Annotated in this window: 56 protein-coding genes, 1 tRNA gene and 3 pseudogenes (1 of these 60 running past the window's edge); 16 read left to right on the top strand and 44 right to left on the bottom strand. The window is 58.4% G+C overall.

The window, feature by feature from the left end; genetic code table 11:
- The 6 genes and pseudogenes from OMP38_RS26945 to OMP38_RS26920 form a co-directional block, all read right to left on the bottom strand.
- Positions 1-397, bottom strand: the beginning of a protein-coding gene (locus OMP38_RS26945) for a hypothetical protein (RefSeq protein WP_277567834.1). The gene continues 815 nt to the left of window position 1, outside the view; 397 of the gene's 1,212 nt are visible here — the first part of the coding sequence; its start codon is at positions 395-397; its stop codon lies off the left edge, out of view.
- 230 nt (positions 398-627) lie between these two features.
- A complete protein-coding gene (locus tag OMP38_RS26940) occupies positions 628-1,398 on the bottom strand; it encodes an ABC transporter permease (protein WP_277567833.1) in 771 nt (256 codons plus the stop codon).
- Positions 1,399-2,157: an ABC transporter ATP-binding protein gene (locus OMP38_RS26935; RefSeq protein WP_277567832.1), complete on the bottom strand. Its 759-nt coding sequence runs from the start codon at positions 2,155-2,157 to the stop codon at positions 1,399-1,401.
- A 17-nt stretch (positions 2,158-2,174) separates the two neighbouring features.
- Positions 2,175-2,523, bottom strand: a pseudogene (locus tag OMP38_RS26930) (DUF1048 domain-containing protein).
- A gap of 12 nt (positions 2,524-2,535) precedes the next feature.
- Positions 2,536-2,883, bottom strand: coding sequence for a DUF1048 domain-containing protein (locus OMP38_RS26925; RefSeq protein WP_277567831.1), 348 nt, complete (start codon positions 2,881-2,883; stop codon positions 2,536-2,538).
- Positions 2,880-3,188 carry a PadR family transcriptional regulator gene (locus OMP38_RS26920; protein WP_277568382.1) on the bottom strand — a complete coding sequence of 103 codons (309 nt, stop codon included), beginning with the start codon at positions 3,186-3,188 and terminating at the stop codon, positions 2,880-2,882. The genes OMP38_RS26925 and OMP38_RS26920 overlap by 4 nt, the downstream gene beginning before the upstream one ends.
- Before the next feature lie 273 nt (positions 3,189-3,461).
- Here OMP38_RS26920 and OMP38_RS26915 point away from each other — a divergent pair, with 273 nt between their 5' ends.
- Positions 3,462-3,830, top strand: a complete 369-nt coding sequence (locus OMP38_RS26915; RefSeq protein WP_277567830.1) for a hypothetical protein — start codon at positions 3,462-3,464, stop codon at positions 3,828-3,830.
- A gap of 385 nt (positions 3,831-4,215) precedes the next feature.
- Here the strand turns inward: OMP38_RS26915 and OMP38_RS26910 are convergent, their stop codons facing one another.
- Positions 4,216-8,565 carry an S-layer homology domain-containing protein gene (locus OMP38_RS26910; protein WP_277567829.1) on the bottom strand — a complete coding sequence of 1,450 codons (4,350 nt, stop codon included), beginning with the start codon at positions 8,563-8,565 and terminating at the stop codon, positions 4,216-4,218.
- A 257-nt stretch (positions 8,566-8,822) separates the two neighbouring features.
- Here OMP38_RS26910 and OMP38_RS26905 point away from each other — a divergent pair, with 257 nt between their 5' ends.
- Positions 8,823-10,919: a hypothetical protein gene (locus tag OMP38_RS26905; RefSeq protein WP_277567828.1), complete on the top strand. Its 2,097-nt coding sequence runs from the start codon at positions 8,823-8,825 to the stop codon at positions 10,917-10,919.
- A 252-nt stretch (positions 10,920-11,171) separates the two neighbouring features.
- Here the strand turns inward: OMP38_RS26905 and OMP38_RS26900 are convergent, their stop codons facing one another.
- The 9 genes from OMP38_RS26900 to OMP38_RS26860 all read right to left on the bottom strand — a co-directional run bounded on the left by OMP38_RS26900 (position 11,172) and on the right by OMP38_RS26860 (position 20,125).
- Positions 11,172-11,585 carry a hypothetical protein gene (locus OMP38_RS26900; protein WP_277567827.1) on the bottom strand — a complete coding sequence of 138 codons (414 nt, stop codon included), beginning with the start codon at positions 11,583-11,585 and terminating at the stop codon, positions 11,172-11,174.
- Positions 11,500-12,282, bottom strand: a complete 783-nt coding sequence (locus OMP38_RS26895) for a hypothetical protein (protein WP_277567826.1) — start codon at positions 12,280-12,282, stop codon at positions 11,500-11,502. Before OMP38_RS26895 ends, OMP38_RS26900 begins: the two co-directional genes overlap by 86 nt.
- 1,313 nt (positions 12,283-13,595) lie before the next feature.
- Entirely contained in the window at positions 13,596-14,342 is a 747-nt protein-coding gene (locus tag OMP38_RS26890) for a nucleoside phosphorylase (protein WP_277567825.1), read from the bottom strand.
- A gap of 2 nt (positions 14,343-14,344) precedes the next feature.
- Positions 14,345-15,022, bottom strand: coding sequence for a sulfite oxidase-like oxidoreductase (locus tag OMP38_RS26885; RefSeq protein WP_277567824.1), 678 nt, complete (start codon positions 15,020-15,022; stop codon positions 14,345-14,347).
- Between the two features lie 30 nt (positions 15,023-15,052).
- A complete protein-coding gene (locus tag OMP38_RS26880; RefSeq protein WP_277567823.1) occupies positions 15,053-15,976 on the bottom strand; it encodes an ABC transporter permease in 924 nt (307 codons plus the stop codon).
- Positions 15,925-17,028, bottom strand: a complete 1,104-nt coding sequence (locus OMP38_RS26875) for an ABC transporter permease (protein WP_277567822.1) — start codon at positions 17,026-17,028, stop codon at positions 15,925-15,927. Before OMP38_RS26875 ends, OMP38_RS26880 begins: the two co-directional genes overlap by 52 nt.
- Positions 17,021-18,520 (bottom strand): ABC transporter ATP-binding protein, encoded by a 1,500-nt coding sequence (locus OMP38_RS26870; protein ID WP_277567821.1) that lies wholly within the window; start codon positions 18,518-18,520, stop codon positions 17,021-17,023. Before OMP38_RS26870 ends, OMP38_RS26875 begins: the two co-directional genes overlap by 8 nt.
- An 89-nt stretch (positions 18,521-18,609) precedes the next feature.
- Positions 18,610-19,683: a BMP family lipoprotein gene (locus OMP38_RS26865; protein WP_277567820.1), complete on the bottom strand. Its 1,074-nt coding sequence runs from the start codon at positions 19,681-19,683 to the stop codon at positions 18,610-18,612.
- A gap of 208 nt (positions 19,684-19,891) precedes the next feature.
- Entirely contained in the window at positions 19,892-20,125 is a 234-nt protein-coding gene (locus OMP38_RS26860) for a hypothetical protein (protein ID WP_277567819.1), read from the bottom strand.
- A 437-nt stretch (positions 20,126-20,562) separates the two neighbouring features.
- On the opposite strand from OMP38_RS26860, the gene OMP38_RS26855 reads away from it, so the two are divergent.
- Positions 20,563-24,528 (top strand): Ig-like domain-containing protein, encoded by a 3,966-nt coding sequence (locus tag OMP38_RS26855; RefSeq protein ID WP_277567818.1) that lies wholly within the window; start codon positions 20,563-20,565, stop codon positions 24,526-24,528.
- 127 nt (positions 24,529-24,655) lie between these two features.
- On the opposite strand, the gene OMP38_RS26850 is transcribed toward OMP38_RS26855, so the two are convergent.
- The 9 genes from OMP38_RS26850 to OMP38_RS26810 all read right to left on the bottom strand — a co-directional run bounded on the left by OMP38_RS26850 (position 24,656) and on the right by OMP38_RS26810 (position 29,375).
- The gene (locus tag OMP38_RS26850; protein ID WP_277567817.1) at positions 24,656-24,877 is read right to left on the bottom strand and encodes a hypothetical protein; all 222 of its coding nucleotides are present in this window, start codon (positions 24,875-24,877) and stop codon (positions 24,656-24,658) included.
- A 34-nt stretch (positions 24,878-24,911) separates the two neighbouring features.
- Positions 24,912-25,220, bottom strand: coding sequence for a hypothetical protein (locus OMP38_RS26845; RefSeq protein ID WP_277567816.1), 309 nt, complete (start codon positions 25,218-25,220; stop codon positions 24,912-24,914).
- Positions 25,207-25,434, bottom strand: coding sequence for a hypothetical protein (locus tag OMP38_RS26840; RefSeq protein ID WP_277567815.1), 228 nt, complete (start codon positions 25,432-25,434; stop codon positions 25,207-25,209). The genes OMP38_RS26845 and OMP38_RS26840 overlap by 14 nt, the downstream gene beginning before the upstream one ends.
- Positions 25,431-26,339: an ABC transporter ATP-binding protein gene (locus OMP38_RS26835; protein ID WP_277567814.1), complete on the bottom strand. Its 909-nt coding sequence runs from the start codon at positions 26,337-26,339 to the stop codon at positions 25,431-25,433. Before OMP38_RS26835 ends, OMP38_RS26840 begins: the two co-directional genes overlap by 4 nt.
- Positions 26,339-26,527 (bottom strand): PLD nuclease N-terminal domain-containing protein, encoded by a 189-nt coding sequence (locus OMP38_RS26830; protein WP_277567813.1) that lies wholly within the window; start codon positions 26,525-26,527, stop codon positions 26,339-26,341. The genes OMP38_RS26835 and OMP38_RS26830 overlap by 1 nt, the downstream gene beginning before the upstream one ends.
- A gap of 33 nt (positions 26,528-26,560) precedes the next feature.
- Positions 26,561-27,271, bottom strand: a complete 711-nt coding sequence (locus OMP38_RS26825) for a YhfC family glutamic-type intramembrane protease (protein WP_277567812.1) — start codon at positions 27,269-27,271, stop codon at positions 26,561-26,563.
- A complete protein-coding gene (locus tag OMP38_RS26820; RefSeq protein ID WP_277567811.1) occupies positions 27,264-27,845 on the bottom strand; it encodes a helix-turn-helix domain-containing protein in 582 nt (193 codons plus the stop codon). Before OMP38_RS26820 ends, OMP38_RS26825 begins: the two co-directional genes overlap by 8 nt.
- 169 nt (positions 27,846-28,014) lie before the next feature.
- Positions 28,015-28,701: a hypothetical protein gene (locus OMP38_RS26815; protein WP_277567810.1), complete on the bottom strand. Its 687-nt coding sequence runs from the start codon at positions 28,699-28,701 to the stop codon at positions 28,015-28,017.
- Between the two features lie 50 nt (positions 28,702-28,751).
- The gene (locus OMP38_RS26810) at positions 28,752-29,375 is read right to left on the bottom strand and encodes a hypothetical protein (RefSeq protein WP_277567809.1); all 624 of its coding nucleotides are present in this window, start codon (positions 29,373-29,375) and stop codon (positions 28,752-28,754) included.
- A gap of 551 nt (positions 29,376-29,926) precedes the next feature.
- Here OMP38_RS26810 and OMP38_RS26805 point away from each other — a divergent pair.
- The gene (locus OMP38_RS26805; RefSeq protein WP_277567808.1) at positions 29,927-30,220 is read left to right on the top strand and encodes a hypothetical protein; all 294 of its coding nucleotides are present in this window, start codon (positions 29,927-29,929) and stop codon (positions 30,218-30,220) included.
- A gap of 99 nt (positions 30,221-30,319) precedes the next feature.
- Here OMP38_RS26805 and OMP38_RS26800 read toward each other — a convergent pair whose 3' ends face one another.
- Positions 30,320-31,405, bottom strand: a complete 1,086-nt coding sequence (locus tag OMP38_RS26800; protein ID WP_277567807.1) for an AI-2E family transporter — start codon at positions 31,403-31,405, stop codon at positions 30,320-30,322.
- 106 nt (positions 31,406-31,511) lie between these two features.
- Positions 31,512-32,036 carry a staygreen family protein gene (locus tag OMP38_RS26795; RefSeq protein ID WP_277567806.1) on the bottom strand — a complete coding sequence of 175 codons (525 nt, stop codon included), beginning with the start codon at positions 32,034-32,036 and terminating at the stop codon, positions 31,512-31,514.
- A gap of 386 nt (positions 32,037-32,422) precedes the next feature.
- Here OMP38_RS26795 and OMP38_RS26790 point away from each other — a divergent pair, with 386 nt between their 5' ends.
- A complete protein-coding gene (locus OMP38_RS26790; RefSeq protein ID WP_277567805.1) occupies positions 32,423-32,752 on the top strand; it encodes a hypothetical protein in 330 nt (109 codons plus the stop codon).
- Positions 32,753-32,776: 24 nt separating this feature from the next.
- Here the strand turns inward: OMP38_RS26790 and OMP38_RS26785 are convergent, their stop codons facing one another.
- From OMP38_RS26785 to OMP38_RS26730, 12 genes and pseudogenes are all read right to left on the bottom strand, one after another.
- Positions 32,777-33,043 carry a hypothetical protein gene (locus OMP38_RS26785; protein WP_277567804.1) on the bottom strand — a complete coding sequence of 89 codons (267 nt, stop codon included), beginning with the start codon at positions 33,041-33,043 and terminating at the stop codon, positions 32,777-32,779.
- A 121-nt stretch (positions 33,044-33,164) separates the two neighbouring features.
- Positions 33,165-33,458: a MerR family transcriptional regulator gene (locus tag OMP38_RS26780; protein WP_277567803.1), complete on the bottom strand. Its 294-nt coding sequence runs from the start codon at positions 33,456-33,458 to the stop codon at positions 33,165-33,167.
- Between the two features lie 258 nt (positions 33,459-33,716).
- On the bottom strand, positions 33,717-34,448 hold the full coding sequence (locus OMP38_RS26775) for a hypothetical protein (protein WP_277567802.1): 732 nt from the start codon (positions 34,446-34,448) through the stop codon (positions 33,717-33,719).
- Entirely contained in the window at positions 34,423-35,226 is an 804-nt protein-coding gene (locus OMP38_RS26770) for a stalk domain-containing protein (protein ID WP_277567801.1), read from the bottom strand. Before OMP38_RS26770 ends, OMP38_RS26775 begins: the two co-directional genes overlap by 26 nt.
- 964 nt (positions 35,227-36,190) lie before the next feature.
- Positions 36,191-37,672 carry a DHA2 family efflux MFS transporter permease subunit gene (locus OMP38_RS26765; RefSeq protein ID WP_277567800.1) on the bottom strand — a complete coding sequence of 494 codons (1,482 nt, stop codon included), beginning with the start codon at positions 37,670-37,672 and terminating at the stop codon, positions 36,191-36,193.
- Positions 37,673-37,803: 131 nt separating this feature from the next.
- Positions 37,804-38,203 (bottom strand): annotated as a pseudogene (locus tag OMP38_RS26760) (SRPBCC family protein).
- Between the two features lie 70 nt (positions 38,204-38,273).
- The gene (locus tag OMP38_RS26755) at positions 38,274-38,597 is read right to left on the bottom strand and encodes a DUF5343 domain-containing protein (RefSeq protein ID WP_277567799.1); all 324 of its coding nucleotides are present in this window, start codon (positions 38,595-38,597) and stop codon (positions 38,274-38,276) included.
- A 458-nt stretch (positions 38,598-39,055) separates the two neighbouring features.
- Complete coding sequence (locus tag OMP38_RS26750; RefSeq protein WP_277567798.1) at positions 39,056-40,051, bottom strand: tetratricopeptide repeat protein; 996 nt, start codon at positions 40,049-40,051, stop codon at positions 39,056-39,058.
- Between the two features lie 233 nt (positions 40,052-40,284).
- The gene (locus OMP38_RS26745) at positions 40,285-41,346 is read right to left on the bottom strand and encodes an AlbA family DNA-binding domain-containing protein (protein ID WP_277567797.1); all 1,062 of its coding nucleotides are present in this window, start codon (positions 41,344-41,346) and stop codon (positions 40,285-40,287) included.
- Between the two features lie 338 nt (positions 41,347-41,684).
- Positions 41,685-42,542 carry a sulfurtransferase gene (locus OMP38_RS26740; RefSeq protein WP_277567796.1) on the bottom strand — a complete coding sequence of 286 codons (858 nt, stop codon included), beginning with the start codon at positions 42,540-42,542 and terminating at the stop codon, positions 41,685-41,687.
- 167 nt (positions 42,543-42,709) lie between these two features.
- Positions 42,710-43,234 carry an MFS transporter gene (locus tag OMP38_RS26735; RefSeq protein ID WP_277567795.1) on the bottom strand — a complete coding sequence of 175 codons (525 nt, stop codon included), beginning with the start codon at positions 43,232-43,234 and terminating at the stop codon, positions 42,710-42,712.
- Positions 43,231-43,923 (bottom strand): MFS transporter, encoded by a 693-nt coding sequence (locus OMP38_RS26730; RefSeq protein WP_277567794.1) that lies wholly within the window; start codon positions 43,921-43,923, stop codon positions 43,231-43,233. Before OMP38_RS26730 ends, OMP38_RS26735 begins: the two co-directional genes overlap by 4 nt.
- A 227-nt stretch (positions 43,924-44,150) precedes the next feature.
- Here OMP38_RS26730 and OMP38_RS26725 point away from each other — a divergent pair, with 227 nt between their 5' ends.
- Positions 44,151-44,630 carry a GNAT family N-acetyltransferase gene (locus OMP38_RS26725; protein WP_277567793.1) on the top strand — a complete coding sequence of 160 codons (480 nt, stop codon included), beginning with the start codon at positions 44,151-44,153 and terminating at the stop codon, positions 44,628-44,630.
- Between the two features lie 306 nt (positions 44,631-44,936).
- On the opposite strand, the gene OMP38_RS35160 is transcribed toward OMP38_RS26725, so the two are convergent.
- A complete protein-coding gene (locus OMP38_RS35160) occupies positions 44,937-45,050 on the bottom strand; it encodes a TFIIB-type zinc ribbon-containing protein (protein WP_338130668.1) in 114 nt (37 codons plus the stop codon).
- A gap of 210 nt (positions 45,051-45,260) precedes the next feature.
- Here OMP38_RS35160 and motA point away from each other — a divergent pair, with 210 nt between their 5' ends.
- On the top strand, positions 45,261-46,070 hold the full coding sequence (motA, locus tag OMP38_RS26715) for a flagellar motor stator protein MotA (RefSeq protein ID WP_277567792.1): 810 nt from the start codon (positions 45,261-45,263) through the stop codon (positions 46,068-46,070).
- Positions 46,048-46,908, top strand: coding sequence for a flagellar motor protein MotB (locus OMP38_RS26710; protein WP_277567791.1), 861 nt, complete (start codon positions 46,048-46,050; stop codon positions 46,906-46,908). The genes motA and OMP38_RS26710 overlap by 23 nt, the downstream gene beginning before the upstream one ends.
- Before the next feature lie 406 nt (positions 46,909-47,314).
- On the opposite strand, the gene OMP38_RS26705 is transcribed toward OMP38_RS26710, so the two are convergent.
- Positions 47,315-48,151 carry a hypothetical protein gene (locus tag OMP38_RS26705; protein ID WP_277567790.1) on the bottom strand — a complete coding sequence of 279 codons (837 nt, stop codon included), beginning with the start codon at positions 48,149-48,151 and terminating at the stop codon, positions 47,315-47,317.
- Positions 48,152-48,392: 241 nt separating this feature from the next.
- Here OMP38_RS26705 and tadA point away from each other — a divergent pair, with 241 nt between their 5' ends.
- A complete protein-coding gene (gene tadA, locus OMP38_RS26700; RefSeq protein WP_277567789.1) occupies positions 48,393-48,851 on the top strand; it encodes a tRNA adenosine(34) deaminase TadA in 459 nt (152 codons plus the stop codon).
- Here the strand turns inward: tadA and OMP38_RS26695 are convergent.
- Positions 48,840-49,058 (bottom strand): aspartyl-phosphate phosphatase Spo0E family protein, encoded by a 219-nt coding sequence (locus OMP38_RS26695; RefSeq protein WP_277567788.1) that lies wholly within the window; start codon positions 49,056-49,058, stop codon positions 48,840-48,842. The genes tadA and OMP38_RS26695 overlap by 12 nt on opposite strands.
- A 205-nt stretch (positions 49,059-49,263) precedes the next feature.
- Between OMP38_RS26695 and OMP38_RS26690 the strand changes: the two genes are divergently transcribed.
- From OMP38_RS26690 to OMP38_RS26670, 5 genes and pseudogenes are all read left to right on the top strand, one after another.
- A complete protein-coding gene (locus OMP38_RS26690) occupies positions 49,264-49,977 on the top strand; it encodes a response regulator transcription factor (RefSeq protein ID WP_277567787.1) in 714 nt (237 codons plus the stop codon).
- Between the two features lie 155 nt (positions 49,978-50,132).
- Positions 50,133-51,389: a sensor histidine kinase gene (locus OMP38_RS26685; protein ID WP_277567786.1), complete on the top strand. Its 1,257-nt coding sequence runs from the start codon at positions 50,133-50,135 to the stop codon at positions 51,387-51,389.
- Positions 51,390-51,499: 110 nt separating this feature from the next.
- A pseudogene (locus tag OMP38_RS26680) lies at positions 51,500-52,190 on the top strand (ABC transporter ATP-binding protein).
- Positions 52,187-54,352 carry an ABC transporter permease gene (locus OMP38_RS26675; protein WP_277567785.1) on the top strand — a complete coding sequence of 722 codons (2,166 nt, stop codon included), beginning with the start codon at positions 52,187-52,189 and terminating at the stop codon, positions 54,350-54,352. The pseudogene OMP38_RS26680 and the gene OMP38_RS26675 overlap by 4 nt, the downstream one beginning before the upstream one ends.
- Complete coding sequence (locus tag OMP38_RS26670) at positions 54,349-54,747, top strand: ABC transporter permease (protein ID WP_277567784.1); 399 nt, start codon at positions 54,349-54,351, stop codon at positions 54,745-54,747. Before OMP38_RS26675 ends, OMP38_RS26670 begins: the two co-directional genes overlap by 4 nt.
- A gap of 614 nt (positions 54,748-55,361) precedes the next feature.
- Here OMP38_RS26670 and OMP38_RS26665 read toward each other — a convergent pair.
- The gene (locus OMP38_RS26665) at positions 55,362-56,375 is read right to left on the bottom strand and encodes a LacI family DNA-binding transcriptional regulator (RefSeq protein WP_277567783.1); all 1,014 of its coding nucleotides are present in this window, start codon (positions 56,373-56,375) and stop codon (positions 55,362-55,364) included.
- A 166-nt stretch (positions 56,376-56,541) separates the two neighbouring features.
- Between OMP38_RS26665 and OMP38_RS26660 the strand changes: the two genes are divergently transcribed.
- Positions 56,542-56,617: transfer RNA gene (locus OMP38_RS26660), tRNA-Arg, on the top strand.
- A gap of 53 nt (positions 56,618-56,670) precedes the next feature.
- Here the strand turns inward: OMP38_RS26660 and OMP38_RS26655 are convergent.
- Positions 56,671-57,030 (bottom strand): efflux RND transporter periplasmic adaptor subunit, encoded by a 360-nt coding sequence (locus tag OMP38_RS26655; RefSeq protein ID WP_277567782.1) that lies wholly within the window; start codon positions 57,028-57,030, stop codon positions 56,671-56,673.
- Between the two features lie 192 nt (positions 57,031-57,222).
- Between OMP38_RS26655 and OMP38_RS36245 the strand changes: the two genes are divergently transcribed.
- Positions 57,223-57,306 (top strand): hypothetical protein, encoded by an 84-nt coding sequence (locus OMP38_RS36245; RefSeq protein WP_420869770.1) that lies wholly within the window; start codon positions 57,223-57,225, stop codon positions 57,304-57,306.
- Positions 57,307-57,376 lie beyond the last annotated feature (70 nt).

Here is a 57,376-nt window from a genome sequence, read left to right as displayed (position 1 = left end):
GCACATCCGCCCCTAGCTCTTCCAAGCCGCGCGATTCGCCGTCGAATTCGCGCGCCCACTTCGACAGCGCCTCGCCGATCCGACCCGCCTGCACGGACAACTCGGTCCTCGCATGATCGTGCAAGGGGAGGGCGCCAAGGGGAAGGGTCGTTTCCCGTCCGGCGACGGCGAGGCTTTTCTCGATATTCGTCAGCAGCGCTTCGCGATTGGCCGCTTCGCCTAATTGAACATAAATCGCTTCGAGCAGCACCCCTAACGCCTTCACCACTTCCCGAGCCGTGTACACCCCGTCCGGGATGTCCCATTCCCACAGTCCTTGCTCGGCGGAGGGCTTCACCTCTGCCCCACGCTTGCCGGCTGCTTTGACCTCCCCAGGCTCCAGCCGAACGCCCCACACGATACACTGACTTCCTGCATCCAAACGATAATGTGACATCTTGCACCTGCCTTTCTGTTTTGACCAGCCTATCACATTAATTCCGATGAAAATAGTATGTACTTTTTCGTGCGGAAGTCACGAAAGGGTGCCCTAGTTCCTAATTGGTAACTGCCTGTGATCGCAAAAAAAAGAACAGTCCGCCCGCGGCAGTCTGCTCTCTTGTTATGTCGACTTCCCTGGCGCCCGCATTAAGCGGCATTCCAATTGTAGGCGCGTACCGCGAATGCGTAGGCGACGATCAGGATTCCTAAGCACCAAGCCAGCGCAACCCAGATATCATTTCCCACCGGTTGGTTAGACAGCAGCGCGCGGATCGTTTCTACGATGGAGGTGACCGGCTGGTTCTCGGCGAAGGCCCGAACGACGCTCGGCATCGAGTCCGTCGGCACGAACGCGGAGCTGATGAACGGCAGGAAGATGAGCGGGTAGGAAAAGGCGCTTGCGCCTTCGACCGTCTTGGCGGACAATCCGGCGATGGCTGCGATCCAAGTGAGCGCCAGCGTGAACAGCACGAGGATGCCCGCTACGGCTAGCCAGGACAGGATCCCTGCCGACGAGCGAAAGCCCATGGCCAGCGCTACCAGTATGATGACGGCAATCGAGATGACGTTGGATACGACCGAGGTCAGCACATGCCCCCACAGCATCGTCGAACGCGCGATCGGCATGGAGTTGAACCGTTCGATGATGCCCCGTTGCTTATCCAAGAACAGGCGGTAGGCGACATAAGCGACCCCGCTGGCGATCGCCATCAGCAGAATGCCGGGCAGCAGGTAGTTCACGTAGTTATCCGTGCCGGTCTCGATGGCGCCGCCGAACACGTACACGAACAGCAGCATCATCGCGATCGGCGTGACGCAGACCGTGAAGATCGTGTCCACGCTGCGGAAAATATGGCGCATGGATCGTCCGAGCATGACAGCCATATCGCTGAAAAAGTGGTTTTTGGCCGTTTCCATTTAGATGGCCTCCTTTTTGCCGATGATGGCGAGGAAAATTTCCTCCAACGTCGGCTGTTTTTCCACATACTCGACCTTCGCTTGCGGGAAACGCTTCTTTAGCTCCGCCAGCGTGCCGCCGGCAATGATCCGGCCCTCGTGCAGAATGGCGATGCGGTCGGCCAGCTGCTCCGCTTCCTCCAGATATTGCGTGGTCAGGAATACCGTCGTGCCGCCGTCGGCAAGCTCCTTCACGATCTTCCACACCTCGATGCGTGCTTCCGGATCAAGCCCCGTGGTCGGCTCGTCGAGGAAAATGATCTTCGGATTGCCGACCAGGCTCAAGGCGATGTCGAGCCGGCGGCGCATGCCGCCCGAATACGTGGACGGCTTCCGGTCGGCGGCATCCGTCAGGCCGAAGCGCTTCAGCAAATCGTCCGCCACTTGACGCGGCTGATCGAGATGCCGCAGCTTGGCGATCATGATCAAGTTTTCCCGCCCGGTGAGCACCTCGTCTACCGCCGCGAACTGCCCGGTCAGGCTGATCGCATGCCGCACATGCTCGGGCTTGGACGCGACGTCGAATCCGTTCACGACGGCACGGCCTCCGTCCGGCTTGAGCAGCGTGGCGAGGATGCGGACCATCGTCGTCTTGCCCGCGCCGTTGGAACCGAGCAGGGCGAAGATCTCTCCCCGCTTCACTTCCAGATCGACGCCCTTCAGCACTTCCTTGCCCTTGAAAGCCTTTTTAAGGCCTTTCACTTCGATCGCTTTGTCCATGCCGGTCTCCTCCTTTATTATTTCTTGTCCGTCAGCTTTTTCATGGCCTTGTTGACCGCCTGGTTCGCGGATTCCTGAGCGATATCGGCGTACGTTTTCGAATCCTTGATCAGCTCGTCGCAGAAAACCGCCACGTCGCTGCCCGTCACTTCGAGCACGCCCTTGCCCGACGCCGCGCCCTCTTCGAAAAGATCGACGATCCCCGACAGCAGCCCGTTCCCCTCGGTCAGCTCGACTGGGCCGACCTTAAAGAGATATTTTTGAATTTCCTTGTAAACGATCTGGTAGTCCTGCGGGAGCGTCTTAACGCGCGCCACGTGCGCCTTCCACTCTTTTTTTGCCCTCGATCATATCGCGAATATTCATTTTGTTTTCCTCCTATTTGCCTAATTTTTTGGCTACGTTCTGGTTGAGCTGCTCGCGCCATTTGTCGCGATAGGACTTTGCCCCTTCTTCGCCGGCCAGCGCCGCGCAGAAGCCTTTGATGTCGTCGCCCAGCACCTCATGGACGCGCTGACCGTCCGCCGCCGATTCTTCGAGCAGGCCGAGCACGCCATCGATAATGGGCATCAGGTTGCGACCGCTGAAGTTCGAGTACGACCACAAATTGGCGTTCAATTCTCCCCATGCCGCTTGATAATCGGCAGGCAGCTTTTTGGCTCTCGCTTCAAATGCTTTCATTTCCTTCGTCATGTCGCTTCCGGTGATTTTTTCCCAAAAGTTCATTGTGTTTTCTCCTTTAACTCGTTCATTTTGGAGGATACGAACTCCCACTTTTCCCAGAACTTCCGGAGCTCATCGCGCCCTGCGTCGTTGATCGCGAAGAACTTGCGCGGCGGTCCCAGTTCGGACGGCTTCTTGGTGATCTCCACCAGCTTGTTTTTTTCAAGCCGGATCAGGATGGTGTACACCGTCCCTTCCACGACGTCTGCGAAGCCCAGGGCGTTCAGCTGCCGCGTGATCTCATAACCGTAGGTTTCTTTGCGGCTAATAATTTCAAGGACAGAGCCCTCAAGCACGCCTTTAAGCATTTCCGTTAAGTTTTCCAAGGCAATCACCCTTCACTATTCTGTACGACTGGTATGCAGTGTTACTGACTACTGCTATAAAGTAACACATAGTAGCTGGCGCTGTCAACGATCTTCGTGCTGATTTTTTAAAATCGGCGGCGGCGAGCTGCGGTAACCGCGCGTTCCTCGCCTGCAGCACGCCCAGGCCTCTCGTCGTTCCTGTAACGTCTGTAACGTCGCTTCTCTCGCTTGTGGCGCAAATTGTTCCCTGCCTGACGCCAACAGGAGTACGATGTGCGCCATGGAAGGTTTAAGATACAGAGCCTGCTGTTTGGTCTGCCTGCATTCACGCTGATCGGATCGACAGTGACGCTGACAAGAACGACGTTGCAAAAAAACTTCGAAGCGGCGCGCAACCTCGCCATTTCCGCCAATACGATAAAAAGCCTCATGTTCAAATCGCATGAGAACGCTGCGCAGTACTTCAACGAGGAACGACTGTCGGCCGGGGCGGACAGCGCGCGAATGCTCGACGTGCTGCTGCTCGGGAGCGGCCTCTTCAACGGAGCCATGATGGTGGCGGCGATGGCGAAGTGCTCGTCTCGACGAGGAGATCGGGCTTCGCGGTCGGCGATCGCCTGGATGCCGCGGCGCTGGCATTGAACGCGCGCAATACGGAGCCGGGGATGTCGAAAGGGCAGCTCCGACTGTGGCAGCTCCGGTCGAACTTCCATCGTTTCAGCGTCGCAAAGCATAAAAATACATCGCCGCGACCGTAAACGGCCATGACGATGTATGCGGGGCTTCGACTCCGAAGCGATCGCCGAGGATCGAGGCGGATCGACTATGCGGCAATGACGCCATTGGTCCGGAGTACGGACTGGGCATGCTCGTCGGCCGGGCGATAGCCTTTTTCCAGCAATTCCTTTATGTACATCTTGTTATAAATGAAAGAGAAAATAATGCCGGGCACCCATGTCCAAACATACCGGTCACCCGCTGCAGCGCGACAACGGGAGACCGATGGTAGCGCCACGGAAGCGCGAACTTACCGGTCGGCCAGTTCTACTTCGCCATTCAGATAGCGATGCGCTTCGAACGATAGAGAAGCGGAGACAATCTGGCCCGACGCCCAGTAGGCAGCCGGCACGTCGGACCATGACGAACCGTCGTTCGGCAGCGCGGGACGTCCGAAGACGCGATTCAGAATGACGACGGCTTCGGCTCGCGTCACGCCGCGATCCGGGCGATAGGTGCCGTCCGCGTAGCCTGTGATCCAGCCCGCCCGCTCCGCGGCCGCGATCGATCCGGCCGCCCAGTGGGAGACGGCGTCTGCGAAGCGCGGCGCGCCGTCCGGCTGCAGCTGCTTCCACCGGGTCAACGTCACTGCGAGCTCGGCACGGGTGATGAGCTCGTTTGGACGGAATTGTCCGTCCGCTCCGCCCTTCATGATGCCTGCCGCGGCGAGCTTGCCGATGGCCGAGGCGGCCCAGTGCGAGCCGGGCACGTCGCGGTAGCCTGCCGCGATCGCTTCCTGACTGCCTTCCAGCTGCTTCGCCAGCAGGACAGCAACCTCCGCCCTTGTCACGAGACGCGCAGGCTGGAACGTGCCGTCGGCGTAACCGCTCACGTAGCGGTCGTACGCGGACGAGATCGGGTCCGCCTGAATGACTGCGAGACGCGCGAAGCTGCCGATCTTGATCGCGATGCCCGTCGCTCGGCCCTGGGAATCGAACTGAACCGTGCCGGGCTCGATCGCCTTCGTCCCGTCGTCGTATTCGACGAACGCGGCGAGGGTGCGGGGATCCGCCCCGATTAGCGATGTCGGCAGCGGCAAGACCAGCCACGCCGGAGCGCCGGTATAACTCGAATCGACATCGACGGGCACGCCCGCCACTTGTAACTCCCACTTGCCGCCGGCGGACGAGGACGCGGCGGACTTCACTTCATCCGCGACGGACGGACTGCCGAACGACCTGAGCCGGATGACCGTCGCGCGCTTGCCGCCCGCTGCGGCGGCCCCCGCCGGAACCTGGTACGCGACTGCGTCGATGGCCAGCGTCACGCGGACGCTTTGCGCCTCCAGCTTGGCGAGTCCTGCGTTGTCCAGCACGATCCGCATGTCGTCGATGTTCGGAACCATCTGTCGGTTCGCCAGCACGCGCAGTTCGGTGTCTCCGCTCTGCGCTGCGGACTGGGCGACAAGTGTCGCCACCGTCTCGTTCAGGTCTAGCTCGTAATAGGTCGTGCCGTCGGCATTGCGCACAGCGGTCATCGGCACGTTCACGTCGATCCGCTTGCCGCCCAGCATGAGGTTCACGCCGGATGATGCCTCCGGGCTCGGCTCGGACGCCGGTGTTGGCGTTGGGGTCGGTGTTGGTGTTGGCGCTGCGGCGCTTTTCTTCGTAATCGCGATCGTATACGTCCGCTGCACGGACGACAGCTGCGCGGCGACGACGATCCGGACCGTATTGACGCCGGTCGTCAAGGCAATCGGCGCCAATGCCGCTCCGCCGGCCTGCGCAGTGCCGTTCACCGTCACCGATGCGACTTCGTCCGATGCCGTCGGCTTCACGGTGATCGCGTCTACGGTGCTGTCCACCTCAAGCGAATACTGCAGCTTCTCGGGGTCGAATGCAGGCGTGAGCGCCAGCTCCGTCTCGCCGCTTCGCAGCCTCAACGAAGCGAGCGAAGCGTCCGTCCGCCGAATGTTGTTCACTTCAATCGTCTGCACGGCGACGTTGCCCGCCGCGTCGCGGGCGTAGACAGCGTACGTGCCATTGGCCTCGGCTTCGAATGCGCGATCCGCCAGCAGATCCGTGCCGCCGCTGCCGCCCGCGAAGTAGGCGGCATCCCGCGCGCCGGCCGCCCACCGGAGCGCGGCGAGCGAATTGCCCGACGCCTCGCCGTCCACGGCCGCCACTACAGCGACGTTCACCTTGCCGCCCGTCGGTGCGGTCGTATCCGGCGCGAGCGTGACAACAGGCACGGTCTTGAAGATGTTGTGAACGGCGATTAATTGCGTGGCCCTGTTGCCCGCCTTGTCGCGGGCGGAGACGGCGTACGTGCCGTTCGCCTCGACGACGAAGCTGCCGTCGATCACGTCGGCCCATGGCAGCGGGATGTCGGCCTGCGGCTCGCCCGCCGCCCATCGAACCCTGTCGATGCCGCTGTCCGCATCGCTCGCATCGACCGTGACGGTCACGTTGCCGTTCGTCGGGCCGGTCGTATCGGCCGTCAGCGCGAGCGTCGGCTTCACGGTGTCGATGTTGCCGACGACGACCGTCTGCACGGCGACGTTGCCCGCCGCGTCGCGGGCGTATACGGTGTACGTGCCGTTGGCCTCGACTTCGAACTCCCGATCCGAGAGCAGATCCGTGCCGCCGCTGCCGCCCGCGAAGTAGGCGGCGTCCCGCGCGCCGGCCGCCCAGCGGAGCGCGGCGAGAGAGTTGCCCGACGCCTCGCCGTCGACGGCCGCTTCGACCGCGACGTACACGCTGTCGTTCGTCGGCGCGGTCGTGTCCGGCGCGAGCGTCACAACCGGCGCTGCCGTGAAGATGTTGGCGACGGCGATCGTGCTGATCGTCTCGTTGCCCGCCTTGTCTCGGACGTAGACAGTATAGGTGCCGTTCGCCTCGACGACGAAGCTGCCGTCGATTACGTCGGCCCATGACAGCGGGATGTCGGCCTGCGGCTCGCCCGCCGCCCACCGAACCCTGTCGATGCCGCTGTCCGCATCGCTCGCGTCGACGTCAATCGTCACGTCGCCGTTCGTCGGGTCGGTCGTATCGGCCGTCAGCGCGAGCGTCGGCGGGATGCTGTCGATGTTGCCGACGACGATCGTCTGCACGACGACGTTCCCCGCCGCATCGCGGGCGTAGACGGTGTACGTACCGTTGGCCACGGCTTCGAACGCGCGATCCGCCAGCAGATCCGTACCGCCGCTGCCGCCCGCGAAGTAGGCGGCGTCCCGCGCGCCGGTCGCCCAGCGGAGCGCGGCGAGCGAATTGCCCGACGCCTCGCCGTCGACGGCGGCCGTGACATCGACCGTCACCGCGTCGTTGGTCGGGGCCGTCGTCGACGGCGCGAGCGTGACGGTCGGCGCGCTCTTGAAGATGTTCGACACCGTCAACGTCTCCAGCAACTCATTGCCGGCAGTGTCCGAGACATAGTAGGTATAAGTTCCGTTATCGGGGATCGAGATCGTTGAAGAAAATGCAGTGCCGCCGCCGCCCTGAAAATACGCGGCAGCCCGTGTACCGGCGTCCATGAGCTTTTTGTCGATGCCGACATTGTCCGCGGCCGTCACGGTGTAAACGACAGCCCCGTTCGTCGGCGCCGTCGTGCTTGGCGTTGCCGTGGCGGTCGGCGGCTCGCGGTCGATATTGCCGACCGTCAGCACGCTTACGCGCTCGTTCCCGAGCCCATCGCTGACATAGATGGTGTAGGTGCCGTTCGCAGTCGCCGCGAAGCTGTTCGTCAGTGCCGTTCCTTGACTGCCGAAGTAGCTCGCGTCTTGCGTACCGCTCGCCCATTTCTTCACGGCTACGCCGGACAATGCGTCCGTCGCCGTGACGTCGACGACGACGTCCGACTTCGTCGGAGCGTTCGGAGTCAGCGTATAGGATATCGCCGGCGCGGTCTTGTCCACGGTCACCGACGAACCGTCCGTCGTTGCGGCGACGGCAGGGGCGGGCGCCCCGTCGGTCCCGTAGAACACCGCGGATACGGTGAGCGGCCCCTCGGCGATCGTGCCGTCCAGCGTCAGCGTGCCGGTCCAGCTCGTCCCGCTCCCCGACACCGTCGCGCCGCTGCCGCCGATGACGATGGCAGGCTGCTTGATCGCCAAGTCGGTCTGCAGACTGACGCTCACCAGGCTGCCCGGCTTGGCCATGGACGGATCGCCGTTGTCCGAAGCGACGGTCAGCGAGACCGCTTGCGGCGATATGCGGTTGAGCGTATAGAAGCTATAAGTCTCGCTTGATGTTTGCTTCCATGCGTCATTAAAGGACGCCAGGGTCGCCCACTGGGCATTCGCCGGAATGCTGTTCGGATCGGATGCGGTCAGGATGTCGGTGCCGTTGACCGAATACTTGAAGAGCGTATCCTTAATGGGATAATTCCCGCCCGTACCTTCGATCTTGAAGCTGGAGATCGTCGCCCAGGCGGCATCGGGCGGGATGCTCATGGGATCGGAGGCTTGCAGGATGCTGCCATTGTAGCTGTAAGTGAACAGCTTGGCGGAGCTGTTCCTGCTCCAGGCGCTGTCATAGAAGTTGGAGACAACGGCCCAGTCGGCATCGGCCGGAGGCGAACTGGAGGCGCTGACCGTACCGCCCGAGCTGTATACGAATTGGGTCGCTGCCCCCCGAATAGGAAGTGTTGTAGACCAATACATACGAAGTGAGCAGTTGACCTTGATAACCGGCCGCGCTGGCCGACCGCATCGGCAAGGCGGCCTGGAGCGCGCCAAGCAGCGGCAACAGTGTCAAGACGGCTGCCAATAAACGACTGATTCTCCTTGCATTCATCCTATCGTACCCTCTCACTTGTCTAATATTGTTGTATACTATACCATTGGATGGCCAGGCCAAAGTCTCAATTCAATCTCAACTTTTCAATCTCAACTTTGCGAAACGGAGGCAGCGGCCTCATATGCTAGGTTACAGCAGTCCCCGCAATGGATTTGTAGGGAGAGCCAAGGAGCGGTCCCTATTCGCCCGGTGGCTCGACGACCCGGATGCGCCGCTCTCGATCGCGACACTGACGGGAATAGGCGGAGTAGGCAAGTCGACGCTGCTGTCCGAGTTCATGCGGATGGGCGCGGAGCGCGGAACTGCCGGCATCTGGCTGGACGGGCGAGCCTGCGTATCTACGCCTTCTTCGTTTATTGAATACGTGAGTTTCTCCCTGTCGCTGGACACGCCGCCCGGTTCGCGGGCGTACCCGCTGCAGCCGCTGTTCGAAGCTTCCCCGTCCCGACGGATGCTGCTCTGCATCGACAACTTCGAAGAGCTTCGCTTGCTGGAGGGGTGGTTTGTCGAAGCCTTCCTGCCGAAGCTGCCCCGCTCCGGCATCTTCGTCGCGCTCGCTTCTCGCCCCGACTTTTCCGCCATCTGGCATACGAACGCCTTGACGGACATGACGGCATTCGCCATCCGGCTATCGAACTTTACGATGGAGGAGACGCTGTCGTTCGTTCGCGCGCGGGTCGAAGCGCCTGCCGCGGCCGGATCGCTTCACCGCATGACCGAGGGACATCCGCTGGCCCTCGCGCTGACGCTGGAGATGGCCGCGAAGCAGGGACTGCTGAAGGGCGACGAGTCGTCCATCGTCTCCCAGCGCGTGAGCGCCGGTCTGCTACGCGAGCTGACGAGACCCGATTTGTTGTCTCTTATTGATATTTTGACGGTGCTGGAGACGGCCAATCAGGAGCTGCTGTCGCTCATCGCGGGCGCTCCGGTTCCGCTTGGCGACTATCAGGCGCTCCGCGAGCTGTCGTTCGTACGGGTGACGCCGGAGGGGGTATCGCTGCACGATGTGGCCCGCGTTCATCTGCTGCGCGACTTCAAGCTGCGCGAGCCTCAGCGCTATCAGAGGCTGCGGGGAGATATTCTGACGCTGCTGCTCGGCAATCTCCGGACCGCGGACAAGGCGTCCAGCCGCCGGATCGCCGCTCAGATTCTGCTGCTGTGCAAGGACGCGCTGCCTGCCTTGGACCGCTCGTATGCCGATATTACGACCGACTTCTACGCCCCGGGCATCGATTATTATCGTCCCGACGACTTGCCCGTCCTGCACGATCTGATCGCCCAGTGGTGCGTATACAGCGTCGAACCGGAGCAGGAGGAGATGTATCATCGCTTCCTGGACGACCTGGCCGTTCAATCGCCCGAGAGCATGATCTTGCAGCGGGACGCGGAAGGGATCCCTGTCGGTCTGTTTATCAACGTCCTGCTTCACCGGGACAATGCGCGCATGCTGGAGCCCTATTTTGCGGACGAGCTCGGCGAATGCTTCACCAGGCCGGAGCTGAACGTAGAGCCCGACCGGGCGGACACCTACTTCCCGATATTGGCGGCCGCGACGGACCGGAGAGCCGATTGCACGCGTGAAGAACTCGTAGGCCATCTGGCGCTCAGAGGCCTCTCCATGCTCGGCGAAGGGATGCGGGCGGTGCTGATCGTGACCAACGAGCATTTGAAGCACTTTTTGACCAATCTTGGCTTCCAAATGCGCAGGGCGAGGACCCGGCAGTTCGACTTCTCGTTAGGCGAAGCGCATGTGCTTACGGTCGATCTGCGCGCAGGCCAGTTCGCGGATTGGGTGCTGTCGTTCATCGCCAAGGCGGACAGCCCCCCGTTCGGAGACGCTGGCCCCTGCAGCCCCTACGGGGAGAGCGCATCCCTCGGAGGCGCAGGTGCGCAAGATGCTCGCCAACCTTCAATCGCCGGCCAGGCTGGACGACTACGTCCTGTTCGCGCCGGGCGTCCGGACTGGCATGGAGCTGAAGGCGAAGCTGGAGTGGATCTTGAACGATGCGGGCTCGGGACTCGGTCCGGACGATCGGGCGGTACTCACTGCCGCCTACGTGGTGCATCCCCACAATACGGTAGCGGCCGCCGAGCGCTGCTGCATGAGCCGGTCCACCTACTTCCGCCATCTGCGGGAGGCCGTCTCCCAATTTCGGCATATTCTCATTCACCTGCCCTGACGGGCGGGCGGCTGATGCGGAGCTGCCCGATCAGCTGATGCCATTAGAGCTAAAGGCGACAAGACTTTGAACTGACGCGCTTCCCAAGATGGACAGCGAGATGCGGTCACTCCTCTTCTATCTACGCCCAATGTGCGGATAGAACTCTCGCAGCCGATATAAATCCGTGGGCATACAGAAGGCCGGGAATCCCCCAAAGGGACGCCCGGCCTGTCTCGCCTGTTTGTCTCGCGCCTGCTTCTCGCGTTTGTCTGTCTCGACCCCTGATGTCAGCTGCTTCGATTCATGCACTACGCCACTTTAAACGGTCTGGCGGCATTGGAAAAATCGTACTTCACCGGTCTGGCGTACACATACTGCTTCGTCTTGGGATCGAAGGCATACACGGTTAACGTCAGCTCCGAGGCTGGCAGATCGCCTGAGATCACCATCGAAGTTGCGCCTGTCTTAAGCGACGAAAAGTCGATCCAGCTGTCGTCCCCCTCGTCGGTCCAGTACACGATATACTGCAAACGGCGCGCCACTTCCGGCGTTGTCGAGGCTGCGGCGTAGGTTAGCTTGTACTGATATTCCCCGCTGCCGTCGGGAACCGCCTGCACGCCCGTCAGCTTCGGCTCTTTAAAAACAATCGGCTGCGGGTCCTTCAGTCCGCTCAGCTTCAGCCAATAGGACCTTACCGCCTGCAGCGACGTGACGGGGGACACGAATGTGTTCTCGATCTCCCCGTAGAACCCGAGTCCGTCGTCTCGCTTGAGCGAATTCGCCATCGTCTGCTTGGCCGTACTCGAGCCGAATAACGCCAGGTAATCGTCCGCCATAATTTCGATCGCGTCCCACATATGCGTATAGCCGGGCTCGGATCCGTCTTCGCTGAAGAGGACCGGGTCGTTTTTGATTCCCCGCAGCGACGCCCATTTCGTGTCCGGACTGCTCGGGAGCTTGCGCTCCTTTTTTGATCAGCCAATAATGGGTAAAATGATGCCCGTATTCATGGCTCAGCGTGGCGGACAAGCTCTCGACCGTATTCAGACGGTTGGCGTCGTAGAGGACAATCGTGGTCCCCTTGTCCATGACGATGTCGGACCGATCGTCCTCCGTCCAGGAATAGGACAGGTCCGCGTAGCCCGCTTCGCCTTCCTTGCTCTCCGGGTACAGAACGACCATGCTCAGATAGGCCAGCTCTTGGCCGTGCAGGTTGCGCAGCAATTCGCCATACAGCGCCTTCAGCTTGGCCTGGCTCCAGCTCTTGCTGTAGCTGACGAACTGGATGCGCTCGGGCGACGCGTACGTAGCGACCGGCTTGCCGGATGCCGCGCCGGCCGTCGGCCCCCATGACCCGCCCAAGGCGGTAACAAGGAGAATCGCCAGCATGACGACCCAAAATCTGCGATAATGCTTCATTTTCACCAAACTCCGCCCCTCACTCTGTATATAACGCTTGAGAGAGTTATCGGTCAGAACGGCTAAGCGTTGAAGCGTGCCTCTAATCTACCGGGAGAAGACGCATGGCGCGCGTGCGACGGATGTCGAGCCCAATCTTGAAGCCGGCGATCCTGCCATGACACAATGGCTTATCAGCACTCGTCCGACTAGCCTCGGCCCGACCAATAAAAAAACCGTCAGGGAAGGTCGCAGCTCTCCCTGACGGTCCTTGCATCAAGCGCGTTCACGATCGGCGGACAGCCCGCGACTGCCTGAACGCACAACCAACCGCGCCAACGCCTCCACAGCCGCCAGCCAGCGAGGCGCGATTGAATGACGCCTGTGCGCGATCAGCATACGCGAAGGATTGGGATTTCTCAGCGTCCTTCTAACGCCTCAGCAAAATGGATGCGGATTTGCAGAAACTTCCTCTTCGGCTTGTCCAAGCGGCCGATATGCCTGTGGCTTGACGTCCTCGCACTCGCGGCCTGTATCCAATAGCTGTTGAAACGCATTTATTTCCTTCGATCACGACGTTATTGGGCCAAATAAGTGTTGAAGCGCAATTAAATTCCCACTTTCGAGCGTTTTGACCCGGTCTTGAACCAATTAAATGCGTTTGAACACTTATTCCCTCCCCCAGCCCCGATCAGCGCGCCGATTAACTGCTTTTCAACACTTATCGCCCCCGGCTCCCCGGTTATCCGTGTCTAGATCGAGCACAATCGCGCTTGATCTCCTCCGGGAATATCCTATTACAAAAAAGCTAGTTTGTTCCTAACCGAGACTTCGACGACCGCGCGATGGCGCAGGATGGCTAGTTTGTTCCTAAACAGAACTTCGACGACCGCGCGATGGCGCGGGATGGCCAGTTTGTTCCTAACCGAGACTTCAAAGACCGCGCGATGGCGCAGGATGGCTGAGTTTGTTCCTAACCGAGACTTCAAAGATCGCGCGATGGCGCAGGATGGCTAGTTTGTTCCTAACCGAGACTTCAAAGATCGCGCGATGGCGCAAGAGGGCCAGTTTGTTCCTAATCGAGACTTCTGCGGCGGGGCGACAGTGCGAGTGTATTCGTTCGTTGCTAACCGAGAATTCTTCGGCAAACGCTCGGTGAAGCCGTCTCTTGGGTTGCTGCTGAAGCAAACTGAAATCGGGCAGCATGTTAAAAAACGCCCCGAGTCCCGCTCGGAGCGCCATGGATCTCTATCTCTATCTCTATCTCTATCTCTATCTCTATCTCTATCTCTATCTCTATCTCTATCTCTATCTCTATCTCTGTTGCCTATTCTCTATTCCGCCGATGCCTTCGCGTCCTGCTCCGCCAGCTTCGCAACGGCGCGCAGCGCCGCTTCGATCTCCCGCTCGACCGCCTGCGCGACGGCATCGGTGTGCGGGTCGTACTCGGCCGCGAGATCGGCGTCCGCGTAGCCGTCCACCGCCAGGATCGCGCCCGCCCGCGCGCCGCGCAAGCTCGCGACGACGTAGAGCGCGGCGATTTCCATCTCGACGCCGATCGCGCCCGCCTTTTTGTACGTCTTGTGCGGAATGTCCAGCGCGCCTTCGAAAAAGGCGTCGACCGTGACGGTGATGCCCCGGCCAACGACGCCGCCGAGCTCCCGCGCCGACGCGTCAAGCGCCTCGACGATGCGGCTGTCCGCGACGGCCGGGAATCCGTCCGGCACGATCGACCGGGTCAGCCCGTCTGCCCGGACGGCCGCCGTGCTGACGATCAGGCTGCCGGCCGGCGTCTGCGCCGAGTAGGAGCCGGCGGTGCCGACGCGGATCAGCGTCTTCGCGCCCGCGCGGATGAGCTCCTCGAAGCAGATGGCCGCGCCCGGCGAGCCGACGCCATGGCTGACGACCGCGAGGCGCACCCCTTGGTAGTCCCCGACGAAGGTGCGGTACTCGCGGGCGAACGCCAGCTCCCGCGCGTTCTCCAGCTTGCGCGAGATGACCTCGGCCCGACGCGGGTCGCCGCAGACGATCGCATATTCGGGAATGTCTTCGGATTGGATCTGCAAGATCGGCAAGTACATCGTTAATCGAACTCCTTCTTCGTCCATTCGTCTTCGGGAATCGGCAGCGCCTCGCCCGAGAACCGCTCTTCCGCGAACGGATCGGCTTCGTTATGGAAGCCGTTGCGCTCCCAGAAGCCCGGCCGGTCCTCGCGCATGAACTCGATGCGGCGAATCCACTTCGCGCTTTTCCAGAAGTAGCGATGGGGCACGAGCGTGCGCAGCGGCCAGCCGTGCTTATCGGTGAGCGGCTCTCCCGCGAAGCGGTAAGCGAGCATGACGTCGTCCTTCAGCAGATCCTCAAGCGGCACGTTCGTCTCGTAGTCCGGATCGGCATGGAACATGACGTACTTCGCTTCCGGCTTCACGCCAAGCAGCGGCAGCAGGTCCTTGAACAGCACGCCCTCCCACTCGGTGTCGAGCTTCGACCAGCGCGTCACGCAGTGGATATCCCGCACGACCTTGGTCGCGGGCAGCTGCAGGATCTCTTCGTACGTGAAGGAACGCTCCGCCTCCACCTCGCCGCATACCGTCAACCGCCATTCGTTCATATCGTAGACCGGCACATCGCCTTCGTGCAGGATGGGGAACTTCTCCGTGACGGTCTGCCCCGGAGGCACCCGATCGCGCAGCGCCGGATCGACCTTGGCCGCCGCGGCCGGCACTTTCGCCTTTTTGAGACGGTCCGCTTTGTTGTGCATCTTCGTTGTGAGCCTCCTCTGGCGTCCGGCTTATCTGGAGCTGGAGCCCGCGTTTTGCGCGTCCTTGATGAACCCTTTGTCCCGGAAAAAGAACATCGCGATTATGGTAACGACGTAGGGAACCATCTGCGTAAAATGCGACGGCCACGATACGCCCTGCAGCCGGATGCTGAACGCGTCCATGAAGCCGAACAGCGCGCTTGCGCCGAGCACGCCGAGCGGCCCCGACTGGCCGAGCATCGTCGCGACGAGCGCGATGAAGCCGCGGCCCGACGTCATCCCTTCGGTGAACATCGTCACCTGTCCGAGCGACAGCTGCGCGCCGGCGAGCGCGCACAGCACGCCGCAGGCGATCATCGCGCCGTATTGGTAACGGCGAACGTGGATGCCGATCGTCCGGGCGGCGAGCGGATTGCTGCCCGCGGCCAGGAACCGGAACCCGTTCACCGTGCGATAGAAGTAGTACCACAGCAATCCCGCCAGCACGAGCGACAAGTAGACCAGCGGCGAATGCCCGGAGAAAATGTCGCCCACCACCGGAATGTCCTTGATGAGCGGAATGTTCCATTTCGGAAGGCCAACCATTTCCTTGTCGTAGTATGCGCCCTTCACATGGAAAATCGTCCGCAAGCTGAAAGTCGTCAAGCCTAGCGCCAGAAAGTTGATCGCGATGCCGACGACGATCACATTCGCCTGCAGATGAATGCTGAGATAAGCGAAGAGCAGCGAGAACGCGCATACGCAAACGATGGCAAACAGGATGGCCAGAAACGTATTCTCAAAATAGTGGTTGCCGACGATGGCGGTGAACGCGCCGATCAGCATCAGCCCCTCGAGACCGACGTTGAACAGGCCGACGCGCGCGCACAGCGCGCCGCCGAGCGCCGCGAGCAGGATCGGCGTCAGGATGCGAAGCGCCGAGTTGAACAGGGCCAGATCAAACAGCTGATCCATCGACGATCGCTCCTTTTTTTGCGCCGCATAAAGCGCCAGCTGAATTTGACGGTGATGAACAAAATGAGCACCGCCTGAATGACCGAACCGATCTCGAGCGGCACGTCGGTATTGAGCTCTACGCCCATGCCGCCCGTCTGAAGCGCCGCGAGGAAAAAGGCGCCGACGGCCGAGCCGATCGGATTCCCGTTGGCGAGCAGCGCCGCCATAATGCCCGTCCAGGCGTAGTCCGCCGAAGCGAACGAGCCGTCGATGTAGCGGTATTGCGAGCCCAGCACTTCTGCGGCGCCTGCCAGACCGGCGAGTCCGCCGCTCGCGAACATCGTCGTCAGCATGAGCGACGTCCGCCGCACGCCGCCGTACACGGCGAATAGCGGGTTGCCGCCCAGCATGCGCGCCTCGTACCCTTTGACCGATCTGGCCAGATAGACGTACAGGATAACGACGGCCGCGATCGCGATGATGAACCCGGCGTGCACCGTCATGCCCTTGAACAGCTTCGGCAGCCAGACCGCATGCTCGAGCATTTGCGTCTGGGCCATCGCGCCCGCGCCTGTCTTGTCTTTGAACGGATAGGTGACCAAGTAGCCTGCGAACAACGACGCGATGTAGTTGAGCAGCATCGTCGTGATGAGCAGGTTCACGCGGAACCGGACGTCGAAGTACCCGGCCATCGCCGACCAAAGCCCGCCCGCGACGATGCCGCCAAGCATCGCGACGATGCAGACGAACCAGCCCGGTCCGGGGACGTGCAGGCCGATGAGCGCCGCGCTCAAGCCGCCGAACGCCATCTGCCCCTCCGCGCCGAGGTTGAAGAAGCCCGAGCGGAAAGCGACCGCGGCCCCCATGGCGACGAGGATAAGCGGCGTCGCGCGGGATAGCGTGCTCGTGAAAAAGTAAAAGCTGCCGAATGCGCCCTTCCACATCTCCGTATACGTCTCCGCGATCGAGCCGCCGGCGACGAGGATGGCGATCGATCCCGCGAGCAGACCGATCGCGATCGCGATCAGCGGCCCGCGCAGCGACAGCATCCACGCTCCGATTTTATGCATGCCTCACCCCTCCTCCCGCCATCAGCAAGCTGAGTTTGTCCTCGCTCGCCTCGTCGACGCGCAGCTCGCCCGCGATGCTTCCTTCGTACATGACGACGATCCGGTCCGACAGCTTCAAGATCTCCGACAGCTCCGACGAGACGAGCAGGATCGCCCCGCCTTCGGCGCGCCTCTTCAGCAGCTCCTCGTGTATCGTCTCCATCGCCCCGATGTCAACGCCGCGCGTCGGCTCCGCAGCGATCAGAAAGGGCGTGTTCTGCGCGAGCTCGCGGGCGACGATCAGCTTCTGCAGGTTGCCGCCGGACAGGTTCTGCGTCTTGTTGTCGAGCGAGCCGGCTTTGATCGAAAAGCGCTTGACCCAGTCAGATACGAGCGTCTTCATCGCTTTGCCGCGCAGCATGCCATAGCGCCCCAGCCGATTCTGGTGGCCCATGATGCCCGTCTCGGCGACGGTCGCGGCTTTGCTGGCGCCCCAGATATACCGGTCCTCGGGAATATGCGCCAGCCCGGCATCGCGAAGCGCCCGCGCGCCGCTGCCCGTCACGTCCTTGCCGAGCAGCGAGATGGTGCCCGAATCGGGCTTCATGAGGCCCGCGATCGACTGGATCAGCTCCGATTGACCGTTGCCGGAGATGCCCGCCACGCCGACGATCTCGCCTTCGCGCACGGTCAGGTTGATCTCGCTGAGCGCCGGTTCGGGCCCATTTCCGGCTAGGGAGAGATCCCTGAGATCCAGAACATTCGCTTTGGGGTTGGCCGGCTTCTTCGTCGAAGGCGCCAGCTCGCGGCCGACCATGAGCCTCGACAGCTCCTCCACGTTCGTATCGGAAGCGTTCAGCGTGCCCGTCGCTTCGCCGTCGCGCAGCACCGTGATCCGGTCGGCGACGCTCATCACTTCGTTCAGCTTGTGCGTGATCAAGATAAAGCTCTTGCCCATGCCGGCCAGCTTCTTGATCGCTTCGAGCAGCTCGCCGACCTCGAGCGGGGTCAGCACCCCGGTCGGCTCGTCGAGGATGATGATCTCCGCGCCTTGATGGAGCACCTTCAGGATCTCTACCCGCTGCTGCACGCCGAGCGGGCAGTCGCCGACCTTGGCCCGCGGATCGACGCGGATGCCATAGGTCTTGGACAGCGCCTCCACTTGCTCGATCGCGGCTTTTCGATCGAACCGGACGGCGCCGGGCTCGCGGCCGATCACGATGTTTTCCGCCACCGTGAAGTCCGGGAACAGCATGAAGTGCTGGTGCACCATGCCGATGCCGCTGCCGATCGCATCCTTCGGATCGGCGAAACGCGCTTCGCGCCCGTTCAGCTTGATCGTGCCGGAAGTCGCCTGCTCCATGCCGTACAAAATGCGCATGAGCGTCGTTTTGCCCGCGCCGTTCTCCCCGACGACGGCATGCACTTCTCCGGCCTTCAAGTTAAAGTCGATTCCCTTGTTCGCGATGACGCTGCCGTAGCTCTTCGTGATTCGTTCCATCTCGAGCAGCATGCGAGCCCTCCTGTCTGCGGTCCTTATAAGCATAGGAAACCGGCTGCTCGAGGCAGCCGGTTATGGATAATTATAGGTAAAGGCGACGTTTATTTTTGCAGCGGATTTTTGACGACGATCGTGCCTGCAATAATATCATCGGAAATCTTCTTGAGCTTGTCAACGTTTTCTTGGCCGATCGCATCGCTCAGCGGGGACTTGCTGTCTTTGTTGACGTACGTCAGGCCGACGCCGCCTTCTTTGAGGCCGTAATCGCGAACGCCGTAAGAGAAGTTGCCTTCAACGAAGTCCTTGACCGTCTCGTAGGCGACCGCGTCCGTGCCTTTGAGCTGCGCCAGGATGACTTGCTTGCCGTCGGTGTTGTCCGTATCTTGGCCGGACGTGTAGAAGCCTTTTTCGCCTGCAGCTTGGAAGACGCCGAGGTCGCCTGCGGCCGACATGCCCGCGATGAAATCCGCGCCTTGCCCGTTCTGCTGCAGGGCCAGCTCCTTCGCCTTCGCAGGGTCGGTAAAGCCGCCTACGTAGCCGACCAGGATCTTGATGTTCGGGTTGATCGACTTGGCGCCTTGCTCGAAGCCGCTCGTGTACTTGGAGAGGAGCGGGATGTCCATGGCGACGACGTTGCCGACCGTGCCGGACTTGGAGACGAGCGCGGCTGCGGCGCCGAGCAGGTACGAAGCTTCGTACTCGCGGAACGCGATGGAGCGAACGTTAGGCAGATCGACGACCGTATCGATAACGGCGAACGCCTTGTCCGGGTATTCCGGCGCGATCTTCTTCAGCGCGTCTTCGACCTGGTACGTCGCGGTGATGATCAGGTCGTAGTCGCCTGCCGCGGCCGTACGGATGTTTTGCTCGATCGAAGCCGGGTCCGTGGACTCGAGCGTCTTCACTTCTACGCCGAAGTCTTTGCCCGCTTTCTTGAAGCCTTCGTCCATCAGCACGAAAAACGCGTTGACGCCGATCGGCTCGGGCGTGATGAGCGCGATTTTCTTCGGCTTGCCGTTCGATGCCGCCGGCGCGGATGCGCTCCCGCTTGCCGGTGCGCTGCTGCTGGCGCTGCTTCCTGCGTTGTTGCTATTGTTGTTCTTCGTCGATCCGCATGCTGCCAGCACGCCAGCGATCAGGACGAACATCAGAACGAGCGATAATGTCTTTTTCAACTGTCTCTCTCCCCCTGGTTAGATGCTAAATAGGCTCCATTATATCCTAGAAGATCACTAGGGATATGTCAAACTGATTTTGCTTGAATTCGACAATTTTCGATACCTACAATCCCATGCGCCTAGCGGCATACAAAAGGACCAGGCGGACGATGTTGCCTGATCCTGTACATTTTGGGCTGTATTACGCCTCGACGACGCCTCGCGTTCAGCCCGCCATGTTGTTGAACGAGCCTGTCTTCGAGAAGGCCGGGATATGATCGGCCTTGCCCTTGGATGCCGGAATGACGAATTTCAGCTGAAAATCCGTGCGGTCTCGTAAACGTAGATCGTATCGTCGCCGTTCGCGGCTGTGGAAGAAGGAAATGGAGCCGTGCGCAACATAGGGGATGCCGGGCGCCATGGCGCCGAATACGGATTTCTTCATTACCTTGTTTCTCATAGGTTCCAGCTCCCCTTATCGCTTATTGGCGGATAGGGGAATAGCGAGTTATATTCAACTACCCGAGCGTGAAGTCGATGTCTCAGGCAAGGGTACGTCGATAGGCCTGGCTGGCGTCGCTCAGCTTGCGATTCCGGCATCTGCCGTTCTCATGCCGCAAGCCGTTCCTCTCTCATCCCGATAGTTTTAAAGAACTACATTTCGATCATTTTTCTATCTATTACCAAAACAACATGGTACCATATAATAGATGTCAAAATTTGATTTAATTTGTCATAACCATCGAGGGGGGGATGTCTCACTTGAAAGTAAGAGGAACCGAAAGCTTTAGCAACAAGCGGCTAATGTTGCAGCGCATATTCGCTGCCCTATTAATTCTCGCAATCGTCGCCGGCGGCGCTCTATCCGCCAGCGGAAGCGCGTATGCGGCTTCACCCTTGGAAATTACCGCGGAGCCGCAGGATATCGTAATAAACGAAGGGGTGGCCACGACCCAAACGTTCACTGTCGCAGCGGGAGGCGGCGGCGGCCCGTTTAGCTATCAATGGTATCGCACTTCCGGCGGGAGTACGTACCTGCTCTCGGGAAAAACGGCTCCTTCTTTGGACGTCCCCACGTGGTCGCCGTTCGAATCCGACTACTACGTTAATGTATCCGACGGTACGGACACGGTGATGAGCCGCTTGGCGCACTTGACGGTGAATGCGCTGCCAAACGCGCCGGCGCCATCGATCACGACCCAGCCGGCGTCAGCTACGGGACTGACTGTGGGAGATGCCGCGCCGACGCTTAGCGTAGCTGCGACGGGTAGCGGGACGCTCAGCTATCAATGGTATCGCAATACGACGGACGACAACACAAGCGGCTTTATGCTGAGCGGCCAGACCGGGGCCTCCATTACGGTGCCGACAGGCGCCGAGATGGATTCCTATTATTATATCGTTGTTACGAATACCGATAGCAGCTTCGCAGCCGGTAAGCAGACAGCCAGCATCAGAAGCGCTACCGCCCATGTCAAAGTGAACGCGCTGCCGAGCGCGCCTGCGCCGTCCATCGACATGCAGCCGACGCCGGACACGCAGCTTGAAGAGGGCGCCGACAGCCCGACGCTAATCGTAGCGGCGAGCGTCACGGGCGGCGGAACGCTTAGCTACCAATGGTATCGCAATACGACGGACAGCTATGCCGGCGGCTTCATGCTGAACGGCCAGACCGGAGTCTCCTACGTGGTACCGACCGGCGCGGCGCACGATTCGTACTACTATGTCGTCGTCACGAACACGGTCGCAGGCCAGCAGCCGACCAGCACGTATAGCGCTACCGCCCATGTCAAAGTAAACGCGCTGCCGGATGCGCCGGCGCCGTCCATCGACACGCAGCCGACGGCGTACACGGAGCTGTACGAGGGCGATGCCCGCCCGACGCTAAGCGTAGCGGCGAGCGTGACGGGCGGCGGACCGCTCAGCTACCAATGGTATCGCAATACGACGGACAGCAATGCGGGCGGCGTGATGCTGCAGGGTCAGACGCAAGACACTTATTTGGCACCGACAGGCGCAGCCCATGATTCGTATTACTATGTCGTCATCACGAACACGGTCCCGGGCCAGCATCCGGCCAGCGTGCGCAGCAACACCGCTCACGTCGTCGTCCAGGATGTCACTTCGCCGACCGTCTCGATCTCGTCGGGCATCAACCGACCGACGGCTCAGGCTACTTTTGGCATTACGATTATATTCAGCGAGCCGGTGATAGCGTTCACGAGTGCAGACATCACCGTCGAGAACGGCAGTCTCGGTCATTTTCAGGCAGTCAACAGTCTCATGTACACCGCGGATATCACCGCGACAGCCGAAGGTCTCGTGACCATCGAAGTGGCTGGCGGCGTAGCGATGGACAATTCCAACAATCCGAATGCGGCTGCGACGCCGCATGTCGTCACCTACGATACGACCGGACCGACTGTGAGTCTATCTTCATCGGTCGCGAATCCGACGAATCAGTCTTCGTTCGTCGTCACGTTGGCGTTTAACGAGCCGCCGCTCGACTTCTCGACGACGGATATCGCGGTGACAAACGGAACCGCGAGCCAGCTGCAATCCGCAGACGGCTCAACCTATACCGCAGTCATCAGACCGGCAGCGGACGGGCCGGTGACGGTTGGTCTGGACGCGAACGTCGTGACCGACGCGGCGGGCAATGCGAACACTGCGGCGCCGACTTCGGTCAGCACCGTCTACGACGGTACGCCGCCGACGGCGAGCATCGCCTCGACTGCAGCGAATCAGACGAATCAGTCCGCGTTCGACGTCACGATCACGTTCAGCGAAGCCGTCACCGGATTCGCAGTCGGCGACCTCTCGGTCACGAACGGGACCGCAAGCAACTTGAGCACTTCCGACAATAGGATCTATACCGCAGTCATTACGCCGGCGGCGGAAGGCTCCGTTGTCGTGACGCTCCCCTCCGGCTCGGCAGCCGATGCGGCGGGCAACGGCAATGTGGCGGCGACGCCTTTCAGCACGGTCTATGACGCGACGGCGCCCGAACTGACCGAAGTGCATATCGCCAGCGATAATGCGACGCCTACCCTTGCCAAAGCCGGGGACACGGTGACGGTCACCTTCCGCGCCAGCGAGCGGCTGGCCGCTTCGCCAGCGGTGACGATCGCGGGACACGCCGTAGCGGCCTCCGAAGCTGACGGCACCTACACGGCCGTCTATCCGATGACGGAGAGCGATGCCGAGGGCGCTGTCCCGCTGCAAATCGCATTTAGCGATCCGGCGGGGAATGCGGGCGTGACGGTCGTACAGACGACGGATGCGAGCGTGGTTGTTTTTGACAAGACGCCCCCTGTTCCTGTTATCGCAAGCCCGATCGACAATGCGCGATTGACCGACAAGCAGCCGACGATCGAAGGAACAGTCGAGCCCGGCAGTACGGTGAAGATCGCCATTAACGGCGAAGCGAGCGAAGCGCAGGCGGACAGCGACGGCAAATGGGCGTTCAAGCCGGCAGCCGCCCTGATCGACGGCGCGTACACCATCACAGTCGATGCGATCGACCCGGCCGGCAATCACAGCGTGGTTCAGGCCGAACGTTCCATCACCATATACACGGAGCAGGTAACTGTATCTGTGTCCGACAACGCGGTGGATGTGTTCATTAATGGACGTCCGAGCAAGATCGGCAAGCTGACCGGCGGTCAGAAAGACGGCCGATCCGCGACGACGCTGGCGGTCGATGAGCGCGAGCTGGAGAAGCTGCTGGCGGAAGCAGGAGCCGGCGCAGTACTTACCTTGCCGTTCACTGCGAATTCCGATATTTTGATCGGACAGCTGAACGCTCAAATGATTAAAAGTCTGGCGCAGATGAACGCCGTCGTGGAACTTAAAACCAAACAAGCGACGTATACGTTGTCTGCGAAGCAATTCAACGTTGACGCGCTTTCCAACAAGCTTGGCAGCTCGGTCAACCTGCGGGACATTGCCATTCTAATCGAGATCGCAGCGCCATCTGCAGAGATGACGAAGCTGCTGACGCGCGCCGCGGAACAAGGATCGTTTACCGTCGTCGCATCCCCGGTCAGCTTCACGGTAAGCGCGCTATACGGTGGGACGAGCACGGAGATCACGACGTTCAACGCTTACGTCGAACGGACGATCGCGCTGCCGGCCGGCACGGACCCGGACAAAGTGACGACAGGCGTCGTCATCGAGCCCGACGGAACGCTGCGCCATGTGCCGACCCGAGTCGAAGTCGTCGACGGAAGCTACACCGCGCATATCAGCAGCTTGACGAACAGCACGTATGCGGTCATCTGGCATCCGCTCGAATTTGCCGACGTGAACGGTCATTGGGCCAAAAAGTCCGTCGACAACATGGGCTCGCGGATGGTCATCAACGGAATCGACAACGATCGCTTCAGTCCCGACACCGAGATTACGCGCGCAGAATTCGCAGCCATCATCGTTCGCGGTCTGGGCATCGGCCTTAACCAGAATCAAGGCGCATTCTCCGACGTCCAATCGGCCGACTGGTACAGCGCAGCCGTTCAAACGGCTTATGCGTATCAGTTGATCAACGGCTTCGAGGACGGGACATTCCGGCCGAACGACAAGCTCACGCGCGAGCAGGCGATCGCGATCCTCGCCAAAGCCATGACGATCACGAACGGGTCGGCTGCGACAGCGGTGACGGAAGCCGCGGCAGAAGGAACGCTGCGTTCCTACAAGGACGCGGACGAAGCAGCCCCCTGGGCGCGCAGGGGCATCGCCAGCAGCATTCAAGCGGGCGTAATCCTCGGCAGAAGCGCATCTTCGCTCGCGCCAAAAGCCAATATCACGAGAGCAGAGGTTGCAGTTATCGTAGAACGGCTGCTCAAGCAGGCGGGCTTGATTTAACAGGTACGATTTTCAGATTAAGCATGAACAAAAACGCCTCCTATTCCACGGGTACCGTGGGTGGGAGGCGTTTTTTTTTAATCTACCCTCTCGACCTCCCCCACACACCTTGAGTACCACCGACAGGCTAAGAACGGGCTTGACGATACCGGGATGCCCGGGCAGCTCCATACACGAGCGCCAGGGCAAGCAAAATCGTGACAGCCAGCGGCGACAGCAGCCTCGAAGCAGGCGCCCCTTCCAGCAGAAGCGCTTGCGCCGCGCCAGAGAGACGCCCCGGACTCCAACGCATGTACTTCTCCAAGAATCCCGCGGACAGGTTCAAGACCGCGAGCGTCAGCAGCGTCAAGAACGCCGTGCCGCCAAGCGAATTCAGCAGGCTGCTAAAAAAAGAGGGTGATCGTCACGGCGAGCGTCAGCCAGACGGCGTATACGAGGCAACTCTGCGCGACGGCGGATAAGGCGACGTCGCCGATCAGAATGTCCGTGTAATACCACGTGCCGGCGTAGCCTAAGACGAAGGAAGCGAAGGTCAGCGTAAGCAGGCTCGCCCACTTGGAGGTAACCAGCTTCAGATGGGATACAGGCTTCACCAACGTCATCATGTCCGCGCCGGACAGCCATTCGCCCGCGACGACGCCCATGAACGCGAGGACGAGGATGAGCAGGCCGAGCGTATTATATTGGGACAACGACTTGGCGAGCACCTCCCCCCGCCGTCGGAGTGGGGATCGCCGCCGCCGCTTCGGCGGAAATCCCGCTCGCTTCAAGGAGCTGCGGCATGTAATACGTCGTCACCGGATTCATGATGCCGAGCAGGAGAAAGACGAGCGGCAGCCATAGCCACTTATAGCTGCGCCGCATGCCGAGCATTTCCTTCGCGTATAGAACGAGCCATTGACTCATGACCTCACCGCCTCCATGAACAGATCCTCCAGCGTCGCCGAACCTGCTTCCAGACGCACGACCGGGACATCGGCCTCTACGATCTCCCTCAGCAGCGCCGTCCGGGCAGCTTCGAGATCGTCCACGGCGATCCGCGCCTCGTTCGGCTTAACATCGATGTGCCGCACGTAGGGCCGTCCGGCTAACTGCAGCAACCACGCTTCATGTCCTTCCGCGAGCTGCAGCGTGATGACGGGCCGGCTGTGCGCCCGCATCACCGCGCGCAGCTCGCCGGCCAGCGCCAGCCTGCCTTCCCTGATGATGATCACGTCGTCGCAGACGGCCTCCGCATCGTGCAGGACGTGCGTGGAGAATAGGATCGTCGTCTCCTTCTTCAGCTCGGCCAGAAGCGACATCACTTCTCGGCGCCCGATCGGATCGAGCGCCGAGACCGGCTCGTCCAGCATGAGCAGCTGCGGACGATGAACGATCGCCTGCGCGATGCCAAGTCGCTGCTTCATCCCGCCGGAATATCCGCCGATGCGCCGGCCTGCCGCCTCCGCGAGTCCGACGCGCTCCAGAAGCTCGCGGGCCCGCTCGGCCGCCACTCGCTTGGACTGATACGCCAGCCTGCCTGCATACGTCAGGAACTCCTTGCCGCTCATCCAGTTCGGAAAGGCTGGATATTGAGGCAGGTACCCGACTGACTCACGGATGTCGACACCCTCCCGCGCCTTGAACGCGATGCTGCCGGAGGTAGGCGCGAGCAGGCCCGCCAGCATCCGCAGCGTCGTCGTCTTGCCCGCACCGTTGGGACCGAGCAGCGCCGTGCATCGGCCTTCCGGAATCTTCATCGACAATTCGTTCACGGCGGGCTTGCCGCCTCCATAGTTTTTGGTGAGTTTGTCAGCCTCGAGCAGCGGCACTAGTCGTTTCTCCTTCCGAAGATGAAGTAGGAGACCGAGCCGAGCATGCTCGCGAACAGAATGAGCAGCACCCACATCCACTTCGGCCCTCTCGTCCGTTCGATCTTCGCGACATCGACCAGCGCGACGATCATCAGAATGAGTTGGATAAGGAGAATTGGCAGCACGATTTGCATGGTCTTGTCCATATATGTATCCCTCCGATTGGCAGCTTGACTTGTTCAGACCGATACCGCGATGCCGACGGCCAGCATGACGGTGCCCGCGATGGCCATCAGCAGCTCGACCTTATAGATCGAGATCCTGGCGTACTTGACCGCAGCCAGATTGACGAAGCTGTGAAGCGGGATGAGGGCGGCCGCCGACCATGGATATTTAGCCACCAGCAGCGTGCAGCCGATATGAAACGCGCTCGCGAACACCCGCTCGATCACGCCCCAGATCGGACCCGCGCTGAGCTGTCCCTGCTGCTTCAACATCTCCTTGGCTTGCATCGACTTCTCGTCCGTCTTCGGCGCGAGCGCCGCCAGGGCGATGACGTTCACCATGACAAACAGCACCTCGACGGCCGCCCAGCCTTGCCCGAACGAGACCGCCCAGCCGTATGCCGTGCTCGTGAGCAGCAGCATGGCGACGCGGACGCCTTCCTCAAGGACGCCGGACGAGCCCGTGACGATCGCGGTCCCCTTCTCCCTAGGCATCTTCATCGCCAGCGCGCTCACCGGTCCTCGCAGCAGGAGCGCGACGAACCATCCCAGCGCACCCAGGCCGAAAGCCTTCCAATCCATATCGACTCCGCCTGCGTAAAATCCGAGCGCGAATAGCGCGGGCACGACGATGTAAAGAGGAAGAATCCATTTTGCACGACGCACGGCGAACTCGAATTGCTGCTGGGTGTCGCTTCCGGTTACCGCCTGTTGAACGTTATTCATGATCATCCTGCTCCTTTGTCCGATTGGCTGGCGCTGCACTCATATTTGCTCCCGGGATGACGATGGTGGCGATGTTCCTTCTCCTCCGCCCCTCCAAGGGTTCGTTAAGGGAGTGCCGCAGCAGCGGCGCACGCATATCCGCGAGCAGCTGCATGTACTCTTCGTCCGTTAGATATAGCTCGACCTGGCGCATCGATACCCCGTCACGAACCAGATCGAAGTTCTCCTGCTGCAGGTACCGGCCGTACTCGCCGATCAGCGTCGCGATGAACTTCATGAACAGCTCCATGTGCTGTCCGGGCGTCATCGTCTTCAGATCGTCGGCCGGCACATCCGCGCCGTGCTCGGCCAGCCGGTATACCTTCTCCATCGTGCCGCGCACCTGATGCTGATCGACGATCTCGATCAGCTGGGCTTGGCGCAGCTTGTTCAAGTGACGGTACAGCGTCGCCTGCGGGATATCCGTCAGCAGCTCCGCGATCTGCTGCGTCGTCCGCTGAACGCCGCCGATCAGCGATTGTATGATTCGCATGCGTATCGGATGAAGGATGAGATCCGCCTTGGACTCCGGCATTCGAATTCCTCCGATTCATTATTATCATTATTGATAATGATAATAATACGGATACGTAACCTTGTCAATCGCCTTCCATACGGATTTGTCGCTCGACTCCGGATTTAAAGACACTAAAGCACCGCCAGAGCCACTGGCCGACATGGCGGTGCATACGTCAATTAAGCTGTTACGCTTCCCTCGTTGTCGCATTCGGATTTTCGATGGACGCAGTCCAGCCAACCGGCTGCGCTCCTTCGTCGGCCTGTTCAGTCGGGACTGCGTCTTGCGAAGCGTGCAAATTCTCGTTTCTGCTGTCATTCACGCTACGGAGCCCTTGAGATATTTTGAGACACAGCATGAGAAAAACGACATACAAAATCAAATTTGCAAGCGTTGTGGAGAAAAGCAAGGCAGTGCTTGGTTCCTCCATTCTCTTTACGCTTTGGTTCAGAATGTTCGCGCAGATCAGGAGGATTAACAGCGGTACGGCCAGTCCGCTGACCCAGCGTCCTTCCTTCTTTAGTTTGGACGCTTCCGTCTGAAAGTGCGTGCCGATCGTCAAGTAGACCGAGGGAACGCCGTAAAGGCTGTACACCGGCACCATAATGCATGACAGAGCCCCGCCCGGCGTACGGGGATAATGGGGATACAGCCGGTTCAGGTCCATGTGAACCCGATAGATCCAGATCAGATAAATGACCACATCAATGTAGTAAAGATAGGCGCTTGAGATGTCTAGGATGATGCCGGCAAGCGGATAAACATGTTCGATAAATACGTCAACGTCGATCCAGAAAATGACAATGGCCAGAAAGCTCGCGGCGCCTAGCGCGACGAGTACCCACAGCAAAATTTTCAGCAGGTTCGACAGCATTTCCGATTTTAATTTCTGTTCCATTCAGCGGTTGCTCCTTTGATCGCGGGTCAATGTGCTTTACTTTTCAAGTAGGCGATCGCCTCCGACAGGCTGGCCACCGGCACGACTTGTAGATGCAAATGCAACTCTTGTGCCACCTGCTGCGCCTCTTCCTCGTTGCTCAGCCCTTCGTACAAGAACGTGTCTTTATCCTTGGGAACCAGGAAAATGTCGGCTCCGGATTGTTCAGCCGTCCGCAGCTTGTCCCGAATTGCGCCGACCGAACCGACTAATTCGTCCGCTTCGAGCGTACCGGTACCGGCAACCGTCCATTCGCCGTTCTGCGAGAAATCCAGATGCTCCTTCTCTTCCACTAACCCGATGCCGAGCATCAACCCGATCGAATCGCCGTAATAACGCGATGTAGCCTTAATTAGCCGAGACAGCTCCGCGTCCTTCTCCTCTTCCGTGGCCGGAACGTCCGACAGGTCTATTGTCGAATCAATCGCATGCTCGATCGTTTCGTTGCGCGCTTCCTCGCCGACGGATTCCGTGTCAGCCAGGTCATCGAGGGCAGAGGAATCGGCCGGATAGAACCGGGCGTCAGGCAGCGCCTTGCTGACTGCTTGCTTCTCGTACAAGTTGCGCGTGACGCCTTCCCGTACATACACGAATTGAACGCTGCCCTGCACGCCGATCTCCCGTACAGAGACAATCTCTCCTAGAGCCGTATAGCGATTGTATTGTGGAATGTAGTAATAAACACAGACCGATACAGGAATGAGAAGAAAAATGAAAGCAATGATCCAATGGAGGCCGATTTTGCGTTTTTTTCTCTGGGAGGTGGAAGGCTTTTGATCCAAACGTATCACCTTTGCACATTAATCGAAGACTAGCGGCCAACCTGCTATGAGTAAAGTCCTCTAGATATTACAATATTCGATTTTAATTGGTAAATCCCTGTTGATTTATGGTATGCGTTTATTATTTATATTCTGTTGATATTGCCTTTATTAACAAGGCGCTGCAAGCTGTTGCTGACTTCGAGCATATAAAATAAGCCGCCAAAGCCCTTGGGCTGCATGTCGGCTTGTTTATTGGGAAGACGCTTTGTGCGTCTTTCAGTCCTGCTTCGTCTCCGACGCTCTCATAAGCCTGTTTTCAACCGCGCCCGCACACGCCTGTCCGCTCAAGAATATCCTGTTGGTGGAACTTTACGCTAAGCAGGAAAGGATGATTCGGGATGATTGGTTCACTGACGCATTGGATGGAGGTCGCCCTATGGGTTGTTCTAGGCTCGATGGCGGTCGACTTCCTGGTCGGATTCTTCCAGTCGCTCCAAGGCAACAAGCTTGGTAGCGCGAATGATGCAGTTCTCGTCTACTTGAGGGAAATCGTCTTCTATGTGCTGCCGCTCTTCATGCTGGCGGGCATCGCTTCGATGGACGAGACGGGTTGGATCGTCAATACGGCTTATTATATAGGGGCTGTCGCCCTCGTCATCAAGTACCTGAAGGATATCAAGGCGAAGCTGTAGCTCGCAGCGTCGCGCCCCATCTCGGAACTCGGCCCTCTGCCGTTCAGGCGGAGGGCTTTTGGCGTTAAGGCGGATGACATCCTGCATCTTTGATCGCCGCTATTCTACAATCTCTTCCACCTTCTCCTGGAAGAACAGTTTGTAAATATGCGTAAACAAAATTTTAACGACAATATAGAACGGGATGCTCAGCAGCATGCCCAGCACGCCGGCGAGATCGCCGCCAAGCAGCAGGAGCACGATGATGGTCACGGGATGAATCGCCATCGTCCGCCCGAAGATGATCGGCGTCAGAATATGGTCCTGAATCTGCTGCGCAGCCAGAATAATGAGCAGCGACCAGAGCGCCATCATGGGAGATTGCATAAAAGCGACAACGAGAACCGGAACAGCCGATAGAATGGCCCCGATGTACGGAATAAAGTTCAGCACGACGGCGACTAGCACAAGCATCAGCGCATACGGAAGCCCGATGATCAGGAAGCCGATATACATAAGAACGCCGAGAATGATGTTCAGCACGACACGGCTCACGATGAACGAACCGAGCGCTTCGTCAATCTCAGACAGCGCGGCACGGCCTTCGGCCTTGTATTTGCGCGGCACAAGATACAGAAGGGAATCCTCAAGCTTGCGCCCGTCCTTGAGCATAAAGAAGAGAATGACCGGCACGACCCCGATCAACACGACAGCACGGGAAACGACGGAGATGATGTTCGTCAGATACGTAGAAACCCAGGCGCCAGCCTTCTGGGCATACTCCGACATCCGAGTTTCCAAATCGAACGACTCCGGCAGGACCGTGGAGACCACGCTCCCGTTATCCGTCTTATCCTGAACCTGATCGCTCAGGTCCTCCACGACTTTGGGCGCATTGTTGATAAAGTTGTTCGTCTGATCGCGCAACGACGGCCACACCAGCCAGATGAACAAGGCGATTAAACCAGCGAACACCAGATAAAGCAGCGTGACGGCAAGCCAACGCTTCATCCCCCGGTTATGTAGAAAGCCGACGATCGGGCGGAGGAGGTAATAGAGAAAGCCGGACAGCGAGATCGGCAGAATCAAAATTTCGAACATCCGAACGATCGGCGCGAACATGAAGCGATCAAGGAAGAGAAGAAAGATCGCCAGCAGCACGAAAATAACGCTGATAATGATTCGAAAAAACCTCGCATGCAGCATGGCAGCTCCTCCTTTTGGCTCTATTACCCGCCGGAGGAACGAACAGAAACGAGATGGCACGATGTAAACATTGTCTGAGGACGACTGTCGGCTCCCTGTTGGCTTCTCACTGTGAGCGGTTCAATCGCTCCGGCATACGACCTCCCCCGATATCGTCCGTCATATAATCATTGAACGTGCCCCAATATTCCTGTCTGGCATACCGGGGATAGGCGGACTGGAATCGGACGATGATCGGTGCTGCATCGAGTCTTGGGCATCGGTCGAATAAAAACCGGTCTCCATACCGGATGGCGGCGAGGGCCAGGGGCAGTTCGCGTCTAAATACTTCGTTCCGTCGTGCCGCCGCTTCTTCCCCGATTTCGCCGTTATCCAGGTAGACGCACGAGACGTTACGTACGCAGGCTCCCTCCCGCCTCCATTCGCTCAACACCTCATCTCGCATGACATTGATTCGATCCCAGGCATAAAGAGCGCCGACGGTTAAAAATAAATCTCCGGTCGCATCAGAGTGGGTGAGCGTATACCTTCTGGGAACGACAGGAGTCGCAGGACACATACCGCTTCTGTACTGCACGAATAGCTTATTGGGGTCGAAGTCGCGCATTTTTCCCGCTCCCATCCGTTCCATGCTCCTGAATCCTATGCACGAATATTCGGAGGTGTGTCCCGGCACTTCGTTGTAGATGTATGCGCAGGACAAAGCTGGCTATGGCTGCATGGAATTCTGACGCTCCCAGTCGCGGGCGCACATCCCTTGATCTCCAGAGCTACACAACTTTTAAGTTACTATGCTACACTTCGTCTAGGTCAAGTTTGAACTTTTTATATCAGCGAGGACGCGTATGCTCACGATCGTAGACCTGTATAACGCTTCACCGTTCATGACGATACAGAGGTGATTCGCCATAGCCAGACCAATCGCGAAAACGATATTTGCAGGCGCTGTATCCGGCGTCGTGCTCGGTCTCGTCTTAAAGCTCGTCGAGGGGGGCGACCGCGAAGCCCGTCTATACGTTGCTGCTGAACGTGGATTACGTGCCTTTCGTCAACCGAATCTCCCTTCCCGAGTGGGTAGAGTTTGGTATTCATCTGACGATCTCCGTCGCGCTTGGTCTCTGCTTGTCTTGGTGGATGCACCGCACGGACGTAGAGCCAGCGCGCATGACGCGTTATGCGACCTGCGTCGGGCTCGCCGTCGGACTCTGCCTGTACCCGACTTCCGCCCTATCTGACCGCACGCCCATCCTGACCGACGGGTTCGCGTTCCTATGCTGGATGGCCGCTCATACATTGTACGGAGCGACGCTCGGCGCGCTGCTTACGGGGACCGCGAGACGTCAATGACGGTCTGAGGCGTTCGCAAGCTTGTTATTTGTGGAACAGGCTTCGTACGACTTGCGCTACATTCCCCTTATTGAGCTGTTCCGGCGTCACCGCTTTACCATCCAAAGTAACCGCAGGCAAGGATTCAATTCCATATTCGGCCGCTTTGGCCTGCATTTTTGCTTCTAAATCCGGGCTTCCCGTGTCGTAAACGAGAATGGAGCATCGCGGGCAAGCCAACGCTCTGACTTGAGCTTCGAGTGCATCCGATTGCGGGCTGCCGTCTTTAAAAATCTCGATTGTTTTACCCATGTGCATCATCCTTTTTTTAATCTTTGTAACACGGGGCAACCGGGTTTGAGAGAAGGATCGGAATGCGCAGGACGCTCGACCGCCTGCTCCAACAGTAATTTGAAGCTCGCCAAACGGTCGATCATTTCGTTGATTTCCGCGATTTAGTAACCGCGTACGCCTGCATCTCCTCCACTGGAAAGTAGCTCTCCTGCTTGACCAACGCCAGAAGCCGCTTGATATCATTCAACATAAACCCAATATCTTGCGCTTTCTTGATCAACTGGATATCCTCGACGGCGGAGTTGGAGTACAACCGATATCCTGACTTGCTTCTGGCCGGCTTTGGCAGCAGCCCGCGCTTTTCGTAATATTTGACGGTTTCCGGATTGATGTTCGCCGCTTGGGCCACTTGACCGATCGTGAATCTGTCCATCGCGCTGCATCCTCCCTTCATGTATGATAAACCCCGGACTATGGTACCGGGTCAAGCGATTAATTACCCTAAGAGACATAAAAATACATCGCCATAGGGGGTAAGCCCCTGACGATGTATTCAAATCGTTCGTGCTGCTCGTTACTAAGCGTACATCGTAAACGGTCGCCCGCCCCGGTTGGCAGCTGACGATAACATCCTCTTCCAGATCGTGTTGACTTCAGGCATCAATTACAAGCCGCCAAGGTCCTTTTTCGTTTAATGAAAGAAAATCAGGTCCGTATCTGCCTCCGCCTTGCCGTTCCTAACCACAAACGCTTCATCCGCCCAACATTGTCCGCCGATTTCTCCGGTCGGCTGATAGGCTGCTCTATAGTTCCCATCGGGGAGATAAATCTGGAACGTACCGTCATCATTTACCCATGCAGACAGGTCGGTCGAACTGCTATTGGAGAAGCTGATATAACCGCTCCCGACGTTCGCGCCGTCATTGAAGGCGACGGTTCCGCTAATGTTCGGGTCGGGCATCTGCCAAGAGAAGGAGAGATCCGAAACGCCGTTCGCCACGGTGAACCTCTTGTTCAAGTAATAGTACTGGCGAATAGGGTAGTGATAATAAGCATACAGCTGATAGCTTCCATCCGGGAGGTAGCAGTTATACTTGCCGTTGATTGGATCGATCCGATACGACTGCTCCCAGCCGGAGGCGTCTTTCCCGAGCACCTCCAGGGAGCTGGTCAGCGGCCTGCCTTTGCTGTCTTTCAGATCGATGATCACATTCGGCCTTTTAAGGGTAAGCGTAATTTCTCCGGTCCCATTCTCCGGCACCTGATAGAGGTCGAACAGATCCCAATCCGTATCCTTCTGGTCCTGGATAGTCACGTTGGTGAACAAAATTTGTTTGATATCGGAATGGACCGTAGCGCCGCCTGCTCCGTTCAGGATCTGGATCGGGTCATGGCCTTCATCGAAGATTGTGGCTTTCTTCACCGGCGTCCCGTCCGGATACTGCAAGTGGACCAACAAGTTCGGTTTGGGTGCGCCCATGCGAAGAAATCGCGTCTCCCCCTGCTTGAAGCGTAATGGGATCGACACCGTGAAGAATGAAGTTGGTGAATCCAAAATCGAAGACCGAGAATGGCTGGTAGACTGTATTTGGTTGCAGAACGACCCGGAAAAAGCCCTCTGTGACGGTGGCTGACACCTCTACGTTCGATTTTAGCGCTGGAGACCAGGTGGTCATACTGAGCATCCCTTTCTTCACCGGCGTTCCATCCTGGCGGGTGATGTAGCCGAAAAGCAGGGCTTGTCTGCCCGCGGTCGATTTCAGTTCAATCGTGCCGGTCTTCGGCCGATAGACGGCCTCAAGGCCAAACAGGCTCGATAGCAGACGAAGGGGCGCATAGCGCTTTCCTTTATAAGGGATAGCCGCCTCGGGTAACGTAACCGGCTCGTTATTGATGATGGCCGCCTTATCTGAGCCGAATTCGCCGCTAACCGCGGCGGAAGTGAATCGATAGAGGCTTCCACTTTGGGTGAGCTTATAACCGAGGACGGCGAAAACGGCTGGTTCAAGCGGTACATAAGGGGTCTTGTCCAAGAGAATCGGGACCGCTTTAGAGAGCTTTCCGTTTAGCATCAGACGCAGTGGAGATGAAGCGGATGGGGCTTGTTGGGTACCAGCGGCGAAGGCGTCCAAAGGCAGGAGCAGAAAAGCGGTGATCAAAGTCAGCATAAGCGAGCGTACGAACCGGTTACCGGCGTGCATAGGTCAGCCTCCAACGAGCAAGGAAATTGGTATGAAATCTTCCCAATCTTACCAGCATAACTGGTGCGGAGCAATAAAAAAGAGACCCCGAAGAATCAATGTCATTAAGTTACGGCAAGTGCCTAAAAAAGCAAAAAGAGCAGGCTGTCGAAAAGATAGCCGGCTCTTTTTCATAAAGCGCAATATTTGAATTTGAAAATCAGTATAAATGTGTGGTAAAGCCATTTGAACGAGGCCTTCTCGATGATTCTCCGACGATCAAATTTCCGGAGTAAATTTCCATCAAGGAAGTTGGCACATGATTTGTACAGAAAATTTATAATGCTAGGAAATTAGGACCAGTCAAGATTTTGTTGGTTATTTGCGGAATCTGAATTTGGTTGACTCTTCGTTGATTTGTTCAAATTATATTCAATACGTTGACTCCAGGTATATGAACGTTTGATAAGCAAAGGCAGTGAACATTCAAAAAAAGTATGCGCCAAAACTCACTGAAGTCCTTTGGAAACAATTTCTCCAATTGTTTGTTGACTCCGTGTTGACCTTGGAGCAAAAAAACACCGCTAGGGTGTACAAACCACTGGCGATGTATTATTCCGCATTTTCGAACTGCTATATGTTTTTCGATTCTTCTTCGGCTCCCGTCGCTACCGGATTCCCCTAATAACTAATCCAATCGCCCCAGCTTCACATTGCGGAAGCCAGCTTCCTCGAGCGCCAACACATTCGGCGTGGCCAAACCAATAAGTCGTCGCCTAAGTAGTGGCCTAGTAGTCGCCGCTTACTTATTGTGACACGGTAACAGCGAGCGTTAAATGACAATAAGAGAAGCTCTTTAGCAAAATGCATTTTGGACAACGCTAAAAACGGATACTTATTAGTAAAAAGTGAACGCGGCGCATTTCCGGACAAAAAAACATCACCGAAGCTATGAGCTCACGGTGATGTCTGCATGCGTTATTCCTTAATGCCCCATCATGACGGGAGCATTGACTTGATCCTCCGCGCCGCCCTCTTCCGTGACTTTCGGCTTCCGAAGCAGAAGGGCCAACACGGCGCCGGCAACCGCGATGCATCCGGCGATGAAGAACGTATCTCCGAAAGCGGAGACGAGCGATAAAGGTATATCGCCTTTGTTCTCGGCCATATGATCCGCTGTTCGCGTACCCAGGTAACTCGCCAATCCCGCAACCGCGAACGAAACCACGACTTGCTGGGCGGCCGACGTAAGAGGCGTAACCCGGCCGACGAGCCGGCGAGGCGCGACTTTCAGGATGTGCGTATTAACCGGCATCATGGAGAGACCCATGCCTACACCCATCAGCATCGTCGCCGTGATCACGAATCCGGCTCCCGAGTCCGCTTGAATTTGGGACAAATAGAACAAGCCTGCCGCGACAAAAGCGATTCCGACCACGGTTACGCCGCGGGCACCGAATTTGTCGAACAGCTTGCCGCCGATCGGCATGAAGAGTCCCGTCATCGCCACCTGCGGCAAGATCATCAACCCGGTTTTCAGCGGCTCGTAACCAAAGACCTGCTGCATGTACATCGGCACGAACAAGAATGACCCGAACAAGGCCATGGTCGATAACCAAGAAGCGACGATGCCGATCGAGAAGTCATAGGACTTGAACACCCGAAGCTCCAACAACGGTTGTTTATGGCGAAATTCAACGATAACGAATAATAACAAAGCGACGATGCCCACGCTCAGGCTGACGATTGTATTCATCGAACCCCAGTCCTTGCCGCCTTCGCTTACCGCGTAAGATAACGCAGCGAATGCGATCGGGGCAAGGAGCATCCCCCAAGTATCGAGTGCCGGTACGGTTTTGCGCTCCACCCTCGGCAAGTATCGGAGACCTACCAAGATCGCGATAATTCCGATCGGCAGATTGATGAGGAAGATCCAGTGCCAAGTCGCGTATTCCAGCAAATATCCGCCCAGTACCGGGCCGAGCGCGGGTCCGAGCATCATCGGGATGCCGAGCATTCCCATGACCGCGCCTTGTTTGTTAGGAGGAGCGAGCTTGAAAATAATCGCCATTCCGATGGGCTGCACCATGCCTCCGCCGATTCCCTGGAGAATCCGATAGACAATCAGTTCCTCGGGCGTCGTGGCGAAGGAACAGAGCAGGGAGCCTGCCGTGAATAAGAAAATCGTAATCAGAAAAATTTGCTTGGCGCCGAATCGATCGGTCAGCCAGCCGGCCAACGGAATGACCGCGGAAAGCGCCAGCGTATAAGCCGTAATCGACCATTGCATCGTGTTGACGCTGGATCCGAAATCCTTGATCAAGGTTGGCATTGCGATGTTCATTACCGTGCTGTCGAGTATGACCATGATCATCCCGACGACGATCGCCATAAGCGGCCCGATTATGGCTTTAATCGAGAACGGCGCTTCCCCTGCGACAGCGCCTGCATTCGAATGGTTAGACAACTTTTCTCCTCATTTCTACTGATTAATAGCGGTGGAACAAATTATAGAGTAAGGCAATTGTCTCAAGTTGTAACCCGCCTCAAGACTGATCTTCTCAAAAAATCGGGCGCCCACTTGGACGCCTCGCAGGATTACTCCGATTGTTCGGCATATTGCTTGAAATTGTTCATGATCGCTTGCCAGCCCGCCTGCTGAAATTCAACAGGGTGAGTGCTCTCCGCGTCGAAAGTTTCAATGACCTCCGTTGCGCTGCCTTGATCGACGAAGGTAATCTCCACCCTTCTACCGTCATGCATCGTGTAAGAAATCTTCTTCGTGCAGCTTCACTTCATCATAGAGGCCGCCAAAATCGAATCTCATGCTGCAGTCTTTCGCTTCCATTCTTGTCGTGAACTTGCCGCCCGCCCGAAGATCGTTCTCTGCCCTCGGCGAGTGCCAACCCTCCGATGCTTGATTCCATTTCGCGATGTGATCCGGCTCGGTCCACTATTTCCACACTTTATCTACCGGGACTTGAATGACGGCTTGCACCGTTACTTTCTTGGGGTTCGTCGTTCCATTGGGATAGACACCTCTCCTTTTTTATCGTTATTATTGCTTCTCACCTATATAGACGAATGCCAATTTCAAAATTCATCGCCGGATTTGCTCGGGGAAGTCCCAATCGGGGAAATGATTTGGCATTAATGAAGTTCTGCACGTGGAACACTTGGTTGTCTCTGACTTCGATAGTGGGAATGCCCCATGTTACAAGCCCATTTTCTTCAAAAAAGGGCACAGAGGCTCTTGCAGTGCCGCCTTTCATCCGCAATTTAGTTTCAACAAAATCCCCCGTAAACCGTTCTGGCAATGAGGCAACTTTAATACGCTCAAGAATTGCTCTTAAGGTCCCCGGATTAGACACATATGGCAAGCAATTCGACATTAATCCTACTCCTTGCCCATTTATTTATAATGTTACCAATTACATATCAAACATTTCATGTTGTGGATATTTTAATTGACCAAGATCCTAGTCATAAAGACACCGTCTATGCAATAATTTATGTACGGTCTAGTTTCAATTTATTTGTTGATTCTTTGTTGACTTACCAACAATGCAAATTTGAGTATTAGAACGTTAAACATGTTATAAAACAAGAAGTAAGAGCGTACATTTGTGTTCGGTCATTCTGACGCCAATTGTTGACTTCGTGTTGACTTCAAGCGTAAAAATACAGAGCGACGGGGTAGGTAACACCATGCTCTGTATCCAAAACCAACATACTGTTATTCGTCTCTCGGTTTCTCTTCATCTCCAACAGCTACCGGATTACCGCCATACGAAATCCAATCGCTCCAGTTAAGATATTTACTTTGTTACTTGTATAAATTTGTCTAGCTTTAACTTTCTCCTTTTCTCCTTATTATTTCCGCTCTCAAACCTAGTACACGTTTGTTTGACCCTGGTAGCTTTTCCATTTCATATGTTAATTCTAATGCCCTATCTAGGTCTCTTCCCCACTGACAAAGGTTTTGTGCCATTCCCGTAAGTGTTAATTTTCTTTGTCTCGGATTGCTTTTCCCTATTACTTCCAGGGCTTTATTATAAGATTTATCTGCTGGTGAATATTGTCCAAGTTTACTTTGGCAAAATGCCATCATGTGAAGTGCATAAGGATCTTTTTCATTCAATGAAAGTGCAATAGCTAATTTTTCGATTGCAACACCCCAGTTTCCCTCTTGTTTTAATGCCTGTCCCCACATTTTCCAAACCACTGAATCTTTAGTGGTTGGTTTATCAATAAGTCGAACTGCCCTTTCAAAATAAACGTACGCTTGAGCAGAGTTACCTGCGTTTAACTCGGAAGTAGCCCTTGTATAATACAAATATGGACTTTTATCATAGTAACTTTCAGCTTGGTCAAAATACTGTCGTCCCTTTTCATAATTACCCATCGTATATTCTTCAGAGGCAGCTTTAGCTAACCCAACAGCCAGTTGCTCTGCTTCATTTTTTCCCTGAAGCAGACTTTGAAGGTAATCAACGATTGTGTTAGCGTCTCTTTGTCTGTATTGCATTTCTCGTAGCTTTGCTCGAGCTTCATTTGCATATTCACCCATTTCAATTAATTCTTGATACGCAAATGAGGCTGTAATAGGAAGCACCGAAAACGTAGTACCTTTATCAGATTCATTTCTAATAAAAAATGAACTTTGCACTAAGCCATTAATTGCATCACTTGTCCTATCTCTATTCCAATCAGTTAGATGCATATAATGTTCTAAACTTAGTGCTTCTTGAGAGGCCAAAGCTGATAACTTCAGAATCGTCTTTTGGTCAGCTGAAAGTAGATTAAACATATTTCTAAAACTAAACTCAAGGATCTGATCAGGCACCTCAGGTATGTCACCATTAATAAGTTGTAAAAAAGTCTAAAGATCCCTTAAGCCTAATTTGCCCTACAAGCCAAATTATTGCTAAAGGTAGGCCTCCGGAAATTACAACAATCCTGTCACGATCTGATTCTGAAACTTCAAATCCTAACGAGCTTTCAATTATTAGTTTGTCTATTAATTCACTGGAATCCTCTCTCTTTAAACCGTCTAACTTTATACGATCTTCGCCCGTTTCAGGTTGTCGTCTTGATGTGACCAGCGCTCTTGTTGGTTGTGGTAAATTTTTTTAAGAATTCGAACACTCTAACATCATCAACAGTCTCGAGATTATCCAGGAATATTAGTGACTCGGTCATCTCAAGAATTTGTTTTGCAATCTCAACACGATCGGATAATGGACTTTGTAGTTCATTGTGAAATCCATTTGTCTCTAAAATAGCGTCAACTATAGAATCAATTCCAACAAGCTCTGGTTTTAAAGCCACTATCTTACTTGAGGCTAATTCTCTAGTTTTGGCCGTTACAGATATAATTGATTCGAATTTATTACTTCTGTATAGTTCCCAAACTATTTCTGAGGCAAGTGCTGTTTTCCCCACACCACCTAAACCTTCAATAGAGGTAATCCACCATCGATTTTTTGAGTCAAGACTATCTAATACCTTCTGCTTATGACCTAATCGACCAACAAGTGGTTCTGGTTTTGGAGGCAAACGGAACCCGAACTCAACAACATTCCAACCTATTGAGTCAATCATAGATACAGGAAATGATTCTCTATTCCACAAGGTTTCAAACTGTGTGTCATTTGTAACCCTCTTTGTTGAATCACTAGAACGAATGTAAAGATCACCCTGTCTAAATAGTAGATCTCTTTCTACTTGAGGACCGTTTTTTTGCATGATAACGGGGCGACCTATTCTTGGTGGTATATAAATGAGACCCACCGGTTTGTTATTTTGAATTCTACATATTCTATAAGCTACACCAAACCTTTCTCCAAGATATGAATGGATGATATTATTGATGTTCCCTTGATCAAACGAACGTAATACGTCTTCACTTACACCTGTTACTTCCCATGTTTTATCCTTTACACCAATGAGTAGATATCCACCCTCAGTGTTATGGAAAGCAGCGCAATCCCTTACAAGCTCTGCTTTAGAGATTGCATCAGTAAGATTAATGTTCTCTTTGAAGTCCCAAAGCTCACTTTCGTAACCTTTAGTAGAGAGTTCTGATGCCAATTCATCATCAATTCTCCCACTTCTAATTGCCTGCCGTATAGACTCCAATAGTCTTCCCCCTTACCATGATATTCCCACTATACAATAATTTAGGACCTACTTTCTACCTAATTGAAGGTTCAAAATTTAGCGGAAGTGTCTTTGAGTGTGTATGTTGACTTTGTGTTGAATACCATTATAAGTTAACACCTACAGATTTACTCGAGTACTATTTTAGACTATCTACTTATCATAGGTTTGGTAGCGTGGGTACAAATTAGCCTAATCAAGCATTTGTCAAGAACATCTGTTGACTCCGTGTTGACCTCGACCATATAAAAAAATACAGAGCAATAGCGGCCATTTCACCATGCTCTGTAATTAAGGCAACATGCTATTATTTGGATCTACGCCTTCTCTTCATACCCTGTAGCCAAAGCATTCCCCTCATAACTAATCCAATCGCTCCAACTCCCAGCATACAACCTCACGTTCGTGTAGCCCGCCTCCTGCAACGCCAGCACGTTAGGCGTAGCTGTAACGCCCGAGCCGCAATAGACGATGAGCGGCGCGTCCTTGGCCAGTCCCTCGAAGCGCGCAGCCTGCGCGGCCTCGTCGCGCCAGCCGCCCTGCTCGTTCAGCGCGTCCTTCCAGAAGCGGTTGATCGCGCCCGGGATATGCCCGGCCGCCTTGTCGAGCGGCTCGACTTCGCCGCGGTAGCGCGCGGGCTCTCGCGAGTCGATGAGCGTCGCTTGGTCCGTGTCCAGCAGCTCGCGCACGTCGTCGACTTCGGCGAGCATGCTGTGCTGCACCTCGGCCAGATACGGCGCCGGGATGCGCACCTGCTGCTCGGCGTTCACCGGATAGCCGGCCTCGCGCCAGGCCGTGAAGCCTTGGTCCAGCACGTAGACTTGGTCGTGTCCCAGATACTTCAGCAGCCACCACAGCCGCGAAGCCATGGCGCCGCCCTGATCGTCGTAGGCAACGACGCGCGACGCGTTGCCGATGCCGGCGCGGCTGAATGTGCCGGTGAGCTGCGCGGCGTCTGGCAGCGGGTGGCGTCCGCCGTGACCGTCGGGTTCGACCTGGGCGGACAGATCCTTTTCCAGATCGAGATAGACGGCGCCCGGGATGTGGGACGCTTCATAAGCCTCGCGTCCCGCATTCTCCTGGCCTTTGCCCATCTGGAAGCGGCAGTCGACGATGACGAGATCCGATTCGTAGAGACGGGCCAGCAGCCATTTGAGCGATACGATATGATTCAAGGAACAACGCCTTCTTTCCGATAGGGGTATACAGGCATTATACCGGATCGGGCATCGCTGCCGGAAGAGCGGCCTGCTGAGCATGCCGGCCGAACGCGCACACGGAAAGCCCGATCATGCGGCGCCAGAATCCATACACGCAAGCAACGGCAGCGACCCAGCGCAGCCTAAGCCGCGAGCCGCGCCGCCGCGCGGGCTGCCTTGCGGCTCGCCGCCGACGCGGCGGCCGCGACCGCGAGGAGCAGCAGCGCGAAGCCGGCCAGCAGCCACCGCGTCTCGTCGCCGCCCAGCGCGTCCAGGCTCCAGCCGACGAGCTTCGGCAGCACGGCGCCGCCAAACAGACCGCACGCGATGAGCAGGCTCGTCGTGCGCTCCGCCATGCCCGGCGCGTATCGGTTCGCGAAGACGAGCGCGATCGCGAACATGCCGCTCATCGCGAGACCGGCGACCGCCGCCAGCGCGAACATCGGCGCCGCGCTGCCGAAGAAGCCCATCAAGATAAAGGCGAACGCCGCGATCCCGCACATCGACAGCAGATAAGACGTGCTGCCGATCCGGTCGGCCAGGTGCCCCGCGTACAGCCGGCCGATCGTCATGGCGCCCCAATACACGCCGAGCGCCAGCGCCGCGGTCGCTTCCGTGATGCCGCCCTCCTGCACGAGCAGCGTCGGCAGGTAGTGGGCGTAGCTCATCTCGAAGCCGACGTAGAGGAAAAGAAAACGGCGCAGGCGAGGAGCACCCAGCGCGCAGGCCCCGTGCCGAGCAGCGGAAGGCGTACGGACGCCCGTCCTTTTTTGCTATGCGCATCAACCTGCGTGGCGCCGACCGGCGCGGCGTTCAGAATCGTCGGCCACAGCGACGCCCACAGAACGACGGTGATCACGGCCAACACGCCGACGACGCCAAACGCGAGCCGCCACCGGTCGATATCGATCAGGAGCGCGCCGACGAACGGCATCAACAGCGCGCCGACGCCGAACGATACCTCCACTCGGCTCATCGCCACGTTTCCCCGCTCGCCCGCGGAGCCGATGATGAACGAGCCGACGACCGTTTCCGTAACGCCGAATCCAAAGCCGGCGACCGGCCCCAGGACGAGCATCGCGCCCCAGGGCGGCGCCAGCGCATATACGATCTCGGCCGCGGCCATCAGCGTCATCGCGCCGAGCAGCAGCGCGCGCCTGCCCAGCATCCGCATCAGCCATGGCGCGAGGAGCGTCCCCGCGAGGCCGCCGAGAAATTGATTCATGACGAGCTGACCGCCGTCTCCGTATTGCACGCCGTATGCGCCGACCATCGGCTCCATCACCGCGCCGACCACGAGCTGGCCGAGACCGACCGTCAGATAAGCCAGACATCCTAACCAAATAAGCCGAATCATGAAAAGCGAACTCCTTCCGACCCGCCGTCAGGCGGATCCTTTCCGTCGAGCCCCTTCATCATAGCACGGCTTCCGCGCGAAGGTCATGACGCATTTAGCCGTTCCTGTCGCCGATTTTGACGCCCGATGCGTCTTCAAACCCTGTCCGGTCCGGACGTTCCCCCCCTTATAATAGATACAGGACAGCTTCACGGAGCAACGATCATACAGCTAGGAGGCGCGCCGCGATGAACAAGCCACATTTTCAGATCTGGCCGATGTCCGAATCGGACGCCGCAGCCGTATGCGAATGGCGCTACCCGGCGCCTTACGAGCAGTTTCGCTGGCCGTCCTGGCGGGCCATGACCCGCGACGGCAAGGAATTCGGAGATCCGGAGATCCGCAGGCGGCAGTACGTTTCCATTTGCGACGAGAATAGCGCGCTGGTGGGATATGCGCAATTTTTTCCGATGGAGGGCGTCGTGCGTCTCGGCATGGGCATGCGTCCGGATCGTTGCGGACAGGGCGGCGGCGCCGCGTTTGCCCGTGCGATCGCGTTGGAGGCCGGGTCTCGCTATCCTGGCGCGCAGATCGACCTGGAAGTCGAGACCTGGAATTCGAGGGCGGTGCGGGCCTATGAAAAGGCGGGCTTCAAAGTCGCGGACCAATATTCGCGACAGGCGGCCCATGGCGAGGTCGACGTCTACTGCATGGTATTCGGTGGATAACTTAAGCTTATCCGGATTTTATCCACAACTTGTCCACAAAAAAGACCCGATGCATCCACAATGCAACGGGTCTCTCTTGATCGCCTAGTCGAACAAATCGCCGAATACGTCCAGCACGCTTTTTTTCTTTTTTTCTTATAATAATCGCTGTTGTGCTTGCCATAAGGCTGCTGGTGCGAGTCGTAGGACTGCTGAGGCGGGTAGTGCGGCTGCTGCGCGTAGCGCCTGCGGTCGTCATCGTCGTCGTCCCTGTAGTGCCATTCATTATACTCCGCGCGCACCTCGCGAACGTCGCTCATCAGCTTATCAAGCTCCCCCGCGGTCCAGCCAGACGCCCTTGCAGCTCGGACAAACGTCGATCAGAATGCCATTTTTCTCCACTTCGCGCATGCGCGAATCCGCGCAAATCGGACAATTCAACTTGATCTGCCTCCTTTGCCTGTTTTCCTCTATTACGGATGAATGCGCTGCCGGTTGCAAGTCGCGGCGCGGCGCACTTTTTCTTCATAAAAACATCGCGCGACCTCTAACACTTTGATTGGAAGATGTCGATAAACGTATTACCGTGTCGCTGGAAGGGCCCTCTTCCGCTTCTACAAGAATCTATTAGATATTCGGGGTGCGAATGGCATGAAAAACACAACTGTGATCGGCCTGATCCTTGGTTTCGTCTCATTGATCGTAGGGATGATCCTCAAGGGCGCGCCGCTAGGCTCATTAATCAGCAATCCCGCCGCTTACGTCATCATCGTGGTAGGTACGATCGCGTCCGTCTGCATGGCCTTCCCGATGCGCGATCTCGCGAAGGTCCCGAAGCTGTTCAAGCTCATCTTCTCCGAGCCGAAGCTACTCTCCCGCCAGGAAGTCATCGGCATGTTCGTCGACTGGGCGTCGATCACGCGCCGCGAAGGTCTGCTGGCGCTTGAAGCCCGCGTCGAAGAGATCGAAGATCCCTTCCTGAAAAGCGGCATGCGCATGATCATCGACGGCAACGATCAGGACTTCGTGCACGACGTGCTGCTCGAAGATATCTCGGCGACCGAGGACCGGCACAAATCCGGCGCCCTGATCTTCTCGCAGGCCGGCATGTACGCGCCGACGCTCGGCGTGCTCGGGGCCGTCGTCGGCCTGATCGCCGCGCTCGGACACCTTGAGGACATGGGCGAGCTCGCCCATGCCGTCGCCGGCGCTTTCGTCGCGACGCTCCTCGGTATTTTCACCGGTTACGTCCTCTGGCACCCGATCGCCAACAAGCTGAAGCGCATGTCGAAGCGCGAAGTGCAGCTGAAGCTGATGATGGTCGAAGGACTCCTCTCCATCCAGTCCGGCGTATCGACGACGGCGATCCAGCAGAAGCTGTCCGTCTTCCTGACGCCGACCGAGCGTGTGGCCATGGCCGAGAAGGGAGATTCGGACCGTGAGCAAAAAGCATCGGCATGAAGAACACGAGGAGCATCCGGACGAATCCTGGCTGCTCCCCTACTCCGACCTCATGACGTTGCTGCTCTCTCTGTTCATCGTGCTTTACGCGGCGAGCTCGGTCAACGTCTCCAAGCTTGAGGAGCTCAGTCAGGCGTTCAAGACCGCTTTCTCCTCCGGCATCAGCATCCTGGACAAGTCCGCCGCCGTTCAGAGCGATGCGAACGACCTGGGCAAGCGGCAGCGCGAAGAAAAAGCCGATACGAACAAAGATAAAGAATCGTTGACGCGGACGGAGCAGAGCAATCGTCAGACGCTCGCCAAGCAGGAGCAGGAGAATCTGGAGAAGCTGAAAAAGCAGCTCGACCAGTACATCAAGAAGGGCGGCCTATCGAGTCAGCTCGAGACCAACCTGAACCAGTCCCAGCTCATGATCACGATCCGGGACAACGCGCTTTTCCCGTCCGGCACCGCCGACGTGAAGCCCGAAGCCCGCAAGCTTGCCGTCGCGATCGGCAACATGCTGAAGGCTTATCCCGACTACGAGATCATCGTCTCCGGGCATACGGACAACCAGCCGATCAACACGTTCGAGTTCGCTTCGAACTGGGAGCTGAGCTCCAAGCGCGCGATTAACTTCATGAAGATTCTGCTGGAGAACCAAGCGTTCGATCCGCGCAACTTCAGCGCGATCGGCTATGGCGAATACCGCCCGCTCGACTCGAACGACACCGATGCCGGCCGATCGAAAAATCGCCGCGTCGAGGTCTCGATCCTTCGCAAATACACGGACAACACGACGGAGAGCATGCAGCTGGATGCGATCGCGCACGAAGCCTCCGCCATCAACGTGAACTGAATGCTCAAGTCCCCTTCAGTCTTCGGACGGAAGGGGATTTTTATGTATAGGACCCTTCCCAAGTCGCAGCGCCTCCTGGCGCTATCCTGCATAAGTGTATGATCCAAGTCCTGGATGGCGGCTTTTTGCGATCGATCGCGCAAAAGTGCACGGTTGCTCGCCTCTTTGAGCGAGGTCCAGTAGGTTTGGAGTCAAAATCCGGCACTTTTGCGCGATAGGCGGAACGACGAGAGGGTGCTGATCTCGATCGTGCACTTTCGCTTTTGCATGATTGCTGATCCGGGATTTGAGGCTTCATCCCAGATTCAGCGGTTTAAGGTGATGGTCAAGCCTTTGCGATAGACATATCCAGGCAAGCCTCGTCACTTATAATCGATGGATGATGTACCCTTTGCTGTACTTTCTTTCAGTCCGCCTTCTCCTCTGCCTCAGGCGCCGCTTGCTCCGGGCGCTTCAGCACCGCGCCTTCCTCCCATCTCCGCAGCAAGCTCGCGAGCTCCGCCCAGGTCACCGCCCTGCCTGCCGCCGGCGCCGGCCCCTGCACCAATCCGCGCGCGAGCAGCCATTGCAGCTCCGCTCCGTCCGCCGCTATCTCTCCCGTGCGCGACGCTTCCTGCTGCGCTTCGCCGTCAACCCTCTTTTCCGCGCCGCCTACGCCAAATGCACTGCTGTTCATTCGGCTCTCTCCTCCTTTGCCTGCCCACTCCAGCATTCGCCGCCAGATCGCGACCGTACCGCTGCCGTCCTTGCGCGCCGGGTGAATGACGCCGTCCAGGTCCTCCCAATAGGTCCACTTCCGATAGACGCCCGGACGCCCCGTGACGCTCTCCGCCTGCCCATTCCCTTGCACGAACCGTTCGGGAGAGGTATATCGTGCGAGCCGCAGCATATGCGCTTCGACCGCCTGCTCGAGCGCCTCCCCCTGGAAGCCGGCACGGCTCCAGCCCGACGCCGCTAGGCCGGACCCGCCTGCAGCTGCCCAGTTCAGGCCCTCCTCGCCCCTGCCTCGCCAAGCGTTCGTCTCGTGCACGGCGTGGCAAAACGCCAAGTCCCCGCGCAAGCCATGCCGCTCGCCCGCCGCGAGATAGCGCTCGGCCAGATCCGGCGCTTCGGGATTGCGCCTAGCGACGTATCCTTGCATCTCCTCGGCCGTGCAGCGCGCAGCGCCGAGTATCGGCGTCTTGCCCGCCGGCGTCAGATCGGTCGCCTGACGGAACCGTTCCGTCCATCCCCTTTTTCTCAATCCGCATGCCTCCTCCTCCGCTCCCGGCCAGGGCGGCTCGTCTACATGCTATGTATATTCGCGTCCAGCCTCTCATTTGAACTTCTTTTGCACTCTGTTACAATAAAAATCAGTTATACCCACACCCTTGTACAACATGTGAATAACTCTGTGGAAAAGCCCGTAGTTATCCACATAACTATACACACCATGTTAACAACGAATGCATGTTCGCGGGATGAGCGAGAGGAGAACTAGGTACGTGACGGAAGACGAGAGATGGATGCTGGAAGCGATCAAGCAGGCGGAGATGGCGGAAAAACTGGGCGAGGTGCCGATCGGCGCGGTCGTCGTCAAGGAGGGGCGAATCGTAGGAGCAGGGTACAACCTGCGGGAGACGAGCCTGGATCCGACTTCTCATGCGGAGATGGTCGCCATACGGCAAGCCAGCGACTCGCTGGAAGCGTGGCGCCTGCTGGGCTGCACGCTGTACGTGACGCTCGAGCCCTGTCCGATGTGCGCCGGCGCGATTCTCCAGTCCCGCGTCGAGCGGGTCGTGTACGGCGCCCCGGATCCAAAGGCGGGCTGCGTAGGCACGCTGATGGATCTGCTGCAGGACGCGCGCTTCAATCATCGGGCCGAATGGACCTCCGGCGTCCTTCAGGAACAGTGCGCAGACTTGCTCAGGCATTTTTTCAGGCGGCTTCGGTCAAGAAAGTGAAGGCGGCGTCTCTTCGTCGGACTTGGCCTCGGACTTCTTCAGGCTTTGCTCTTCCATATGCATGCGCTGCAGCTGGACGATGAGGCGATCCGCCTCTTCGCTGACGGCGACGATCTCGGGGTCGGTCAGCTTGTCCATCTGGGCGGCCATCTCGCACAGTCTGCGCTGAAGCTGCTCGAGACGATAGATTAATGGGTGGGGATCCAATGCGCCTCCGCCCCTTTCTGTGGGAATCGCTAAGATGCATAGCAGTCTTGCAGCCGTGCGTATGAGTATACTTATTATAAAGGAAGAAGTTTTCGATTAATGTTGAATAATGTCGAGCAAAACGAGTTAATTTCCCTTATTTTTTGACATCCATACTTTTGCAAAAAGTTACATCTGCTGCAGACACGGAGAAAGGAGCGCGAGCATGAGTCGACATCTTCTGCTGGTCGAGGACGACGCTTCCCTGCATCGCGGCATCGAATTCACGCTGGTGCAGGAGGGCTTCGGCGTGACCGGCGTCTATAATCTGGCAGATGCCAGGTCTGCGGCGGCCGGACGCGAGCGTCCCTTCGACCTGATCGTGCTGGACGTCCAGCTGCCGGACGGGAGCGGCTTCGACTTCTGCGCGGAGCTTCGCGCGGCGCGGGACGCGACGCCGATCGTGTTCCTGACCGCGAGCGATACGGAGCTGGACGTCGTGCGGGGACTCGATCTGGGCGGAGACGACTATATTACGAAGCCGTTCCGGCTGCGCGAGTTTCTGTCGCGGATTCATGCGGTGCTCAGAAGGAGGGGCCCGAGCCTAAGCCCGAGTCCCGCTGCGGCTGCGGACGAGCCTGCGCTGGCGTCGGGCAACTTGCGGCTGCACGCCGCCGAGATGCGGCTGCTCAAGGACGGGAGCGAGGTGGCGCTCAGCGTGACGGAGTTCAGGCTGCTGTCGCTGCTGATGACCCATCCGCGCGCCATCCTGTCCAAGGAGCAGATCCTGCGGCAGCTGTGGCAGCACGACGGTGCGTTTATCGACGACAACACGGTCGCCGTCAACGTCCGCAGGCTCCGGGAGAAGATCGAAGACGACCCCCAGCAGCCGCAAAAAATCGTGACCGTGCGCGGCGCGGGGTACAAATGGAACGGTTGAGGGGCGATCGCACAGCGGGAGGACGCGGGGGCGAGAATTGTGAAGCGGACGGACGCGGAGTCGACGACCGCACAGCGGGAGGTCGCGAATCGGTCGCAACCGCCGCGCCTTTGCAGGACAAGCCTGTCCGCTCCTTCAAGCCCGGATGGCGGCGCATGTGGCGCAGCGCGGGCGTCCGGCGGCTGGCCGTCATCTTCCTGCTGGCCTTCGGGACGGCCGCGATCCTGCTGTGGGCGTACTCAGCGTACAGTGCCGACCGGCTGAGCAAGGAATGGATCGCCCGGGAGACGGCGGCTCTCGGCGCGCTCGCGGCGCGCGATCCTGCGCTCGCCGAAGCGTGGGCCCAGCAGCTCGGGGCGGGCGACGCCACGCCAGCGGAAGCCGCGCTCGGGCGCGAACTCGCCGCGCGCTACGGCATCGACGGCGAGCTGGACGCCGCGCTGGTCCCGCTGGCCGAGCGGCGGCGCTCGCGCGAGTGGCCGCTGCTCGCCGCCGGCGTCTTCGGGCTGCTCGCCTCGCTGCTGCTCGCCCTGCTGCGCGAATCGCGCCTGCAGCTGGCCGAAGTGCGCGGCCTCGCCGGCTCGCTGGAGTCGGCCGTCAAGGAGAATCGACCGATGAAGTTCCGCATCTACGCCGAAGGCGAGCTGGGGCTCCTGGCGCATCAGGTCCAGGAGCTGTCGCTGCGCCTGCAGGAGACGATCGCGCAGCTGAACCGGGACAAGGACTTCCTCCGCGACACGATCGCGGACATCTCCCATCAGCTCAAGACGCCGCTCGCCTCGCTCACCGTCTATGTCGAGCTACTGCAGGGAGGCGGGGTCGGTCCGGCGGAGCAGGATGAATTCCTGCGGACATGCGCGCGCGAGCTGGAACGCATGGAATGGCTCATTCAGACGCTGCTGAAGCTCGCCAGGCTGGAGGCGGGCAGTCTCCCGATGCAGCTCGAGCGGGCGCCGATCGCCGAGACGGTGCGGGCGGCGACCCATTCGATCGGCCGCCTTGCCGAGGAGCGCCAGGTCCAAATACGCTTAGAAGGGCCGGTCGAGCCGGTCCACGTACCGCACGATCCGAGGTGGCTCCCGGAGGCGCTCGCCAATCTGGTCAAGAACGCGGTCGAGCACAGCCCGCCGCAAGGCATCGTCACAGTCGCTTGGGAGACGACGCCGATTTTCATCCGCCTGCGGGTGACCGACCAAGGGGCCGGGATCGACGCGCGGGACGAGCCGCATATTTTCAAAAAATTTTACCGCGCCTCATCCGGCAACGCAGGCGGCAGCGGCGTCGGGCTCGGCCTTCCGCTCGCCAAGACGATCGCGGAGCGCCACGGCGGGATGCTGGCTGCCGGCAGGGCCGAAGAAGGCGGCACGGTCTTCACCCTGACGCTGCCCCTCGCGCAGCTGCCCGGATCGTAGCTTCCTTACAGATCTGTAAGCGGCCGCGCCTTCCCCTGTAAGGTTGAGCCTCTATACTGAACCTCGTGAACGGAAAGACCGCAATCGCGAGGAAAGGATGATCCGCCCCCATGAACGTCATTGAAGCTGCCGGACTCTCCAAGTCTTACGGCAAAGACAGCACGCTCGTCGAAGCGCTCAAAAACGTATCGTTCTCCATCCCCCCAAGGGGAGTTCGTCGCCATCGTCGGCGCCAGCGGCTCGGGCAAGAGCACGCTGCTGCACCTGCTCGGCGGCCTCGACCGGCCGACCGGCGGCGCCGTCCGCATCGACGGCGAGGATCTCTACGCCTTGAAGGAGTCGCAGCGCGCGGTATTCCGCCGGCGCAAGATCGGCTTCATTTTCCAATCGTACAATCTCATCCCCGTCTTGAACGTCGAAGAGAACATCACGCTTCCGCTTCTGCTCGACCACAGGCAGCCCGACCGAGCCTACGTCAGCGAGCTGATCGATACGCTCGGTCTCGGGGAACGCCGCAAACATCTGCCCTCCGAGCTGTCCGGCGGCCAGCAGCAGCGCGTCGCGATCGGCCGTGCGCTCGCTTATCGTCCCGCCATCGTGCTCGCGGACGAGCCGACCGGCAACCTCGACAGCGCCAACGGGCGCGAGGTGCTCGAGCTGCTGAAGCTGGCCGTGCGCCAATTTCACCAGACGGTCGTGATCATCTCGCACGACATGAACGTCGCCGCCGAAGCCGACCGCGTGCTGCGCATGCAGGACGGGAAGCTCGTCAGCGACAGCCGCGGAGGCGTGGTCCAATGAACGGCTACGGCGCACTCGCGGGCAAGTACCTGAAGCAGCAGAAAAGACGCACCGTGCTGACGATCGTGGGCATCCTCCTCTCCGTCGCGCTCATCAGCGCGCTCGGCACGATGGGCCAGAGCATGAAGGACAACATGGTCGACAAAACGATCTATGACTATGGCGCCTACCATATCGGCTACGGCGACGCTACGCCCGAGCTGCTGGAGACGCTGCAGCATCATGCGCTCATCAAGCAGGCCGGCGCGATTCGCAAGGGCGAAGTCACGTCGCTCGCGAAGGGCTACAAGCTCGAGCTCGCCGAGGCGACGACCGCCGGCTTCGAGCTGGCGCCGATTCATCTGCTGAAGGGCCGATTCCCTTCGGCGGCGGGCGAAGCCGTCGTCGAGGAGTGGGCACTCGCCCAGCTGCCGGGCGCGCCGGGACTGGGCGGCAAGACCGAGCTCGTGAAGCCGGACGGCACGAAGCAGGCTTATACGATCGTCGGCGTCTTGAACAACCAACGCCTCAATATGACGTACGGCACGGGCGCCGCCTACGCCTGGATGGACGACGCGGCGGTGCTGGCCGACGCAGTACCCGGCACGAACCTATCCGTCGCCGCCGTCTTCAAGCGGGGCGTCGACATCAGCTCGCATCTGCCCGAGTTCGAGAAGCTGAGCCCGAAGACGTTCGGCACGAACGCGCAGCTGCTCGCGCTCAAGGGCGAAACCTCCGACAAGAGCGTGAACCTGTCGCTCATCATCATTTTCAGCGTGCTCATCGGCCTCGTCGTCCTCTCGACGATCGCGGTCATCTACAACGCCTTCAACATCGCCGTGCTCGAGCGCATGCGGCACTTCGGGCTGCTCCGCACGATCGGCGCGACGCCGTCGCAGCTGCGCGGCATCGTCTTCCGCGAGGCGGGGCTGCTCGCGCTGTACGGCATCCCGGCCGGGCTCCTCATCGGCTGCGGCGGACTCTGGCTCGTGCTCGAGGCGATGTCGGCCGCGGGCTTCAACATCCTCACCTTCGACGGCTTCAAGCTCACGCTGCACGCCTGGATCCTCGTCGGCAGCGCGATCGTCGGCCTGCTCGCGGTGATGCTCGCCGCTTGGCTGCCCGCCCTTAAAGCGAGCCGCGTATCGCCGGTCGACGCCGTCAGAGGGACCGGCAATATCGTACGCGACAGCTACAAGCGCGTGAGGCTGCCTTCCGTCCTCCGGCTGGTCGGCATCGAAGGCGACATGGCGTCCAAGAACATCAGGCGCAACCGGTCCAAATTCCGCATCACGGCCTTTTCGATCGTCGTCAGCATTACGTTGTTCATCGTATTCCACTACTTTGCGCAGGAAGCGTTCAAAGTCGTCGTGGACGACTCCCGGGACGACCAGGTCGCTTACCAGCTGCTGTCCGCCTTCACGCAGGCGGAGGACGTACGCCTAGGGAGCCCGGCGCAGGATCTGTTGGATGCCAAGACGATCGCGGACATCGAGGCGCTCCCCGGCGTCGAGCGCGTCTATAGGCGCTATATGATGCCCGACGCGCAAGCCTACCTGCCGAGCGCCGTGCTTAATCGCGATTATCTCTCGAGGTTGGGCGAGGACGTTTTCGCCAAGTCGACGCTCGGCGGCGAAGAGATTCGAATCGTGCCCGCGTACACGACCCTGTACGACGAGGAGCGGATGAAGCAGGCCGAGCCTTATCTCATCGCCGGTACGGCGGATCCGGCCAAGCTGTCCGAGACGAACGGCGTCCTCATCGTGCAGAAGGTCAAGCCCTACATCCAGGCGGAAGATAAGAAATACAATATGGAGCTGGCCAGCCTGGCGGTGGGCGACAAGCTCTCGCTGAACTTCGGGACGCAGGAGCAGCCGTTGATGCGCGAGGTGCGCGTCGGCGGCATTCTGAGCCAAGCGCCGTTCAGTCCGACGACCCTCGGCACCGAGCTGTACGTGATCGGGACGAAGACGACGTACGCCGCCTTGCTGAAGGGGGGTTCCGGCCGAGACGGCGCCGAACGGCACGGCCCTGCGGGGGGCTCGATATTGCGCTGGCCGACGGCGCGGACGGCGCGCCGGTCAAGCAGGCGCTGCAAGCGATTGCCGACAAGGACCCGTCGATTCGCCTCGTCGACTTCTTGGAAGAACAGCGGGAGAGGCGCCAGTTCAATCTCCAGATGAAAATTTTCATCTACGGCTTCCTCGGCGTCATCGCCCTGATCGGCAGCTTGAACATCGTCAACACGGTGCAGACGAACCTCATGCTGCGCCGCCGCGAGTTCGGCCTGCTGCAGGCGGTCGGCATGACGATGGGCCAGCTGCGCCGCATGGCGACGCTTGAAGGCGTCTGGTTCGGCGTCATCGGCGCCTTCTGGGGCCTGCTGCTGGGCATCGGCATCAGCTACTTGCTGTATGACCAGCTGAACAGCATGGAAGGCATGGCGTTCTCCTTCCCGGTGACGGGCGCGATCATCTCCTGCGTCTTCGCGCTCGGCGTCGGACTGCTGTCCGTGCAGGGTCCGCTGCGCAAGATCGCGAAGGCGAGCGTCGTGGAGGAGCTGCGGGAAGAGGCATGACCGCAAAGAATAAGGCAGCGCCCCCGGGCGCTGCCTTATTGACACTTTTGTAGAATGAAAGACGTCATGCTTCATCCTATAAACAGGAAGCGATACTAGCCTTGTCTGGGCGAGTTAGCCGGAAATTCCGTGTTACTGCGGCGGAGCTACATTGGAGGCGGCGAGTTAGACGGGAAATCCGCGTTGCTGGGGCGACCTGACAAAACAAGTGTTAAAAAGCATTTATTTGTCCGAAATGGCCAATATTCGAGCAAATAGTTGCTATAAAGCATTTAATTCGCTTGATTCCCCCCCATTCCGCTCGATTACGCACGATTAGCTGCTTTTTAACACTTATTCCAAAGATCGGTCGGCTGACCGGAGAAATAGTTGCTTTTTAACCGTTATTTCAGATACTTGGCGGGCCAGGGAGAGCGGTAAGGCAAATGGGGGTGTTAGAGCAAGGGGGCTCGGGCATGCAGGTTCGGGCCAAACGGCGGCAGGGTTGGCACGATACTGGTCCAGCGAAGCGGAAGCGGCGGAGCAGCTATATTGCAAGCCGACGGAGCGCATCGAAGCAGCCGCGGAGCCGCCATCCGGCAGGCCATCGGCTCGGCGAAGCAGCCGCGCCACCGTTAGTCGCCACGCGGCGCGGGTCCCGTCGTGCCGCGCGCGATTAGCGCCGTCGGCACAATGACCGCCGGGGCAGGGCCGTCCGGCTCGACGATGAGCCGATCGAGCAGCTCGATCGCGCGGCGGCCGAGCGCCGGCATGTCCTGCCGCACCGTCGTCAGCGGCGGATGCACGACCCGCGCCTCGCTGATGTCGTCGAAGCCGACGATCGACAGCTCGTCCGGCACCGCGACGCCCGCCTCGCGGGCTGCCTGCAGGGCGCCGATCGCCGCCTTGTCCGAGCCGCAGACGACGGCTGTCGGCCGTTCGGGCAGCGCCAGCAGCCGCTGCATCCCGCGGTAGCCGGTCTCATGAGTGAAGTCGCCGATGACGATGCAGTCCAGATCCGGCGACAGGTCAAGCTCGGCCATCGCCTCATGGTAGCCCGCGAGCCGCCGCTCGCCGACGTACGAGCCGGGCAGGCCTGCGATGCATGCGATCCGCCGATGCCCAAACTCATGCAGGTAACGCACGGTGCCTTGCACCGCCTCTTTGTTGTCCGAAGAGATGTAGCCTGCCCGCTTGCCTGTCAGATTCAGGTCGATGAACAAGGTCGGGATGCCCGACGCAACCAGCTTGTCCGCGTCCAGCTCGCCCAATTGAAAGCCGAAGGCGAGCACGCCCTCGACGTTGCGGCTGCGGCAGTGCTGCACGAAGTTGTACTCCGGATGCGCGGACAGCTGTGCGAGGTAGATGAGGTCGTAGCCCCGCTCCTTCAGCGCCTTGTCGATGCCGCCGAGCAGATGCACGAAGAAGGGGTTGGACAAGCCGGAGGTAAGCAGGATGCCGATCGTCATCGATCGCCTGCCGACGAGCGAGCGCGCCGCTTCGTTCGGACGGAACTGCATCTGGGCGACGAGCGCAAGCACCTTCTCCCGCGTGGCCCGGCTTACCGTCGAGTAGTCGTTAAGCACCTTGGATACGGTCGCGACCGACACGCCGGCCGCCTTCGCGATATCGCGTATTGTAGCTGTCATCGTAAGCCCCCCGCCTTGCTGCGCGCCCAACCGGGCTGAATCGTTGTCCCTACCATAACGCGAAGCGGCGTTTTTGGCAATCGGAATACGGTTCGTTTTCGCCCGCTTCAAGGTCGAATTTCGTTTTGGCTCTCCGACGGGATTGTGCTATAATGAGATTTGCTGTGGCCCCGTAGCTCAGTGGATAGAGCACACGTTTCCTAAACGTGGTGTCGGATGTTCGAGTCATCTCGGGGCCGCCAGTTTAATCACTCACAAATGCCCGCAGGCTGCCGGATCGTTCCGGCAGCCTGTTTTATATTCGCACCCGCTCGCCCTCGCTCAGCGGCTCCTCGCTCTCGACGATCATCCGATCGCCTTCGAACAGGCTGCCGGCGACGGCGGACATGCCGTCGCCCGTCTCTTTGACGGAGACCGATCTGCGCGAGGCATAGTAGGCGTTGCCCAGCGGCCCCTGACGCTCTTCGATTACGAGCACGTAGGCGCCGTCCCCGTCCCGGTGGATCGCCGCGCTCGGCACGAGCATCGTATCCGTCTCCGAGGCTTCCTTCTCGAGATGGACCTTGATCGTCTCGCCGCCGCGAATCGAGGCGTCCGTCAGCTTGACGACGATCCGGTAGCCGGGCACAGAAGCGGTTCCAGCGCCATCTTCCACATCCCCGCCTCCGCTCACGGCCGTCTGGGCCCGATGGAGAAATCTTACACCATTCTAATTGGGGCAGCCAGTATGCCTCACACGTGTATCAAAAGCAGTTCCAGGTTTACGCCATGACCGGCAGCATGCCCATAAAGGCAACGGCAACGATAATGCTTGCAGTGAATTTTTTCACACCATCATTAAACAGAACTGATTGATCTAAACAAGTACGCGACCCGTGCACAAGCTGAGAAAAGCATCTTTGAGTACATCGAAGTCATCTACAATAATTAGTGCATTCATTCGTCGATTGGCTGCACCACTCCAAGCCATTTTGAGCATCAATACGACTTAAAAGTGATAA

Origin of the sequence: Cohnella ginsengisoli, from assembly GCF_029525555.1 — a bacterium.
In the GTDB taxonomy this organism is placed as follows: domain Bacteria; phylum Bacillota; class Bacilli; order Paenibacillales; family Paenibacillaceae; genus Cohnella; species Cohnella ginsengisoli.
The sequence above is the reverse complement of the archived record's forward strand: the minus strand, read 5'-3'. Positions and strand labels throughout refer to the sequence as shown.

Bases quoted from the DNA above. Each gene is read 5' to 3' on its own strand.
- OMP38_RS26675 (WP_277567785.1), top strand. From the start codon at position 52,187: ATGAACGGCTACGGCGCACTCGCGGGCAAGTACCTGAAGCAGCAGAAA.
- OMP38_RS26665 (WP_277567783.1), bottom strand. From the start codon at position 56,375: ATGACAGCTACAATACGCGATATCGCGAAGGCGGCCGGCGTGTCGGTC.
- OMP38_RS26895 (WP_277567826.1), bottom strand. From the start codon at position 12,282: ATGAAGCATTATCGCAGATTTTGGGTCGTCATGCTGGCGATTCTCCTT.
- OMP38_RS26780 (WP_277567803.1), bottom strand. From the start codon at position 33,458: ATGGACAGATTCACGATCGGTCAAGTGGCCCAAGCGGCGAACATCAAT.
- OMP38_RS26735 (WP_277567795.1), bottom strand. From the start codon at position 43,234: ATGAGCTACGCCCACTACCTGCCGACGCTGCTCGTGCAGGAGGGCGGC.
- OMP38_RS26870 (WP_277567821.1), bottom strand. From the start codon at position 18,520: ATGCTGCTCGAGATGGAACGAATCACGAAGAGCTACGGCAGCGTCATC.
- OMP38_RS26905 (WP_277567828.1), top strand. From the start codon at position 8,823: ATGCTAGGTTACAGCAGTCCCCGCAATGGATTTGTAGGGAGAGCCAAG.
- OMP38_RS26820 (WP_277567811.1), bottom strand. From the start codon at position 27,845: ATGCCGGAGTCCAAGGCGGATCTCATCCTTCATCCGATACGCATGCGA.
- OMP38_RS26860 (WP_277567819.1), bottom strand. From the start codon at position 20,125: ATGAGAAACAAGGTAATGAAGAAATCCGTATTCGGCGCCATGGCGCCC.
- OMP38_RS26830 (WP_277567813.1), bottom strand. From the start codon at position 26,527: ATGGACAAGACCATGCAAATCGTGCTGCCAATTCTCCTTATCCAACTC.
- OMP38_RS26840 (WP_277567815.1), bottom strand. From the start codon at position 25,434: ATGAGTCAATGGCTCGTTCTATACGCGAAGGAAATGCTCGGCATGCGG.
- OMP38_RS26940 (WP_277567833.1), bottom strand. From the start codon at position 1,398: ATGGAAACGGCCAAAAACCACTTTTTCAGCGATATGGCTGTCATGCTC.
- OMP38_RS26815 (WP_277567810.1), bottom strand. From the start codon at position 28,701: ATGCTGTCGAACCTGCTGAAAATTTTGCTGTGGGTACTCGTCGCGCTA.
- motA (WP_277567792.1), top strand. From the start codon at position 45,261: ATGAAAAACACAACTGTGATCGGCCTGATCCTTGGTTTCGTCTCATTG.
- OMP38_RS26910 (WP_277567829.1), bottom strand. From the start codon at position 8,565: ATGTATTGGTCTACAACACTTCCTATTCGGGGGGCAGCGACCCAATTC.
- OMP38_RS26885 (WP_277567824.1), bottom strand. From the start codon at position 15,022: ATGCACAACAAAGCGGACCGTCTCAAAAAGGCGAAAGTGCCGGCCGCG.
- OMP38_RS26685 (WP_277567786.1), top strand. From the start codon at position 50,133: ATGTGGCGCAGCGCGGGCGTCCGGCGGCTGGCCGTCATCTTCCTGCTG.
- OMP38_RS26805 (WP_277567808.1), top strand. From the start codon at position 29,927: ATGATTGGTTCACTGACGCATTGGATGGAGGTCGCCCTATGGGTTGTT.
- OMP38_RS26785 (WP_277567804.1), bottom strand. From the start codon at position 33,043: ATGGGTAAAACAATCGAGATTTTTAAAGACGGCAGCCCGCAATCGGAT.
- OMP38_RS26690 (WP_277567787.1), top strand. From the start codon at position 49,264: ATGAGTCGACATCTTCTGCTGGTCGAGGACGACGCTTCCCTGCATCGC.
- OMP38_RS26755 (WP_277567799.1), bottom strand. From the start codon at position 38,597: ATGTCGAATTGCTTGCCATATGTGTCTAATCCGGGGACCTTAAGAGCA.
- OMP38_RS26795 (WP_277567806.1), bottom strand. From the start codon at position 32,036: ATGGAACGGATGGGAGCGGGAAAAATGCGCGACTTCGACCCCAATAAG.
- OMP38_RS26890 (WP_277567825.1), bottom strand. From the start codon at position 14,342: ATGTACTTGCCGATCTTGCAGATCCAATCCGAAGACATTCCCGAATAT.
- OMP38_RS26825 (WP_277567812.1), bottom strand. From the start codon at position 27,271: ATGAATAACGTTCAACAGGCGGTAACCGGAAGCGACACCCAGCAGCAA.
- OMP38_RS26880 (WP_277567823.1), bottom strand. From the start codon at position 15,976: ATGGATCAGCTGTTTGATCTGGCCCTGTTCAACTCGGCGCTTCGCATC.
- OMP38_RS26770 (WP_277567801.1), bottom strand. From the start codon at position 35,226: ATGCACGCCGGTAACCGGTTCGTACGCTCGCTTATGCTGACTTTGATC.
- OMP38_RS26800 (WP_277567807.1), bottom strand. From the start codon at position 31,405: ATGCTGCATGCGAGGTTTTTTCGAATCATTATCAGCGTTATTTTCGTG.
- OMP38_RS26935 (WP_277567832.1), bottom strand. From the start codon at position 2,157: ATGGACAAAGCGATCGAAGTGAAAGGCCTTAAAAAGGCTTTCAAGGGC.
- OMP38_RS26920 (WP_277568382.1), bottom strand. From the start codon at position 3,188: ATGCTTAAAGGCGTGCTTGAGGGCTCTGTCCTTGAAATTATTAGCCGC.
- OMP38_RS26725 (WP_277567793.1), top strand. From the start codon at position 44,151: ATGAACAAGCCACATTTTCAGATCTGGCCGATGTCCGAATCGGACGCC.
- OMP38_RS26670 (WP_277567784.1), top strand. From the start codon at position 54,349: ATGAAAATTTTCATCTACGGCTTCCTCGGCGTCATCGCCCTGATCGGC.
- OMP38_RS26925 (WP_277567831.1), bottom strand. From the start codon at position 2,883: ATGAACTTTTGGGAAAAAATCACCGGAAGCGACATGACGAAGGAAATG.
- OMP38_RS26875 (WP_277567822.1), bottom strand. From the start codon at position 17,028: ATGCATAAAATCGGAGCGTGGATGCTGTCGCTGCGCGGGCCGCTGATC.
- OMP38_RS26730 (WP_277567794.1), bottom strand. From the start codon at position 43,923: ATGATTCGGCTTATTTGGTTAGGATGTCTGGCTTATCTGACGGTCGGT.